Source organism: Actinoplanes sp. DH11, assembly GCF_020873875.1.
In the GTDB taxonomy this organism is placed as follows: domain Bacteria; phylum Actinomycetota; class Actinomycetes; order Mycobacteriales; family Micromonosporaceae; genus Actinoplanes.
This window is the reverse complement of sequence record NZ_JAHWGU010000014.1, coordinates 1-57,671: the sequence shown is the minus strand read 5'-3', so window position 1 is coordinate 57,671 and position 57,671 is coordinate 1. Positions and strand designations below refer to the sequence as shown.

Genomic DNA, 57,671 nt, shown 5'->3' with positions numbered 1-57,671 from the left:
GATGGACGGGGTGCCGATCACCGCGAACAAGTGGCTGCTCAACGACGTGCTCAAGCAGGAGTGGGGCTTCACCGGCACGCTCGTCACCGACTGGGACAACGTCGGCCGGATGGTGTGGGAGCAGAAGGTCTGCGCCGACTACGCGGAGGCGGCGGCGCGGGCGGTCAAGGCCGGCAACGACCTGGTCATGGTCACCCCCGCCTTCTTCGACGGCGCGCAGGAGGCGGTGGCGCGCGGCCTGCTGGACGACCACGACCTTGATTCGGCGGTACGGCGGATCCTGCGCCTGAAGTTCGAACTGGGCCTCTTCGAGAACCCGCGCACGCCGGACGCCGACCGCCAGCGGGCGGTGATCGGCAGCCGCGAGCACACCGAGCTCAACCTGGAGGTGGCCCGCCGGTCGCTGGTGCTGCTGCGCAACGACGGCGTGCTCCCGCTGGACGCCTCCGCCGCCGCGCGCCGGATCGCGGTGCTCGGCCCCAACGCCGACGACGTCTCCGCTCAGCTCGGTGACTGGGCCGGCAACTCCGGGCAGGTCGACTGGATGCCCGACGGGCACCCGCGGGAGCTCACCACGACCGTGCTGGACGGCCTGCGCGGGACGGTCCCGGACGGCTGGGAGGTGACTTTCGAACGCGGCGCCGACATCGAGCACCTGGTGCCCGACCCGGAGGGTGAGACGTTCCCGGACGGCCAGCCCCGGCCGCCGATCTCGCAGCCGATCCCGGCCGACCCGGCCCGTCTCGCGGCCGCCGTCGCCGCCGCACAGGCCGCCGACTACGCGGTCGTGGTCGTCGGCGACACGGTCAACCTGACCGGTGAGCACAAGTCCACCGCCACCCTGGAACTGCTCGGCGGGCAGATCGCCCTGCTCGACGCGATCGCCGCCACCGGCACCCCGATGATCGTCGTGCTCCTCGACTCGAAGCCGCACGTGCTGCCCGAGTCGGCGCTGAACGCGGCCGCCCTGATCCAGGCGTTCAACCCGGGCATGCGCGGCGGGCAGGCCCTGGCCGAGCTGATCCTGGGCCACATCGAGCCCAGCGGCCGGATGCCGATCTCCGCGGCACGGCACGTCGGTCAGCAGCCGATCTACTACAACCAGGTGCGCGGTCAGCACGGCACCCGGTACGCCGACCTCACCCAGGACCCGCTGTTCGCGTTCGGTGAGGGCCTCAGCTACACGACCGTCACCTACGACGGCCTGACCATCGGCGAACCGGACGTGGCGCCCGACGGGGTGGTCCGTGCCTCGGTGCGGCTCTCCAACACCGGCCGGCGGCCGGCGCTGGAGACGGTGCAGGTCTACGTCAGCGACCTCGTCACCAGCGTCACCTGGGCGGGACGCGAGCTGAAGGCGTACCGGCAGGTCCTCGTGCCGCCGGGGGAGAGCGTGACGGTCGAGATCGAGCTGCCGGCCAGCGCGTGCACGCTCGTCACCGCCGACGGCGACCGGATCGTCGAACCGGGCGATTTCGATCTGCTCGTCGGCCCCAACTCGCGGCCGTCGGCGCTGCTCTCCGCGAAGTTCCGGATCAGCTGAGCCACCCGGGGGTGTCCGGTGCCGGACACCCCCGGTACAGATCGTGTACTAGGCCTGCCGGTCCGCCGATCCCTACCGTCGGTGCCATGACGACGACGGGCAACACCATCAAGGAAAAGCACCGCGCCATGTGGGCGTCGGGCGACTATCCAGCACTGGCCGCCGAAGTCGGTGCGCCGCTCGGCCCGGTTCTTGTCGAGGCCGCCGGCATCGGGCCCGGGCAGCGGGTGCTGGACGTCGCCGCGGGCACCGGAAACGCCGCGATCCCGGCCGCGCTGACCGGCGCCACGGTCACCGCCAGCGACCTCACCCCGGAACTGCTGACCGCCGGTGAACGCCTGGCCGCCGCCCGGGACGCCAAACTCACCTGGACCGAGGCGGACGCCGAGGCGCTGCCGTTCGACACCGCCTCGTTCGACACCGTGATGTCCTGCATCGGCGTGATGTTCGCGCCCTTCCACGCCGCAGCCGCCGGCGAACTCCTCCGCGTCTGCCGCCCCGGCGGCACGATCGCCCTGCTCAGCTGGACTCCGCAGGGCTTCGTCGGCAGGCTTTTCGCCACCATGAAGCCGTACGCCGCCCCGCCACCGCCCGGCGCCCAGCCGCCGCCGCTCTGGGGCGACCCGGCACACCTGGCCGAGCTGTTCGGTGACAACGTGACAGACGTACGCGCGGAACGCCGCACCCTGCGCGTGGACCGCTTCGGCTCCGGCGCCGAGCTGCGCGACTACTTCAAGCGCGTGTACGGCCCCACCATCGCGGTCTACCGCAACATCGCCGCCGACCCGGAGCGGGTGTCCGCTCTTGACCAGGCGATGGCCGAGCTGGGCGAAGGCGCCACGGAGTGGGAGTACCTCCTCTACACCGCCCGCCGAGCCTGAGCACCCCTCCCGCGCGCCTGAGCACCCCGCGCTCCGAGCCTGGTCCCCCCGCCCGCTGGACCTGCGTTTCCCTGGGGGCCGTGCCTGAGCCTTCCTGAGGGCTGGGCCTGCGCTTTCCTGGGGGCTGGGCCTGCGCTTTCCTGAGGGCTGGGCCTGCGCTTTCCTGGGGGCTGGGCCTGCGCCTCCCCAGGCGCCGCGCCTGAGCCCAGCGGCGCCGTGCCGCAGGAGATCGTGTCCAGCCGATACCGCGCGCCCATCAACCCCGCGTCCCCGTTCTGGTTCCGGTCACGCCGGACGCGTCCGCCCCGGCGCGATGTTGATCTGCTAGCGCTACGAAATCGCTGTGATCAAGGGGTCAAAACCGCGATTTCGCACCGCTAGCAGATCAACACCGCCGCGCCCGCCGCCGCGCCGGCTCTGCGTCGCGCGCGCCGGGCCGGCTCCACACCGCGCCGGGTCGGCTCTGCACTGCGCTGGGTCGGCTCGGCACCGCGCCGGGCCAGCTCCACACCGCGCCGGGCCGGCCCTGCACTGCGCTGGGTCGGCTCGGCACCGCGCCCGGTCGGCGCTGCACCGTGCTGGGCAGGCGCTGCACCGCGCCGGCTGGCGCTACACCGGGCGCCGGGCCGGCACCGTCTGGCGGGCCGCCGCGACCCGGCGCGTCGTGAAGCCCAACCGGCGGTAGGTGGCGACGGCCGCAGTGTTGTCGTAATCGGCCAGCAGAGCCACCCGCTCCCGCTCGGCCAGCAGTTCGTCGGTCACGAACCCGCACAGTGCCGCCGCCAGCCCCTGCCCGCGGGCTTCCCGCCGGGTGGTGACGCCTCCCAAGAACCCGAGCTCCGCGGTCGACCAGGCCTCCGCCGCGACCGCGAGCAGCCGGCCGGCGTTGTCGCGCACACCCGCCCAGCGGTACACGCCGGGCGCGCCGGGCCATGCGTAGGAGTCCGGAAACGATTCGTCGATCAACGCGGTGACCTCGGGCCAGTGCGCCTCGGTCAGCCAGGCGGGAGCACTCACTTGACGCCCTAGTTGACCGGTAAACGCGTCGCCGAGTTGACCGGTAAACCGGGGCGAGCCCGCCTCCGGCCGATCCGGTGCCTGCGGTTGACCGGTAAACGTTGGCGCAGCTGACATGCTTCCGCCCAGTCCGCCCGGTCCGCCCGGTCCGCCGGGTCCGGGTTCGCCGGGTCTGCCCGAGCCGCCCGGTTCGCCCGAGCCGCCCCGGCCGCCCGGGTCGCCCGGTCCCCCTGAGCCGCGCGGGTCGCCGGGGTCGCCCGGACCGCGCCGGCGGACCGGCGTCGTCGTGTCCATCCAGGCGAACCGGGCGCTCAGCTCCAGCGCCGGCACCCGGGCGACCACGTCCGCGACCAGGTTTTCCGGTCCGAAGGGCCGGAACGACGGCCCGACCTCCGGCAGCACCTCGCCGAGCAGGCCGGCGAGCGCGTCCGGCGAACCGGCCATCACGAGCCGGTCCCAGTGCGCCAGGTCGGCGCAGGCCACCACCGTCGCCGCCGGGTGGCGGAAGACCTGGGAGCCGGGTGCCGCAGCCGCCCAGCGTACGAAAAGATCTTGTTCTTGCACGGAAGTCATCGTGCCTGATTGACCGGATTTGCCATCCTCGGCCTGGTGTTGAAGACCATTCTCCGCCGCGCGGTCACGTTCGGTGTGCTGGGTGCGACGCTCGCCGTCGCGGTCACCGCCGGCTCGCTCTCCTGGGTCCGCTCGTCGGCCGCCGGGCACATCTACGGGGTGGGCACGGTGCCGGTCGCCCCGGTCGCACTGGTCCTCGGCGCGCAGGTGGACCCGGGCGGGCAGCCGTCGGCGTTCCTCGAGGCGCGCCTGGAGACGGCCCGGCAGTTGTGGGTGGCGGGCAAGGTGTCGGCGATCCTGGTGTCCGGCGATCACGCCGACTGGGACTACGACGAGCCGGGCGCGATGATGGTCTGGCTGGTCTCGCACGGGGTGCCGGTGTCGCGGGTGGTGCTCGACCATGCCGGGTTCGACACGTACGACTCGTGTTCCCGGGCGCGCCGGATCTTCGGGGTGCGCCGGGCGGTCGTGGTGACCCAGAACTTCCATCTGGAGCGGGCGGTGGCGCTCTGCCGGGCGTTGGGCGTCGACGCCGACGGGGTGGGTGACGACACGGTCCGGGCGAACCGGCGGCTGTGGTTGCGTGGCGAGATCCGGGAACAGTTGGCCGCGGTGAAGGCGGCCGGTGACGTGCTGTCCCGGCGTGACCCGGTGTTCCTGGGCCGCCGCGAGACGGGGGTGCGGGACGCGCTTGGCTGATCGCCGCTGTGATGTGCCCCGCCGACATGTGGAACCTCGTTGCTCCGGGGTATGCGACTTGATACGGTTCTCTGCATAGTCATGCGGAGGTTGGTATGGGAATCCGGGTCGCGGTCGCAGGTGCCAGTGGGTACGCCGGGGGCGAGCTGCTCCGGCTGCTCGCCGGGCACCCCGAGTTCGAGCTCGTCACAGCCACTGCCCACAGTCAGGCAGGTTCACCCGTCAGTGCCGTACACCCGCAGCTCGCCGGCCTGGACCTGACGCTCGGCGCGACCGACGCGGAGACGCTGAGCGGCGCCGACCTGGTGTTCCTGGCTCTGCCGCACGGGCAGTCCGCGGCCGTGGCGGCGCAGCTGCCGGCCGGGGTGAAGGTCGTCGACCTGGGCGCCGACTTCCGGCTGGAGAGCGCCGAGCAGTGGACTCGTTACTACGGGGGTGGACACGCCGGGACCTGGACCTACGGCCTGCCGGAGCTGCCCGGCGCCCGGGCGGCGATCGCCGCGTCCGACCGGGTGGCGAACACCGGCTGCTACGCCGCCACCATCACCCTCGCGCTGGCGCCGCTGATCGCCGCCGGCGTGGCCGACCCCGAGGACGTCGTGGTGGTCGCCAGTTCCGGCACGTCCGGCGCCGGCCGCAGCGCGAAGGTGAACCTGCTGGGCAGCGAGGTGATGGGCGACCTCTCGCCGTACAAGGTGGGCGCGCACCAGCACGTCGCCGAGATCAAGCAGGCCACCGGCGCCGGCTCGCTGTCGATGACGCCGATCCTGGCGCCGATGCCGCGCGGCATCCTCGCGACGGTGACCGCGAAGCGCCGCAACGGTGGCGACCCGCGCGAGGCGCTTCAGGCCGCCTACGCCGACTCGCCCTTCGTGCACGTGCTCGCCGAGGGCGTCTGGCCGCACACCGCCGCGACCGCCGGTTCCAACTCCTGCCACCTGCAGGCCACCGTCGACATCGACTCCGGGCGCATCATCGTGGTGAGCGCGCTCGACAACCTCGGCAAGGGCGCGGCCGGTCAGGCCGTGCAGAACGCCAACATCATGTTCGGTCTGCCCGAGACCGCGGGCCTCAGTGTGTTCGGAGTCGCGCCGTGACCGTCACCGCCCCCAAGGGGTTCCGTGCCTCCGGCGTCGCCGCCGGGCTCAAGGCCAGCGGAAACCCGGATGTCGCCCTGGTCGTCAACGACGGCCCGGACTTCACCGCCGCCGGCGTCTTCACCGGCAACCGGGTGAAGGCCGCCCCGGTGCTCTGGAGCGAGCAGGTGCTCAAGGGCGGCGTGATCCGCGCCGTCGTGCTCAACTCCGGCGGCGCCAACGCCTGCACCGGCACGCAGGGCTTCCGGGACACGCACCGCACGGCCGAGCACACCGCGGCCGTCCTGCGCGGCGGGGCGAAACCCATGATGATCGGCCCCGGCGACGTGGCGGTCTGCTCCACCGGCCTGATCGGTGAGCTGCTGCCGATGGACAAGTTGCTGCCAGGCGTGAACGCGGCGGCCAAGGCGCTCACCGCGGACGGCGGCCCGCGTGCGGCCGAGGCGATCATGACGACCGACACGGTCGCGAAGAACGCGGTCGTGACGCGGGCGGGCTGGTCGGTCGGCGGCATCGCGAAGGGTGCGGGGATGCTCGCCCCGGCCCTCGCCACCATGCTCGTCGTGATCACCACCGACGCGTCGGCGGACAACGCGACCCTTGACGCGGCGCTGCGCGCGGCCACCCGGGTCACCTTCGACCGGATCGACGCGGACGGCTGCATGTCGACGAACGACACCGTGCTGCTGCTGGCCAGCGGTGCCTCCAACGCGCAGCCGACGCTCGAGGAGCTCACCGCGGCGGTCACCGAGGTCTGTCACGACCTGGCACAGCAGCTGATCGGCGACGCCGAGGGTGCCACCAAGCACATCGCGATCGAGGTGGCCGGCGCGGCGAGCGAGGCCGACGCGGTGCAGGTCGGCCGCGTGGTGGCGAACAACAACCTGGTCAAGACCGCGCTCTTCGGCAACGACCCGAACTGGGGCCGGATCCTCGCCGCGGTCGGCACCACGAGCGCCGCCTTCGAACCGGACCGGGTGGACGTCGCGATCAACGGCGTCTGGGTCTGCAAGGGCGGCGCGGCCGCCGAGGACCGTTCCAAGGTCGACCTCTCCGGGCGGGACGTGCAGATCACGATCAACCTGCGGGAGGGTGAGATGAGCGCGACGATCTGGACCACTGACCTCTCGCACGCGTACGTCCACGAGAACTCGGCGTACTCGTCATGAACCCCGTCGAGAAAGCCGGCATCCTGATCGAGGCGCTGCCCTGGCTGGAGCGTTTCCACGGCACCACCGTCGTGATCAAGTACGGCGGCAACGCCATGATCGATCCGTCGTTGCAGGCCGCGTTCGCCGCCGACATGGTCTTCCTGCGGCACGTCGGCATCAAACCGGTCGTGGTGCACGGCGGCGGCCCGCAGATCAGCCGGATGCTGAACCGGCTCGGCATCGAGAGCGAGTTCCGCGGCGGCCTGCGGGTGACCACCCCGGAGGCCATGGACGTGGTCCGGATGGTGCTGGTCGGGCAGGTCGGCCGGGAGCTGGTCGGCTTGATCAACCAGCACGGGCCGTACGCGGTCGGCCTCTCCGGTGAGGACGCCGGCCTGTTCACCGCGATCCGCCGGCAGGCCGTGATCGACGGGGAGCCGGTCGACATCGGCCAGGTCGGCGACGTCGACCGGGTGAACACCTCGGCCGTGGACGACCTGATCGCGGCCGGCCGGATCCCGGTGATCGCCACGGTCGCGCCGGACGCCGACGGGGTGCTGCACAACGTCAACGCCGACACCGCCGCCTCGGCGCTCGCGGTCGCGCTCGGCGCCCGCAAGCTGGTCGTGCTCACCGACGTGCCGGGCCTCTACACGAACTGGCCGGACACCGGGTCGCTCACCTCGGAGATCGACGCGGACGCGCTGGAGAAGCTGCTGCCGTCGCTGGAGTCCGGGATGGCGCCCAAGATGGAGGCGTGCCTGCGCGCCGTGCGCGGTGGCGTCCCCGCCGCACACGTCGTCGACGGCCGGGTCGCCCATTCGACGTTGCTCGAGGTCTTCACGGAAGAAGGATTCGGAACGATGGTGGTCCCGTCATGAGCGCGCTCACAGAGCGTTGGAACGCCTCCATGATGAACAACTACGGCACACCGGCGCTTGCCCTGGTCAAGGGCGAGGGGGCGGTGGTCACCGCGGAGGACGGCACTGAGTACGTCGACTTCCTCGGCGGCATCGCGGTGAACGCTCTCGGTCACGCCCACCCGGCGGTGGTCGCCGCCGTCACCAGCCAGATCCAGCAGCTCGGCCACGTCTCCAACCTCTACGTCTCGGAGCCGCCGGTGGCCCTGGGCGAGCTGCTGCTGGCGCTCGCCGGACGGCCCGGCCGGGTGCTCTTCTGCAACTCCGGCGCCGAGGCCAACGAGGCCGCCTTCAAGATCTCCCGGCTGACCGGCCGGACGCACGTCGTCGCCACGCACGGCGCCTTCCACGGCCGGACGATGGGCGCCCTCGCGCTGACCGGGCAACCGGCCAAGCAGGATCCTTTCCGGCCACTGCCGGGAGACGTCACCCATGTGACGTACGGGGACACGGCCGCGCTCGAAGCAGCCGTCACCGCCGACACCGCCATGGTCATCCTGGAGCCGATCCAGGGTGAGAACGGCGTGGTCGTCCCGCCCGCCGGTTACCTCGCGGCGGCCCGCGCGGTGTGTGACCGCTCCGGCGCGCTGCTGGTGCTCGACGAGGTGCAGACCGGCATCGGCCGGACCGGACACTGGTTCCACCACCAGGGCGAAGGCGTCGAGCCGGACGTCGTCACCCTGGCCAAGGGGCTCGGCGGCGGCCTGCCGCTGGGGGCCTGCATCGCGTTCGGCGCGGCGGCGGACCTGCTGACCCCGGGTTCGCACGGCACCACGTTCGGCGGCAACCCGGTCTCCTGCGCGGCGGGCCTCGCGGTGATCCGCACGATCGCCGGTGCGGGCCTGCTAGACCACGTGAAGCGGGTCGGCGAACAGTTGCGGCGGGGCATCGAGGGGTTGAACCACCCGCTCGTCGACCACGTCCGCGGCGCCGGCCTGCTGCTCGGCGTCGTGCTGACCAGGCCGGTCTCGAAAGAGGTCGCGGCGAAGCTGCTGGACGCCGGTTTCCTCGTGAACGCCCCGCAGCCGGACGTCATCCGGCTCGCCCCGCCCCTCATCATCTCCCCCGATCAGGCGGATGCCCTGATCGCTGCCCTGGACGGTATCCGGTGACCACCCGCCACTTCCTCCGCGACGACGACCTCAGCCCGCAGGAACAGTCCGACGTGCTCGACCTGGCCGCCGAGATGAAGGCGAACCGGTTCGGGTTCACGCCCCTCGCCGGCCCGCGCTCGGTCGCCGTCTTCTTCGACAAGGCCAGCCTGCGCACCCGGCTCTCGTTCGAGGCCGGCATCGCCGAGCTCGGCGGCCAGCCGATCATCGTGGACACCCAGAACACCCACTTCGGCCGGGGCGAGTCGCTCGCCGACGCGGGCCGGGTCGTCTCCCGTTACGTGGCCGCGATGGTGTTCCGGACCCACGGCGACGAACGGCTCGCCGAGCTGGCGTCCGGCGTCACGGTCCCGGTGATCAACGCGCTCAGCGACGGGTACCACCCGTGCCAGCTGCTCGCCGACCTGCTGACGATCCGGGAGCGGCTCGGCGGCACGGCGGGGCGGACCATGACGTACGTGGGTGACGCGGCGAACAACATGGCGCACTCGTACCTGATCGCCGGTGCGATGGCCGGCATGAACGTCCGGGTGGCCGGCCCGTCCGGTTTCGACCCGGCGCCGGCCGTGGTCAGCCGGGCCGCCGAGATCGCGGCGTGGACCGGTGGCTCCGTCGAGGTGCTGCGCGACCCGCGGGAGGCCGTCGACGGTGCGCACGTGGTCACCACCGACACGTGGACCTCGATGGGCCAGGAGGACGACGGCAAGGACCGGCTCACCCCGTTCTGGCCGTACCAGGTCAACAAGGACCTGCTGGCCGCCGCCGACCCGGACGCCATCGTCCTGCACTGCCTGCCAGCCCACCGCGGCGAGGAGATCACCGACGAGGTGATCGACGGTCCGCAGAGCGCCATCTTCGACCAGGCGGAGAACCGGCTGCACGCGCAGAAGGCGCTGCTCGGCTGGCTGCTGGCGGTCAACGCGCAATGAGCGCCCCGGTCACCCGGGCGGGACGGCACGCCCGGATCGTCGAACTGATCCGCTCGCGGACCGTGCGGTCGCAGACCGAGCTGGCCGACCTGCTCGCCCACGAGGGCGTCCAGGTCACCCAGGCCACCCTCTCGCGTGACCTGGAGGAGCTCAATGCGGTGAAGGTGAGCGGCGCCTACCTCATCCCGGAGGACGGCAAGCGGCCGCTGCGCGAGACTCAGCAGGGGCCGGCCCGGCTGATCCGGCTGCTGCGCGAGCTGCTCACCGGGGTGGACTCCAGCGGCAACATCGCCGTGCTGCGCACCCCGCCCGGCGCCGCGCAGTTCCTGGCCAGCGCGCTCGACAGGTCCGGGCTGTCGGACGTGGTCGGCACCATAGCCGGTGACGACACCATCCTGGTGGTGGCCCGCGACGCCGGCCCGGCCTCGGGCGCGGCCCTCGCCGAGAAGCTCGGCAACTGGAGCAGATCGGATTCCTCCGATCACCATGAGGAGAGTCAACGATGACGTTCACGCCCGCGGTCGAGGCCCGGTTCCCGGACTTCGCCGACCACACCGGCAAACTGGCCGGGCACGGTGTGGAGTTCTTCCTCGCCTCCAACGACACGCTGCGCCCGCACCTCAACGAGACGCCGTACGGGCACAAGCTCACCTGGCTCGACTTCACCGACACCGCGGAGAAGGACTGGTCGATCCGGGACTTCCTCAACTACTTCAACGTGATCAACGGCATCGCGTTCGGTGACCGGGGCATCCCGATGCCGCAGTGGGTGATGGTCGACCTGATCCTGATGCCGGCGGCCGCGCTCATCGCCGGCCTGCCGCAGGACGAGTTCGCCGCGATGGTGGAGCGCTCCACGTTCCGCTTCGACACCGACGTGAAGCAGCTGCTGCGCAAGGTGCAGGCGGAGATGCGGGAGAGCGGCTACACCGGTCCGGTGCCGGTCGGCGGTTACTGCGCCGCGCCGAGTGCCGAGCACGGCCGCTGGGTCGGCTGGTCGCTCTGGTCGCTGATGCCGGCGGTCGGGCTGGGCAAAGCCGCCAAGGCGCTGGCGCTCTCCGCCTACCGCGCGCAGAAACTGGACGGCGTCACCCAGTACGACAACAGCGCGCTGAAGGTGCACACCGAGTTCGGGGCACTGAAGGTCCTGGTCGCGACCGTGCCGTTCCACACCTCGCCGGGCTCGTTCGTCTACCAGAGCGACCTCACCCTGCCGGCCGGGGGAGTGCCGCCCGAGCCGACCTTCCTGCTCGACCCCTTCGACTACGACCGCCAGCGGGCGATGCAGAAGGACATCGAAGCAGGCCGTTGCGACTTCTATGTCCTGCCGCCCGGGCACGTCCGCCGGGACGGTAAGACATACGTGCCGATTCTCGAAAAGGAACAGTCCCGATGACCAAGCGCAAGATCGTCCTGGCCTTCTCCGGTGGGCTCGACACCTCGTACGCCCTCGTGGACTTCCGCGAGAAGGGCTGGGACGTGGTGACCGCGAACATCGACACCGGCGGCCTGCACAGCGGTGAGGCCGAGGCCGTCAAGGCGCGCGCCGAGGAGCTGGGTGCGATCGAGCACCACGTCGTGGACGCCCGGTCCGAGCTCTACTCGCGGGTCGTCACCTACGCGATCAAGGCGAACTACCTGCGCAACGGCGCCTACCCGTCGTGCGTCGGCGCGGAGCGGCTGATCCAGGCGGAGAAGGTCGTCCAGGTCGCCCTCGAGGTGGGCGCGGACGCGGTGGCCCACGGCTCGACCGGCGCCGGCGCCGACCACGTGCGCTACGACGCGGTGATCCGGGCCCTCGCGCCGCACCTGGAGATCATCACGCCGGTCCGGGACGAGCGGCTGGTTCGCGAGGAGGAGGCCGAGTTCCTGCGCAGCCGGGGCTTCGCCGTCAGCGAGAAGGTCAAGAAGTACTCCATCAACGAGGGCCTGATCGGCACCTCGATCGGTGGCGAGGAGACGTACGGCAGCTGGGAGTACCTGCCGGAGGACGCCTGGACCTACACGAAGTCGATCGACGCGGCGCCCGACCAGGGTGTGGAGCTGCTGCTCAGCTTCGAGAAGGGTGAGGTCGTCGCGGCCGCGTACGCCGGTGGCGACTCCCTCGTCGAGGCGGACGCGCCCAACTACGCGATCCTGTCGGCGCTCAACGTGCTCGGCGGCGAGCACGGTGTCGGCCGGGGCATCCACATGGGCTCCACCATGGTCGGCAACCTGGCCCGGGTCGGCTTCGAGGCGCCCGGCATGCTGATCCTCATCGCGGCGCACCGCGAGCTGGAGAAGCTGGTGCTCTCCAACCGGCAGCAGGCGACCAAGGCAACCCTCGGCAACACGTACGGGGACCTGCTCCACGAGGCCGTCTACTTCGACCCGATCATGGATGACTTCCGGGCGTTCCTGGACTCCAGCCAGAACCGGGTCACCGGCCAGGTCCGGGTGCTGCTGCACAAGGGGAACATCGTGCTGCTCGGCAGCAAGAGCCCGCACAGCCTGCTGGACGCGGCCACCCGGGCCGGTGTGGTCTACGGTCACGGCTCGTCGCTGTGGACCGGTGCGGAGGCGCGCGCCTTCGCGCACATGTACGCCGTGCCCGGGGCCATTGCCAGGGCTGCGGCGCTGCCCGCCGAATAGGGGGCGGCCGGAATCGCTCCTGCGGGCGGGGGTACGCGTGGGCGTACTCGATGCTTGCCTCTGAAGGCCGTGATGGTCCGGGCGCTGGGCGCGCCCGGACATCTCGCTCGCGGCGCTCGCGGGTCTCCTTGCGGCGCTCGCGGGTCTCCTTGCGGCGCTCGCGGCTCTTCTCGCGGCGCTCGCGGGTCTCAGGACAGCCAGGCGGTCAGCACGCGCAGCGATTCGCGGATCTCGGGTACGGACACATGCTCGCCGTCGGTGTGCGCGAGCAGCGGGTCACCCGGACCGAAATTGATCGCCGGGATGCCGAGGGCCGCGAAGCGCGACACGTCGGTCCAGCCGAGTTTGGCCTGAGGCTCTCGGCCGACCAGGTCGACGAACTCCTTGGCGGCCGGTCGGTCCAGGCCGGGCCGCGCGCCCGGCGCCCGGTCGGTGACCTCCAGCTGGAAACCGGCGAAGACCTCGCGCAGGTGGGCCTCGGCGGCGTCGGTGTCGCGGTCCGGGGCGAACCGGTGGTTCACGAAGATCGTGCAGAGGTCGGGGATGACGTTGCCGGCGATGCCGCCCTCGATCTTCACGGCGTTCAGCCCTTCCCGGTACTGCAGGCCGTCCACCACCGGCCGCCGCGGCTCGTAGGCGCGCAGCACGTCGAGCACCGCCCCGGCGCTGTGGATCGCGTTGCTGCCCCGCCAGGACCGGGCCGGGTGCGCTGCCACACCGGGCACCGTGATCTTCACGCGCATGGTGCCCTGGCAGCCGCCCTCGACCGTGCCGTCGGACGGCTCGCCGAGCACCGCGAAGTCGCCGGCCAGCCAGTCCGGGTGGTTGCGCACCAGGCGGCCGAGCCCGTTGAGTCGGGCCGCGACCTCCTCATGGTCGTAGAAGACGTATGTCACGTCGTGCCGAGGGCTGTCCAGGAGCGCGGCGAGCTGCAGGAACACCGCGACGCCGGCCTTCATGTCGACGGTGCCCCGGCCGCGGAGCACGTCACCGTCGAGCGTCGTCGGCAGGTTGTCCGCGATCGGGACCGTGTCCAGGTGCCCGGCGAGCACCACGCGGGTGTCCCGGCCCAGGTTGGTGCGGGCCACGACGGCGTCACCGTCGCGGAGGACTTCCAGATGGGGGTACGCGCGAAGTGCCGTCTCGACGGCGTCGGCGAGCTCCTTCTCCGCCCCGCTGACGCTCGGGATGTCACAGATGGCCCGGGTGAGTCCGACGATGTCGCCGGTGAGATCGAGGCTGCCCATGGCGCAACTTTATCATGTTGGTAGTATTTTTATGCATCGAGACCTCGCGCCTCGCGTGACGGCCTCAGCGATAGGGTCAGGAAGCCGGAACTTCCTGCTCGAGAGACCAAGTTCCGCCTGAGAAACCAAGGAGAAGGTGTGCCGGAGAGCGAAGAGCCCACGCGGCTCTGGGGTGCTCGGTTCGCGGGTGGCCCGGCCGAGGCGCTGGCCCGGCTGAGTGTCAGCGTGCAGTTCGACTGGCGGCTGGCGCCCTACGACCTGCTCGCCTCCCGGGCGCACGCCCGCGTCCTGGCGAACGCGGGCCTGCTCGACGCCGAGGAGCTGGGCAAGATGCTTGCCGCGCTGGACGACCTGGAGTCGGCCTGCGCCGCCGGTGAGTTCCGCCCCACCGTCGAGGACGAGGACGTGCACACCGCCCTGGAGCGGGGCCTGCTGGAGCGGCTCGGCTCGCTCGGCGGCAAGCTGCGCGCCGGCCGGTCCCGCAACGACCAGGTTGCCACCGACCTGCGGCTCTACCTGCGCGACCACGCCCGCGGCGTCGCCGTCGCCGTCGTCGAACTCGCCGACGCGCTCACCGAGCAGGCAGCCCGCAACGTCGACACCCCGGCGCCCGGCATGACCCACGTGCAGCACGCCCAGCCGGTCAGCTTCGGCCACTGGCTGCTCGCCCACGTGCAGCCCCTGCTGCGTGACCTGGAACGCCTCCGCGACTGGGACGCGCGCACCGCGATCAGCCCGCTCGGCAGCGGCGCGCTCGCCGGTTCGTCGCTCCCGCTCGACCCGGCCGCCGTCGCCAAGGAGCTCGGCTTCACCGCGCCCGCCCCCAACTCCATGGACGCCGTCGCCGACCGCGACTTCGTCGCCGAGTTCCTCTTCATCACCGCGCTGCTCGGCGTGCACCTGTCCCGCCTCGGCGAGGAGGTCGTCCTCTGGACCTCCACCGAGTTCGGCTGGGTCGAGCTGGACGACGCGTTCGCGACCGGATCCTCGATCATGCCGCAGAAGAAGAACGCGGACATCGCCGAACTGGCCCGCGGCAAGAGCGGCCGCCTCGTCGGCGGCCTGGTCGCGGTGCTGACCATGCTCAAGGGGCTGCCACTCACCTACGACCGCGACATGCAGGAGGACAAGGAGCCGGCCTTCGACGCCGTCGACACCCTCGAACTGCTGCTGCCGGCCCTCGCCGGCATGATCTCCACCATGACCGTCCGCGTCGACCGGCTCGCCGCCGCCGCCCCGGTCGGCTTCTCCCTGGCCACCGAGGTCGCCGACTGGCTGGTCCGCAAGGGCGTCCCGTTCCGCGACGCCCACGAGATCACCGGCAAGCTGGTGGCGCTCTGCTCGGCCCGCGAGTGCGAACTCGAAGACCTGACCGACGACGACCTGAAAACGGTCAGCCACCACCTGGACCCGTCCGTGCGCGAGGTCCTCTCCGTGGCGTCCGCCCTGGCGGCCCGCACCACACCCGGCTCGACCGGCCCGGGCCCGGTCCGCGAACAGCTCGCCACCGTCCAGCACAAACTGGACACCTGGCGCCAGTGGGCCATCGAGAAGGTCGTTCCCCGCTGACCTGTTCCCGGGGCGGTGGGCCGCCGCCATCGCCGTCCCGGGATCCGACAGCGCCCAGCCCGCTGTGCCTGTTGGTTGCGGTTCCCTGAACCGGCGGGCCGGGGCGTCAGCGGGGTCAGCTGCCTCGGCGGCGGCTCTGGTGTGAAATGGATCACTTGGTGCCGGGTGCGTCGCGCTACGCCGAATTCGTCACTTGGCGTTCGCGATTTGTCACATCGTGTGTTGCTGCGCTGAGCGAAGGCGGCAAGGCTTGCGTAGGTCTTGCCGATGTTGCCCGATTCCGGCGTCAACGGAGCGCAAGGAGCGCCAGCGCTGGGTCCAGCGGCCGCCGGGAAGCCCGTGGACCGCGTGCGGATCGTCGCGCGACCGACGGCCGAGGCGTCGCTTCCGAACCTGGCGTCGCTTCCGAACCGAGCGTCGCTCGGGAACCTGGCGTCGCTTCCGAACCGAGCGTCGCTCGGGAACCTGGGGTCGCTTCGGAATCCAGGCGTCGCGGGGCGGCCGCAGCTGAGACGACCGTCCTGGCCGCGCCGCGCGCCGCCGGAACCCGTGTCGCTCCGGAACCTACCATCGCCCCCGAACCTGCAGTGGATCCGCACGTAGTAACTCCGCGCGGCGGGTGCCTTGGTGAGTCCGCACGATGGTGCCTTGCGCCGCAGTGGTGCGTCCGGGCGGCGGTGCCTGTGCGCGGTGCGTCCGGGCGGCGGTGCCTGTGCGCGGTGCGTCCGGGCGGCGGTGCCTGTGCGCGGTGCCTCCCGGCGGCGGTGTTGATCTGCTAGCGATGCGAAATCGCGGTTTTAACCCCATGATCACAGCGTTTTCGTAGCGCTAGCAGATCAACTTCTCGGCGGCAGGCGCGCCGGAGGGTGCCGGGAGCGTCCGTCCAGGTGGTCAGACCGCTGCAATGTCGAACGCCTCGCTGCGGACAGGCGTCACGCGGAGGCAGTGGCCGCCGGGGCATGCGAGGCAGCAGTCGTGCAGCCCTCACTAGAGCTTGAACATGCGCACCGCACGGAGGGCGGCAACGAGCGCACCTTACGGAGGGCTGGAACGTGCGCAGCCTAACGGCGGCTGATACATGTACGCCCCACAGGGGATGGAACGCGCACGCCCTACGGCGTCAAAGCATGCACCCCCTGGAGTCGGAAGCATGCGTGCTCCCAAGGGGGCGAAAGCATGCACGCCCCAGGGGTTGGAAGCATGCGCGCGCTCACCCGCTGAAAGAGGTGGAGAACACGCTCTCTTGATCGGTACGGCGCGGGTGAGCGGCAGAACGTGCAAGAAGTTGCAGCAAGAACCGTCAGACGGCGGAGGAGGCGGCCGGGATCTTGGCGGGTGCGGGTGCGGGGGCGACGGCGGTGGAGTTGCGGACCACCAGTTCGGGGCGGAAGAGGTACTCCGACCTGGGTGCGCCGTGGCCGTTGATGTCGTCCACCAGGGAGCGGACGGCGGCGACCGCCATGGCCGCTACCGGCTGGCGCAGGGTGGTCAGGGGTGGATCGGTGAAGGCCATCAGCGGGGAGTCGTCGAAGCCGATCACCGAGACGTCGCCGGGGACGTCGAGGCCGCGCCGGCGGGCTGCCCGGATGGCGCCCAGGGCCATCAGGTCGGAGCCGCAGACGATGCCTGTCGCGCCCTTGGTGAGCAGCCGTTCGGCGGCCACCTCGCCGCCTTCGACGCCGAACAGGGTGAGTTCGACGAGTTTGTCCACGTCGGAGCCGGAGGCGCCGGTGAGTCGCTGGGTGGCGGAGCGGAAGCCGGCGAGTTTGCGTTGCACGGCGGTGAACCGGTGCGGGCCGGAGATCATGCCGATGCGGCGGTGACCGAGCGCGACGAGGTGGCTGACGGCGAGGTCGCCGGCGAGTTGTTCGTCGCAGGAGACGAACGGGGCGTCGATGCCGGCGGTGTGCCCGTTCACCAGCACGATGGGCAGGGGGCGGGCCAGCAGGCGCAGGTAGCGCTCGTGGTCGGACGTGGTGTCGGCGTGCAGGCCGGAGACGAAGATGATGCCGCTGACCTGCCGGTCGAGCAGCATCTCCACGTATTCGTCCTCGGTGACGCCGCCCGGTGACTGCGTGCAGAGCACCGGGGTGTACCCGGACTGCGCCAGCGTCGACTCGATGACCTGGGCGAACGCCGGGAAGATCGGGTTGTCCAGTTCGGGCACGACGAGTCCGACCAGGCCGGCGCTGCGTTTGCGCAGCCGCTCGGGGCGTTCGTAGCCGAGCACGTCGAGGGCGGTGAGCACCGCCTGCCGGGTCTCGGCGGATACGCCGGGGCGGTCGTTGATGACGCGCGAAACCGTCGCCTCGCTGACCTGGGCTTGCCTGGCGATGTCCGCCATCCGTGCACGCATGTTGTCACTGTAGTGCCGACCCGTTACCGGCCAGCGCGATGCAAGCTCTTCCATTCGCTGCAAGTGCTTGCTAACGTCCCCGCAACAAGGACGACACCTTATCGATCCCTCAGGTGTGAACCTCCGGCGACTGCCGTGCCGCCTCTCGCGCGGCACAGAAGCGGCAGAACCTCCATAAGGACAGGAGCATCATCGATGCGCATCCGAACTGCGGGTGTGATCGCGGTCTGCGCGGTCGCGCTGGTCGGCACCGCGGCGTGCGGCAACGACACCAAGGAGACGGCGAGCGACACCCCGTCGGCGGCCGCGGCCACCGGCGAACTGGTGATCTGGGCCGATGACAAGCGATCCGCGGCGCTCAAGCCGTTCGCCGAGAAGTTCGGCACCGAGAACGGCGTGACCGTCAAGGTGCAGGCCATCTCGAAGGACCAGCAGACCACCTTCCTGACCGCCTCCCAGCAGGGCAGCGGCCCGGACGTGATGGTCGGCGCGCACGACTGGATCGGCAACCTGGTGCAGAACGGCGCCATCGACCCGGTGCAGCTCAGTGACGAGCAGCGGAACGGCATCGCGGCGAACGCCGTCAAGGCGGTCACGTTCAACGGGCAGACCTACGGTGTCCCGTACGCCACCGAGAACCTGGGCCTGATCCGCAACACCGCGCTGGCGCCCGAGGCACCGGCCACGCTGGAGGATCTGGTCGCGACCGGCAAGAAGCTCAAGGCCGAGAAGAAGGTCTCCGAGATCCTGTGCCTCCAGGTCGGGCAGAACGGCGACGCGTACCACTCGTACCCGTTCTACAGCTCGGCCGGCGGTTACCTGTTCGGCACCAACGCGGCTGGCGAGTACGACGCGGCGGACCTGGGTGTCGGCAAGCCGGAGTCGGTCGAGGCGTTCACGAAGCTGAGCGCCCTGGGCGAGAAGGGTGACGGCGCGCTCAAGCGGTCGATCACCCCGGAGAACTCGATCGCCACGTTCACCGGCAAGAAGTGCGCCTTCCTGGTCTCCGGCCCGTGGGCGGTCACCGACGTGAAGAAGGCGAACCTCGAGTACGACATCAGCGCTGTCCCCGGTTTCGCCGGAGGCAAGGCGGCGACCCCGTTCCTGGGCGTGCAGACGTTCTACGTCGCGGCGAAGGGCAAGAACAAGGCTCTGGCGCAGGAGTTCGTCACCAACTACGTGACCACTCCGGACCTGGCCGTCGCGCTCTACCAGGCCGAGCCCCGGCCGCCGGCGCTGACCGCCGCGCTGGACCAGGTCAAGGGTGCCGACGCGGACCTGCAGAAGTGGGTGGACGCCGGCAAGAACGCGGTGCCGTTGCCCGCGATCCCCGAGATGGCCGCCATCTGGGACCCGTTCGGCAAGGCCGAGGCCGCGGTCATCGGTGGCGCGGACGCGGAGAAGACCGTGACCGCCGCCGGCAAGACGATCTCCGGCCAGATCAAGTAACGACGGCGAAGAACACGTCATGACGTCGAAGCTCGGAGGGCCGGGAAGGACCGGCCTGGCCGGTCAGTTCGCCAAGATCCTGCTGCTCGGCCTGTCGGTGGCGTTCGCGGTCTGGGCCGCCTTCCCGCTGATCGCCGAGGAGCAGTGGATCGGCCTGGGCATCCTGGTCGCGACGACCGCGGCGCTGCTCTACGTCTACCTGTCCCCGCGGCACATCCCGGCGAAGTACCTCGTCCCCGGCACGCTGTTCCTGGTGGTCTTCCAGCTGTTCCCGGTGCTCTACACGGCCAGTACGGCGTTCACCAACTTCGGTGACGGTCACCGGGGCAGCAAACAGGACGCGATCGTCGCGATCCAGACGTCCTCGGTCACCCGGGTCCCCGGTTCGACGGAGTACGCCCTCTCGATCGCGACCCAGGGCGACCCGGCCACCGGCCCGATCGTCTTCCTGATCACCGACCCGGCCACGAAGGCGGTCTCGATCGGTGACGCCGAGGGCCTCAAGCCGGCCGGCGCGGTGACCGTGACCCCGGCCGGCAAGGTCACCGCGGCCGAGGGTCTCACGGTGCTCACCGCGGGGCAGGCGAGCGCCCGCAGCCAGGAGATCACCGACTTCACGGTGCCGACCGCGGGTGGCGCGATCCGCTCGTCCGGGTTGTCCCGCGCCTACGAGGGGGTGGCCGGTCGCGCCTACGACGCCGCCTCGGACAGCATCCGGGACACGGCCACCGGCCGGACCTGGCGGGCCGACGAGAGCGAGGGTGCGTTCGTCGCGGCCGACGGGGAGCGGCTGGCACAGGGCTGGAAGGTCGGCGTCGGGCTGTCCAACTTCACCCGGGCGCTCACCGACGACGCCATCTCCGGCCCGTTCCTGCGTACCCTGGTCTGGAATTTCGCCTTCGCGATCGCCTCCACCGGCTTCACGTTCGTCCTGGGCCTGTTCATCGCCCTGGCCCTGCACTCCAGCCGGGTCCGCGGCCGCAACTTCTACCGGATCCTGCTGGTCCTGCCGTACGCCATGCCGTCGTTCGCGATGCTGCTGGTCTGGCGGGACATGTTCAACACCGACTTCGGTCTGATCAACAGCCTCTTCGGTACGGACGTCGACTGGTTCGGCGGCAGTGCCTCGGCCCGGATCGCGGTCATCCTGGTGCAGCTCTGGCTGGGTTACCCGTACATGTTCCTGGTCAGCACCGGTGCCTTGCAGGCCATCCCGGGCGAGTTGCTGGACGCCACGAAGGTGGACGGCGCCGGCGTCTGGCAGAGCTTCCGCAACGTCACCCTGCCGTTGCTGATGATTCCGCTGACCCCGCTGCTGATCTCGTCGTTCGCGTTCAACTTCAACAACTTCAACGCGATCTGGCTGACCACCGAGGGCGCGCCCTTCCCGGCGGAGAACACCACGAACGGCGCGACGGACCTGCTGATCACGTACACGTACCGGCTGGCGTTCGGGGCCTCCGGCGCGGAGTACGGCTTCGCGGCCGCCATCTCGATCTTCATCTTCCTGATCGTCGCGCTCATCTCCACGGTCAGTTTCCGCCGGACCCGGCAGTTGGAGGAGGTCTACTCGTGACGCGCTGGATCAAGCAGGTCGGCTGGCGCCACCTGGTCGGCCTCGTGGGGCTGGCGTTCGCGCTGGGCCCGCTGCTCTTCGTGCTCTCGGCCGCGCTGAACCCGCTGGGCACGCTCTCCTCCAGCACCCTGGTGCCGACCGGCGCCTCGGCCGGGAACTTCGTGAAGCTGTTCCAGGACACCAACTTCGGGCACTGGTTCGTCAACTCGGTCGTGATCGCCGGTGTGGCGGCGCTGGCTTCGGTGTTCCTCTCCGCGCTGGCCGCGTACGCCTTCAGCCGCCGCCGCTTCCGGGGCCGCCGCATCGGCCTGATGTCCCTGCTGCTGATCCAGATGTTCCCGCAGTTCCTGGCCGTGGTGGCGATCTTCCTGATGTTCTCCACGATCACCGATCTGTGGCCGGCGTTCGGGTTCAACACCTGGTGGGGCATGATCCTGCTCTACCTCGGTGGGGCGCTCGGCGTGAACACCTGGCTGATGAAGGGCTTCTACGACACCATCCCGAAGGAGCTGGACGAGTCCGCGGTGGTGGACGGCGCCTCGCACGCGCAGATCTTCTTCAAGATCCTGCTGCCGCTCGTCGCGCCGATCCTCGCGGTGACCGGGCTGCTCGCCTTCATCGGCACGATCAACGAGTTCCTGATCGCCAACGTGTTCCTCACCGACAGCGAGTCGAAGTCGCTGGCGGTGGGTTTGTACGGCCTGGTGGCGGGGGAGCGCAACGCCAACTTCGGGGTCTTCTGCGCCGGTACGCTGCTGACCGCGATCCCGACCGTCGGCGTCTTCATGTACCTGCAGCGCTACATCGTCGAAGGGCTCAGCGCGGGAGCGGTGAAGGGATGACCCCACATCACGACGGTTCGGCTCTGCACGTCTCTAACCCGGCACCCGAGCTCGGCGAGACGGTCTCGGTCTTCGTCCGGGTGCCGGCCGGCACCCGGATCTCCCGGATCCATGCCCGGTTCGTCCGCGACGGGGAACCGATCTTCACCCCGGCGCGGATGGACCGGCGGGACGCGGGTGCCGAGTGGTGGCGTGCGGAGATCGTGGCCGGCAATCCGGTCACCCCGTACCGGTTCCTGATCCGGACCGCGACCGGCGCGGTCCGCTGGCTCACCGGCTGCGGGCTCACCTCGTACGACGTGCCGGACGCCACGGACTTCCGGCTGATCGCGCATCCGCCGCCGCCGGCCTGGGCGCGGGACGCGATCGTCTACCAGATCTTCCCGGACCGGTTCGCCCGCTCGGCCGCGGCGGCCGGGCGGCCGACCCCGGGCTGGGCCGTGCGCTGCGACTGGGACACCCCGGTCGAGGGGCACGGACCGCTCGCCGCCACCCAGCTCTACGGCGGTGACCTGGACGGGGTCGCCGAGCACCTGGACCACGTCGCCGGCCTGGGCGCGAACACCCTCTATCTGACGCCGTTCTTCCCGTCGGCGTCGAACCACCGCTACGACGGCTCCGACTTCGGCACGGTGGACCCGCTCCTCGGCGGGAACGCGGCGCTGGCCCGGCTGAGCGCGGCGGCGCACGCGCGCGGCCTGCGGATCATCGGTGACCTCACCACGAACCACACCGGCGTCACGCACGAGTGGTTCCGCACCGAGCGGGACTTCTACTATTTCGACGACGACGGCGGGTACGAGTCCTGGCTCGGCGTGTCAAGCCTGCCGAAACTGAACTGGGGCAGCCCGGAGCTGCGCCGGCGGTTCACCGGGCTGGCGCAGCATTGGCTGGCCGAGCCGTACGCGCTGGACGGCTGGCGCATCGACGTGGCGAACATGACCGGCCGGCGCGGCGCCGACGACCTGACCCGTGAGGTGGCGAACCTGCTCCGCCGGGCCGTGCACCAGGTCCGCCCGGACGCGATGCTGCTCGCCGAGCACGGCCACGACGCGACGGGTGACCTGGACGCCGACGGCTGGCACGGGACGATGAACTACGCCGGTTTCACCCGCCCGGTGTGGAGCTGGCTGCGCGCCGACGAGCTGCCGTTCCCGGATTTCCTCGGCGTGCCGGGGGAGATCCCGTTCCGGGACGCGGCCGACCTGGTGTCGACCATGACGGCGTTCTCGGCGCGGACGTCCTGGCGGGCGATGACCCACTCGTGGCAGATCCTCAGTTCGCACGACACCCCGCGGATCCGGTCCGTGGTCGGCGGACCGGATCGGCAGGAGGTCGCCGCCGGGCTGCTCCTCACGCTGCCCGGCACTCCGATGATCTTCGCGGGTGACGAGCTCGGCCTGGCCGGGGTGAACGGCGAGCATTCCCGTACCCCGATGCCCTGGGCCGACCCGGACGGCTGGGACATGCGCACGCTGGCGAGATATCGCGCCCTGGCGCGGCTGCGGACCCGCACGCCGGCGCTTCGGGACGGCGGCCTGCGCTGGCTGCACGCCGCCGGTGACGTGCTGGTCTTCCTCCGGGAGACCGCCGCGGACACTGTGCTGGTCGCGGCCCGGCGGTCGGCCGGTCTGCCGGTCCGGGTGACCGGCCTCGTCCCGCACGCGTGGGGCGACAACCTGTACGGCGGCGCCGAGCCGGTCAAAGCCGGTGCCGACGGATCTATCGACATCGACGGTGATGGACCTACCTTCCAAGTGTGGTCCGTCCGCCAGCACCCGGAGGGTTGTTAAGTGGCACCTCGAAAACGACGGCTGGGCGTCGCTCTGCTCAGCCTCCTGCTGCCTCTCATAGCCGTGCCTGCGGCGGCGGCCGCACCGGCCGCGGCGGCGGCCGTGACGGAACCGAACGCGGCGGTCATCGCCAACTGGGGTTCCGACCGGCCCGCCGACAGCGAGCAGTACTACTTCGTCCTGCCGGACCGGTTCGCCAACGGGGACCGGTCCAACGACAAGGGCGGACTCTCCGGCGACCGGCTCGCCACCGGGTACGACCCGGCGGACAAGGGCTTCTACCACGGCGGCGACCTCAAGGGCGTGATGGACCGCCTGGACTACATCCAGGGCCTGGGCACCACGGCCATCTGGCTGGCGCCGGTCTTCAAGAACAACCCGGTGCAGGGTACGGGCGCGGACGTGTCCGCCGGTTACCACGGTTACTGGATCACCGACTTCACCCAGGTCGACCCGCACTTCGGCACCAACGCGGACCTGAAGAAGCTGGTGCGGCTGGCGCACCAGCGTGGCATGAAGATCTTCCTGGACATCATCGTCAACCACACCGCCGACGTGATCCGGTACGCCGAGAACGAGTACACCTACGTCGACAAGGAGACGTCGCCGTACACGGACACCGAAGGGCAGCCCTTCGAGGACGCGAACCACGCGTCCGGCGGCCGTGGCTTCCCGGCCGTCGACGCGTCGAGCTACCCGTACACCCCGGTGTTCCCGACGAGGTCGGACGCGACGGCGAAGACGCCCGCCTGGCTGAACGACGTGAACATGTACCACAACCGGGGCAACAGCACGTTCGCCGGTGAGAACAGCGAGTACGGCGACTTCTACGGCCTCGACGACCTGTGGACGGAGCGTCCCGAGGTCGTGCGCGGGATGACGAAGATCTACGCCGACTGGGTGAAGGACACCGGCATCGACGGCTACCGCCTCGACACGGTCAAGCACACCAACATGGAGTTCTGGCCGCAGTTCGCGAAGGGCGTCGAGAAGGTGGCCGGCGACGACTTCTTCATGTTCGGCGAGGTCTACAGCGCCGACCAGGAGATCCAGTCGGCCTACGTGCGCCAGGGCGGGCTGCCGGCCACCCTGGACTTCTCCTTCCAGGAGGCGGCGAAGGGCTTCGTGACGGGTGCGAGCGGCGCCACCGCCCTCGCCGACCTGTACGCCAAGGACGACCTCTACACCGCCCGGGACACCGGCGCCGACCGGCTGCCCACGTTCCTCGGCAACCACGACATGGGCCGCATCGGCTCCTACATCGCGGCCGCGGCGACCGCCGACACCCAACTCAAGCGGGACCAGCTGGCCCACGAGCTGATGTTCCTGACCCGGGGACAGCCGGTCGTCTACTCCGGTGACGAGCAGGGCTTCACCGGGCCGGGCGGCGACAAGGACGCCCGGCAGGACCTGTTCGCCAGCAAGTCGGCCGACTACCTGGACGACGACCTGATCGGCACCGACCGCACCCACGGGGTGGACAACTACCAGACCGGGCACCCGCTCTACCGGACCATCGCCGGCCTGGCGAAGCTGCGCAAGGCGCACCCGGCGCTGGTGAACGGCGTGCAGGTGACCCGGCACGCGGCCGAGGGACCGGGCGTCTTCGCGGCGTCCCGGATCGACCGGGCGAAGCGCTCCGAGTACGTGGTGGCGGTGAACAACGCGACCACCGAGCAGAGCGTCACGTTCCCGGTGGACGCGGCGGGTGCCTTCCGGGGCGTCTACGGTACGAACCAGACCGTCCAGCCGGCGGCCGGCCGCATCACGATCACCGTGCCGGCGCTGTCGTCGCTGGTCCTGCGGGCGGACACGCCGCTCCCGGTGCCGGGTGCCGCGCCGACCGTCACCATCACGAAGCCGGCCGTGGGCGAGAGCGTCCCGGACCGCGCCGAGATCGTCGCCGGGACCACCGGCGACCCGCTCGCCACAGTCACGGTCGCGGCCCAGGTCGCGGGCGGCGAGTGGAAGCTGCTCGGCACCGCGGACAAGGCACCCTATCGGGTCTACCACGACCTCGACGGTCTGGCGGGCGGCACCGAAGTGCGGTACAAGGCAGTGGTGCGTGACAGCAAGGGCCGTCTCGGGTCCTCGAGCACGAAGATCACCGTCGGCACCCCCGCGGCCACGTCCACGGCGGGCTACGCGCTCGTGCACTACCAGCGGCCGGCGGGCGGCTACGACGACCAGAACCTCTACGTCTGGGGTGACGTCGACCCGTCGATGACGACGACCTGGCCGGACGGGCAGCCGTTCGCGGGCGAGGACGCGTACGGCCGCTTCGCCTGGGTGAAGCTCAAGCCGGGTGCCCGGAGCGTCGGGTTCGTCGTGGTCGGTGACGACGGCGTGAAGGACGTGGACGCCGACCGGACGATCGACGTGACCGCGACCCCGGAGATCTGGATCAAGCAGGGCGACGCCAAGGTCTACACGTCCCGGCAGCAGGCGACCGGCGAGCCGGACCCGGCTCAGGACCAGGGCAAGGCTCTGATCCACTGGCGCAAGGCGGACGGCAACTACGACGGCTGGGGCCTGCACCTCTGGGACGGCGCGGCCACACCGACCGAGTGGGCCAGCCCGTTGCTGCCGGTGCGGTTCGACTCCTACGGCGCCGTCTTCGAGGTGCCGACGGCGGAGGGCGCGACCGGCCTGAGCTACATCCTGCACAACGGCGACGCCAAGGACCTGCCGTCCGACCAGCGGCTCGACTTCGCCAAGGCGGGTCGCGAGGTGTGGCTGCTGGCCGACCAGGAGACCCGGCTGCTGCCGCTGGTCAAGACCGCGGCCGGGGTGGGCGAGATCGACGTCGACAAGTCCCGGGCGGTCTGGATGGACCGCGGCACCATCGCCTGGAAGACCGGCACCGGCGACACCCTGGAACCGGTCGGCGCGGGCACCGACGGCAAGGTCTACGACCTGCTCTGGTCCCGGTCCGGCGGGATCGGCGTCGACAACGGTGAACTGACCGGGTCGTACGAGAAGGTCCGGCTCGCCGCGCGGCGGGACGGGCTCACCGAGGCCCAGCGCGCGAAGTTCCCGCACCTCTGGCAGTACGGCGCGTTCACGATCGACGCGCGGAACGTCAAGGACATCCTGCGTGGGCAGGTCGTGGTGACCGAGCGCGACGCCGCGGGCAAGCTTCTCGGAGCCACCGGGGTGCAGCTCTCCGGTGTGCTGGACGACGTGTACGCCGCCGCGACCACGGCCGATCTCGGACCGGCCAAGGGCGGCGTCGCGGTCTGGGCGCCGACGGCGAGCACCGTCGAACTGGAGGTCTACGGCTCGGCGACCTCGGCCACGGCCACGATCACGCCGATGCGGCGCGACGACCGCACCGGCGTCTGGTCCACCCGGGCCGTCCGCAAGGGCGAGTTCTACAAGTTCCGGGTCACCGCGTGGCAGCCGGCCGCGCAGAAGGTCGTCACGGCGTCGGTCACCGACCCGTACTCGGTCGACCTGGCCGCCGACTCGACCCGCAGCCGGTTCACCGACCTGGCCGACCCGGCGGGCAAGCCGGCCGGCTGGGACCGGCTGCGCAAGCCGGCCGCCACCGCGCCCGCGAAGATCCAGATCTCGGAGCTGTCGGTCCGGGACTTCTCGATCGCCGACGACACCGTGCCGGCCGCCGAGCGCGGCACGTTCACCGCGTTCACCCGCCGGAACAGCGCCGGCATGAAACACCTCGGCGAACTCGCCGGCGCCGGCGTCACCCACCTGCACCTGCTGCCGGCGTTCGACTTCGCCACCATCCCGGAGAAGCGGGCCGACCAGGCGCAGCCGGCCTGCGACCTGGCCGCGCTGCCGCCGGACTCCGAGGAGCAGCAGGCCTGCATCGAGAAGATCGCCGCCACCGACGGGTACAACTGGGGTTACGACCCGCTGCACTACACCGTCCCCGAGGGTGGTTACGCGGTCGACCCGGCCCAGCGCACCAAGGAGTTCCGGGCCATGGTCGCCGGCGTCAACCAGGCCGGTCTGCGCGTGGTGATGGACGTCGTCTACAACCACACCTCGGCCGCCGGCATCGACCCCAAGTCGGTGCTCGACCAGATCGTGCCCGGCTACTACCACCGGCTGCTCGACGACGGTTCGGTCGCCAACTCCACCTGCTGCGCCAACACCGCGCCGGAGAACGCGATGATGGGCAAGCTCGTGGTCGACTCGATCGTGACCTGGGCGAAGGCGTACAAGGTCGACGGTTTCCGCTTCGACCTGATGGGCCACCACCCGAAGGAGAACATCCTGGCGGTGCGCAAGGCCCTCGACCGGCTCACCCTCGCCCGCGACGGCGTGGACGGCAAGAAGATCTACGTGTACGGGGAGGGCTGGAACTTCGGCGAGGTGGCGGACAACGCCCGCTTCGTGCAGGCGTCGCAGACCGAGCTGGCCGGCACCGGGATCGGCACCTTCAACGACCGGCTGCGTGACGCGGTCCGCGGCGGCGGGCCGTTCGACGAGAACCCGCGGGTGCAGGGCTTCGCGTCCGGCCTGCTGACCGCTCCGAACGGTGACGCGGTCAACGGGTCCGCCGCCGAGCAGAAGGCGCGCCTGCTGCACTACCAAGACCTGATCAAGGTCGGTCTCTCCGGCAACCTGGCCGGTTACGCGTTCACCGACTCGTCCGGCACGGTCGTCACCGGGTCGGAGGTCGACTACAACGGCTCACCGGCCGGGTACAACGCGGCACCGGGCGAGGCGATCACCTACGTCGACGCGCACGACAACGAGATCCTCTACGACTCGCTGGCGTTCAAGCTCCCGCAGGCCACCACGGCCACCGAGCGGGCGCGGGCGCAGTCGGTCGCGCTGGCCACCACGGTTCTCGGCCAGGGCGTCGGCTTCGTGACGACCGGCAGCGAACGGCTGCGGTCCAAGTCGCTGGACCGGAACTCGTACAACTCGGGTGACTGGTTCAACGAGATCATCTGGGACTGCGCGAAGGGCAACGGCTTCGGCCGGGGGCTGCCGCCGAAGGCGGACAACGAGGCGAAGTACGCGTACGCCAAACCGCTGCTCGCCGACCCCGCCCTGGTGCCGCCGTGTGCGGCGATCGACCTGGCCGACAAGCGCTACCAGGAACTGCTGAAGATCCGGAAATCCACGCCGGTCTTCGGTCTGCCGACCGCGGCCGAGGTGCAGAAGCGCCTGTCGTTCCCGCTCGCCGGCGCGACCGAGACCCCGGGTGTCATCACCATGACCCTGGACGGTCGTGGACTCGACCCGAGGTGGAAGTCGGTGACGGTGGTCTTCAACGCCACCCCGCAGACCGTCACCCAGAAGGTCACCGCCCTGGCCGGCAAGAAGGTCGCCCTGCACCCCCTCCAGCAGCAGTCCGCCGACCCGCTCGTCCGGACGGCCTCGGCCGGCAACGGATCCGGCACGCTGACCGTGCCGGCCCGTACCGTCTCGGTGTTCGTCCAGAGCTGACCCGCACCACCACGAGCGCGGCCACCGCGTACCCGATCAGCCCGGGTGCGCGGTGGCCGTTCCTTTCCGGCCTATCGTCTCCGGCCTATCGTCTTGCGGCATGGGCATCGACTGGAACGCTGCGATCCGGGAACAGCTCGACTGGCACTGGCGGCGGCAACTGCGGCCGCGACTCGACGGCCTGACCGACGACGAATACCTCTGGGAGCCCACGCCCGGCGCGTGGAACGTGCGGCCGAGGGGCACGAGCAGCACGCCGATGGCGGCCGGGTCGGGCGCCTTCACGATCGACTGGGAGTACCCGGAGCCGGTCCCGGCGCCGGTCACCACGATCGCCTGGCGTCTCGGGCACATGATCGTGGGTGTGCTCGGGATGCGGGTGGCCCGGCACTTCGGGGGCGCCGAGACGCACTACCTGAACCACGCGTACGCCGGCACGGCCGCCGAGGCGCTTGCCCAGCTCGACACGGTGTACGCGCAGTGGGTCGCCGGGGTCACCGGGCTCGGGGCGGAGGGCCTGGCGAGGAAGTGCGGTGAGGAAGGGTACGGGGACGACACGATGGCCGCCCTGATCCTGCACATCAACCGCGAGATGATCCACCACGGCGCGGAGATCGCGCTGCTGCGTGACCTTCGCGCCCAGCGATGACCTGCGCCGTTCCGGCCGTGGAACCGCATGCCAACGCCTATGGTCGTGTCCATGGGCAGCGACTGGAACAGTCAATTGCGCCAGCAACTGGATCAGCACTGGCGCAGCAGGCTGCGGCCCCGGCTCGAGGGTCTCACCGACGATGAATACTTCTGGGAGCCCGTGCCGAAGGCCTGGAGCGTACGGCCCCGGGGCACGAGCACCGCGTCGATGGCGGCCGGCGGCGGCGACATGGTCTTCGACTGGGCGTACCCGGCGCCTGACCCGCCGCCCGTCACCACGATCGCCTGGCGTTTCGGGCACATCATCGTGGGCGTGCTCGGGGTCCGCATCGCCCGGCACTTCGGGGGCGCGCCGATGGATTACCTGCGCCACCACTACGCGGGCTCGGCCGCCGAAGCCCTGGCCCAGCTCGACACGGTGTACGCGCAGTGGGTCGCCGGGGTCACCGGGCTCGGCGCGGAGGGCCTGGCGAAGCCCAGCGGTGAGGAAGGGTACGGGGACGACACGATGGGCGCCCTGATCCTGCACATCAACCGCGAGGTCATTCACCACGGCGCCGAGATCGCCCTGCTGCGCGACCTGTACCTACGCCGTCAGTGACGGCTGGGTCAGCCGTTCGTAGAGGCTGGCGGCCGGTTCCGGCCGCCCCAGCAGGTAACCCTGGGCGAACTTGCAGCCCATCACGGTGAGCAGCGCCAGCTGGCCGCTGTCCTCGACGCCCTCGGCCACCACCCGCAGGCCGAGGGTGTGTCCGAGCTGGATCACCGCGCTGACCAGCTCCTGCTGCCGGCCGTTGCCGGCGAGTCCGGTGATGAACGAGCGGTCGATCTTGAGTACGTCCACCGGGATGTCCCGCAGGTAGCCGAGCGAGGAGTACCCGGTCCCGAAGTCGTCGATGGCGATCCGCACGCCGATCCGGCGCAGCTCGTCGAGCCGGGCCGAGGTGACCGCGACGTCGCGCATCAGCACCGTCTCGGTCAGTTCCAGGACCAAGCAGTGCGGGGAGAGCCCGGTGGCGGCGAGCGCGTCCGACACCTGCACGGTCAGGTCGGGCAGCTCCAGGTGGGCGGCGGAGAGGTTGACGCTGACGAAGGCCGGTGCGGTCTCCGGGTTCAGGTCCTGCCACTGGCGTACCACCCGGCACGCCTCGCGCAGGATCCACCGGTCGATCTCGATGATCATCCCGGTCTCCTCGGCGAGCGGGATGAAGGAGCCGGGCTGCTGCAGGCCGCGCTGCGGGTCCTGCCAGCGGACCAGCGCCTCGGCGCCGTGCATCCGGCCGTCCGGCACCCCGGCCACCGGCTGCAGGTAGAGGCGCAGCTCGCCGCGGTGCACCGCCTCGCGCAGCCGGGCCTCCTGGTCGAGCCGGCTGAGCAACTGCTCGTGCATCCGGGTCTCGAAGGTCAGGAACCGGTTCTTGCCCTGTTCCTTGGCGGCGTACATGGCCACGTCGGCGTTGCGCAGCACCTCGTCCGCGTCGGTGTACTGCGCGGCGTCCGGCACCACGCCGATGCTGACCGTGACCACGGCCTCCCGGTGGTGCAGCAGGAACGGCCGGGCCAGGGCGTCCAGGCAGGCCCGCGCGAGAGCTTCGACCACGTCGGTGGCGGCCGCCTCGAGCAGCACGGCGAACTCGTCACCGCCGAGCCGGGCCACCGTGTCGTGCGGCCGCAGAACCCCGGTGAGTCGTTCCGCCGCGGTACGCAGCAGCGCGTCCCCCGCGTTGTGCCCGAGACTGTCGTTCACCCGTTTGAACCCGTCCAGGTCCAGGTAGAGCACCGCGATCTGTTCGCCGGACGCCCGGGACCGGGTGAGCGCGTGCTCCAGCCGGTCCAGCAGCAGCTTGCGGTTGGGCAGCCCGGTCAGGCCGTCGTGCAGGGCCTGGTGGCGCAGGTCGTACTCGAGGGCCCGTTGCCGGCTGACGTCGCGCAGCACCACCACCGCGCCGATCGGCCGGTCGTCCTTCTCGATGGTGCTGACCGTGTACTCGACCCGGACGGCCGTGCCGTCCGGCCGGTTCAACCGGCCCTCCCAGGTCCCGACGGCGAGCCCGCCGGTGGCGTCCGGCAACAGCGTGGTGGCCTCCCGCTGGAGCAGCCCGCCCACACCGACGCCGGTGATCCGGCCGGCGGCCTCGTTGGCGAACGCGATCCGGCCGCCGGCGTCGACACCGCAGATCCCCTCGCCCGCGTTGGCCAGGATGCTGTCGGTGTACTCCTTGGCGAGAATCTCCCGGGCCGAGCGGTCGAGTTGCTCGGCCATCGCGTTGAAGGCGCGGGAGAGGGTGCCGATCTCGTCATGGCCGTCCGTGGTGACCCGGTGCGAGTAGTCGCCGCTGCGGATGGTGCGCACCGCCGCGGTGAGCGCGGTGATCCGGCGGGTGACCGAACCGGCCACCCCCAACCCGATCAGCAGTACCAGCAGCATGGCGATCGTCGAGCTGGTCAGGATGACGGTTTGCGCCTGCCGGGCGCCGGCCATCATCCGGTCGTAGAGCGGCGTGTACTCCAGGATCACCGCACCGAGCATGGCGCCGCGGCCGCTGCGCATCGGCACGACGACCTGTTTGATGCCGTCCGGGTGGTCCGCGCCGGTCTGGACGAAGACCCGCGGCTTGCCGTCGGCGACGGTCTTGCCGACCTCGTTGCCGGTGTCGTGGTCGAAGGTCGCGCCGACGTTGTCCCGGACCACGTCGCCGAGGATGTACCTGGCGCTGTCCACCACGACCACGTCGCGGTGCTGGACCTGGTGCAGCCGCTGGAGGTAGTTGTCGAGCCCGGTCTGGCTGTAGTAGAGCGGGATCGGGATCTCGCCGGCGGTGTCGACCGGCAGGCCGTGGCCGATGTCGGCGGCGATCCCGAGGGCGAGCTGCTCGGCCTCCTCGGCGGCGGCCCGCTCCGCCGAGGCGTTGTCGGCGCGCCAGGCGATGATCGCGGTGGCGGCCACCAGCAGCGCCACCACGAGGTAACCACTGAGGAGTTTCTGCCGGACGTTCATCAACTCACCTATCGGCGGGCATCCTCCAGGATTGAGCCGTCTGGGGCGGACGTGCTTTTTGTCTACTGCTTCAGCTGACTCAGGTGAGGCTCCCGCACGGTGAACAGCAACGCCACGTCGGAACCCGGCATCGGCCGGGCGAAGTGGTAACCCTGCGCGTACCGGTAACCGGCCCGGTGCAGCCGCTCCGCCTGCTCCGCGGTCTCCACGCCCTCGGCCACCGCCTGGATGCGCAGGCCGCGGGTGATCCCGATCAGGCCGTCCACGATCACTGCCTGCGGGCTCCGGGTGGTCACTCCGTCGACGAACGACTTGTCCACCTTCAGCCAGGTCACCGGGCAGTTCACGAGCAGGCTGAGCGACGACTGGCCGGTGCCGAAGTCGTCCAGGGCGATGGGCAGGCCGAGCTCGTGCAGCCGTTGCAGGGCGTCCAGGGCGAGGTCGGTGCCGAGCACGGCGGTCTCGGTCACCTCCACGACCAGCCGGCGCGGGTCGAGGTCGGCGCCGGCGAGCAGCGCGGCCACCTCGGCCGGGAACCCCGGCTCGTTGAGCTGGCGGGCCGAGACGTTCACGCTGACCTTCGCCGGCGCGTCGTCGCCGTACTCGCGCACCCACGCCGCGGTCTGCCAGACGACCTGCTGAAGAACCCAGCGGCCCAGCTCGACGATCTGACCGTTGCGTTCCGCGAGCGGGATGAAGACACCGGGGGAGACCAGGCCGTGTTCCGGGTGCCGCCAGCGCAGCAGCGCCTCCAGGCCGGCGAGCCGGCCGTGCGGCAACTCGACGATCGGCTGGTAGACGACGAAGAGCTCGTCCCGGGCGATCGCCTGACGCAGGTCGGCGCCGAGCCGGGCGTCGTTGTCGGCGAGCTGGTCCATCAGCGGGTCGAACCAGGTCCAGCGCCCGCCACCGGCGTTCTTCGCGGCGTACATCGCGACGTCGGCGCGGCGCAGCACCTCGCCTGCGGTGTCCTCGGGCCGGCTCGCGGTGACGCCGATGCTGATCCGGGGCACCAGCTCGTGACCCTCGGCCAGCACCGGTCGCTGCACCCGGTTCAGCAGCCCGCGCAGCAGCGCCTCGGTGCCGGCGTTGTCCAGGGCGGGCAGCAGCAGGGTGAACTCGTCACCACCGAGCCGGGCCACGGTGTCCTCGGCACGCAGCTCGTCGCGCAGCCGCCGGCTGATCGTCTGGAGCAGGGCGTCGCCGGTGTGGTGGCCGTACCGGTCGTTGATCACCTTGAAGTCGTCCAGGTCGAGCAGGGCCACCACGAACGGCTCGCCGCCGGCGAGCCGGGCGGAGATCTCGCCGGACCAGGCGGAGCGGTTGCTGATCCCGGTGAGGGCGTCGTGCGTGACCTGATGATCCAACTGCTTCTGGTACGCCCGGAGCTGCGCCAGATTGGCGTCCACCGTCTCGAGCAGCCGGCTGTTGTCGCGCAGCATGGTGATCTGGCGCAGCACCACGAGCAGGGTCAGCCCGGTCACCGCGCACGCCATCAGGGCCTCCGGACCGCCCCGGGGCAGTTCCACCTGGAGCAGCGCGGCGTAGAGCACCGCGACGGCGGCGTACGGCATCAGGCTGAACCGCCGGCCGTCGCGCCGGACCGGCGGCCGGCCCTCGCTCGACCGCTGCCGGCGCGCGGCGAGGATCGTGGTGATCGTGGACATCGGGAAGGCCAGCAGGCTGGTCGACAGGTGCGGCCGATCCGCGATGAACGGCGCCACCACCCCGGCGGCGGAGGAGAGGCCGACCCCGGCCGAGAGGATGTGCAGGGCACGCCGATCCAGCAGCCCGGCGCCGGCCACCGCGACCTTGACGAAGGCGATGAGCGAGGCCACCGCGATCACCAGGAGCGGAACCACCGACAGGGGGGTGACGCTGAGGGAGTCGGCGAAGTCCAGCCGGCTGAGCGCGAAGTGCCAGATCACGACGGCGCTGGTGAGCAGGAGGATCCCGGTGTCCAGGCCGAACCGGATCCAGTCACCGCCGGTGCGCTGCCACGTCGGCAGCCGCAGCAGCGCCCAGAGGACGGTCAGCAGGACCGCCCCGAAGATCAGCTGGGTCCGGGTGCCGATCTGCTGGCTCAGCTCCGGTCCGCCGACCGCGTCGGCCGCGCTGCTGATCGTGGCCGCGCCGACCAGGCCGCAGGCGACCGCGAGCCGTCCCCAGAAGTGCCGGGTGTCGGCGTCGAAGCGGGTGCACTGCCGGACCCGCCAGCACTCGTAGGTACCGAGGGCGGCGAGCACCGGCAGCGGCAGCCAGCCGATGACCGGGTACGGCCAGACGTGGACCAGCCCGGCGGCGAACCAGATCAGCACGAACGCGACGAGCCCGAGCGACACCATCAGTGGCGGGTCGAACCGGCGGCGGCTGGGAGACGGCATGACAGTGTGATCGGACGTTTTCCGCCGCCGTTGACGAAAATCCCGGGTTCTCCCCGAACTCGGCTCGGGCGCCGTCGCCGAATCGGGTATCGCGGCGCCGGTCGGCGGGTAAGGGCCAGGACCATGGAGCAACTGGACTGGCTGGCTGTCGTCCGGCACGGGCTGAGCACCGGCAACGTCACCGCCGAAAAGGCCGAGACCGGCGGGGCTGAGACCATCGAGATCCCGGAACGCGACGCCGACGTGCCGCTCGCGGACATCGGCCGGGAACAGGCCGAGGCGGTCGGCCGGTTCCTGCGGGAGCACCGGCCGGACGTGGCGGTCGTCTCGCCGTACCTGCGGACCCGGCAGACCGCTGAGCTCGCGCTGGCCGGCTCCGGCGTCGAGATCGTCGTCGACGAGCGGCTGCGCGACCGGGAACTGGGCGTGCTCGACCTGCTGACCGCCCGCGGCGTGCAGGCCCGGCTGCCGGACGAGGCCGCCCGGCGGGCCCGGCTGGGCAAGTTCTACTACCGGCCACCGGGCGGCGAGTCCTGGGCCGACGTGCTGCTGCGGTTGCGCGCGCTGCTGCGCGAGCTGCACCAGGACCGCCCGGGCGGCCGGGTGGTGCTCTTCGCGCACGAGGCGACAGTGCTGATGGTGCGCTATCTGGCCGAGGGAATGCTGGAGGGTGAGCTGATGGAGCTGGCCCGCCGCACGACCATCGCCAACTGCTCGGTGAGCAGCTGGCGGCGGGCCGGCGACCGGTGGGAACCGGAGATGTTCAATGCGGTCGAGCACCTGCACCGTGAGGACACCCCGCCGACCAAGCAGGAGGACGTCAATGCCGAACCGGTCTGAGGAACGGGTCGTCACCCCCGGCCTGCTGCGTGACTGGCCGCTGCCGGATCTGGAGGGTGACAAGGAGTCCCGGGGCCGGGTGCTGGTGATCGGCGGCGCGCGGCGTACCCCCGGCGCGGTGCTGCTGGCCGGGGTGGCCGCGCTGCGGGCCGGCGCCGGGAAGCTCCAGATCGCGGTGGCCGCGGAGTCGGCCGTGGCGTTGAGCATCGCGGTGCCGGAGGCCAAGGTGGTCGGTGTCGCCGCGGCCGGTGAGCCACCCGACGAGGTGCTGGAGATGGCCGGTTCGGCGGACGTGATCCTGCTCGGCCCGGGGCTCGACGACATCGACCACACGATGCGGCTGATGCGTTCGGTGCTGGAGGCGGCCGGCCCGGAGACGGGGGTGGTGCTCGACGCGTACGCCCTCGGCGCCCTCAGCAAGGACTCCACGCTGCTGCGGCAGCGCCGCGCCGTGCTCACCCCGAACGTCGTGGAGGCCGGTCATCTGCTCGGCCGCGAGCCCGGCGACGACCTGGCCGGCGCGTCCCGGGAGCTGGCACAGCGGTACCGGGCGGTGGTCTCGCTCTACGGCCACATCGCCGCACCGGACGGCGGGTGCTGGCGGGAGGAGAACGGCGACGCCGGCCTGGGCACGTCCGGCAGCGGCGACGTGCGCTCCGGCATCGTGGCCGGCCTGCTCGGCCGGGGCGCGGACCCGGCGCAGGCGGCCTGCTGGGCGGCGTACGCCCACGCGATGAGCGGCCGGCGGCTCGCCCCGCGGTTCGGTCGCGTCGGATTCCTCGCTCGGGAACTGGTCGACGAGGTGGCCTACACGATTGCAATGGTCTGATGAGGGTACGCCTGGTGATGACAGCCTCACACTCTGGAAGGAGTCACCCCCGATGACCACCGCCCGCGACATCATGACCCGGGACGTCACCTGCGTCGGTGAGAAGGAGTCGCTTGCGGAAGCGGCTCGCAAGATGTCCGAACTGAACGTCGGCTCGCTGCCCATCTGCGGCGAGGACAACCGGCTGCACGGCATGCTGACCGACCGCGACATCGTCGTGAAGGCTCTCGCGCAGGGCCGCAACCCGGCCGACGTGCAGGCCTCCGAGCTGGCCCAGGGCAAGCCGATCACGATCGGCGCCGACGACGACGCCGCGGAGATCCTGCGCACCATGAGTCAGTACAAGGTCCGCCGCCTGCCCGTGATCGACGGCCACCAGCTGGTCGGCATCGTCGCGGTCGCCGACGTGGCCCGCGCGCTGCCGGACCGCCCGGTGGGCGACCTGATCGACGCCCTCAGCGAGTGACCTCAAGCGCCACCAGCAACGGCCCGGGCCTCCCGGGCCGTTCGCATATCCACCAGCCGGCACGGGGCGGCCCGGCACGCGACGGCCGGGCACGGGGCGGCCCGGCACGCGACGGCCGGGCACGCGGCGGCCCGGCGCACGGCGGCCTGGCACGCGGCGGCCCCGCCTGTGACCGGCCCGCGTGGCGGAGTCAGCCGTCGAAGCGCTCCCAGTCCAAGCCCAGCTTGCGCAGCCGGCGCAGCAGCGAGCGGTGCCGGGCCCCGACGTAGACCTCGTAGAAGTCGGTGTCGTCCGCGCCGACCAGCGCCACCACCCCTGGCCCGGCATAGAGGCGCGAGTGCGCGCACGGCCAGCGCGCCGGCCGCAGCGGCACCCGGCGCAGCGGCGCGACGATGCGTTTGACCTGTGCCCGGTCGGCGAAGGCCATCCCGCCGGGCGAGGAGTCGAGCGCGGCCTGGGTCAGGGCCGCGACCAGGAGGTACGCGCTGAGCCGCTCCCGTTCCCGCAGCGGCTGATCGCTGAGCCCGTGGTACCAGACCTTCGGGTCGTCCCCGGCCGCCTCGGTCAGCAGTGTGAACACCCCGTCAACCTCCTGACCGAAAGCGATCATGCCTGACTCAGTCGTGGCAAGCGGTTCCGGGAAGATTCGCAGAGTGCGCCCGTAGACCTCGGGACGTCCGGCGGCGGCCCGGTGGAACGCGCGCAGCGGTTCCGGCTGCCCGGCTGCGGGCACCGCCGTCCCGGCCGCGGGCACCGCCGTTCCGGCCGCGGGCACCGCCGTTCCGGCCGCTGGGACGTCCGCGTACCAGCCGGTGATGAACGTGTGCAGGGCGGCGAGCGGATCGGCCGGGAGCAGATCGAGCCAGTCGGTGGCCGGTTGCGGGCCGGGTGGTCCGGTGGGGCGTACCCGATCCAGCAGGTCATAGGGCAGCGGCGCGTCCAGGAAGAGCCCGAGATCTTGCGCCACGCCCCGGCGGCGACCGATCCTGGTCACCCGAGCGGTGCCCAGCGCGAGACAGCCCTCCGGCACCCGGGCGAAGGCCAGGAGCGCCGGCTCCGGCTCCTGGGTGAGGCGGCGCTCGATCACCCGCGGCAGCGGGCCGGGCACGGTCAGATCCTCCGGGGTACGCACCCCGCCGCCGACAATAACCACGATCGCGTCCGGCCCGGCCGCGAACCACGTGCCCGTCCCCCCGGCCCGCTCCGCCGACAACCCGGTGCCCCCGGGCGCCCCACTGTCCCCAGCGCCCCCAGCCGCCCCGGCGCCGGCACTGGCACCGGCAGCTGCCCCAGCTGCCCCAGAACCCGCGGCCTCGGCGGCCCAGGAATCCGCGGCCTCGGCGGCCCCGAGCGCCTCGGCAGCTCCCGCGACCACGGGTTTCGCCGCCGGGCCGGCCGCACTCAGCGCGACCTGCTCGTCAACGACGGACCAGAGGCGGATCTCCACCAGTCCACGGTATTGGAACCCGCAACGAATGCAGCAGAGTTGTCCGTTCGCCCCGCCTCCACACGCTCATTCTGGTCGGATGCCCGCGCGGTTCGAGATGTTGATCTGCTAGCGGAGCGAAATCGCGGTGATAGGTCCATGATCACCGCGATTTCGCATCGCTAGCAGATCAACTACCGCCGGGCCGGCGGCGATCAAGCCCGCGTTGCGCTGCTCCGGCGCGCCTCGCAGGAAGCCGGCTGGGAACCGACCCGCTCGCCCCGAAGCGGCCCAGCCCGGCGTTCTGATCCCAGACCGTGGTGAGCCAGTCGGCGGCCACCGCGGCGGGCACGCCGCCGCCGATCACGAAGCCGAAGAACCGGCCGGACGGGCTGGCGAGAAGGCCCGGCCCGGCCGCCTCGGCGAGTTGCTCGATCACCTCGAGGGCGGGCACCGGGCCGTCGGGCAGCGGGACACCGAGCCGCTCGCGCAGCTCGGTCAGGCCCGCCCTCGCGGCGATCGGCCGTTCGTCCAGGCTGTCCAGCCACTGTGCGGCGATCCGCGTGGTGGCGCCGAGCACGTCGTCGTGGTCCACCCGCTCACGGTAGGCCCGGCGGGGTGCCCCCGGACGGTCGGATTTCTGCCTCACGCGCCCGGTGGGCGTACGTCAGTGGTGTTCGTGGGTCAGTGATGCTCGTGGTCGGTGGCGCGGGCCGCGCAGAGGAAGGTCCCGCCGACCGCGAAGGCGCCGAGTACGCCGAGCGAGATCTGCTGCTGGTGCCCGGACTGCCGGTCGTAGACCGCCTGGTTGACCTCGATGACCCGGTCGTGGTCCTCGAGCACGTACCGCCCGTCCCGCATGGCCGGGTTGCCGTCGAGGGACGCGAAGGCCAGCACGATCGCCAGCCAGAATCCGAAGAGGACCGCGCCGGCCGCCATCGCGGCCCAGTGCGGCACGTGCGGCGGCACCCAGGACGCGAGGCGCCAGGGCCGTAGGGGCCGCTGGGTGCGGAAACCGAGGCGGTTGCTGACGATGCCACCGGCGAAGCCGGGCACGGTCAGGAAGGCGGCGACACCGACCGCGACGGCCGCGCCCAGGGGCCGCGCCCCGGCGGCGAGGGCAACGATCAGCACGGCCGACCAGAGCACACCGGCCCCGGACATCAGGCTGAGCAGCAACAGTCCCCGACGCGAGATCATCACTGCGAACGCTAGTGTCCGGAGCGGCCCGATGTGGCCGTTTCCCGAGCATCCGAACGAGTGCTACGGCCCGGGTGTTCGGGCACGTGATCGTGGACGAGGCACGGGAGCTGCCGCCGATGATGGGGCCGGCTCTACGTCTTCCGGCCGGAGCCGGTCACTGTGACGGGACAGGCGTCAAGGTGAACGTCTCGCCCCGGGTCAGCGCGCGCACCCCACTCAGTGACCGGTTGCGGCACGCCACCAGGAAGTCGCTCAGCGGCGACTTCATCACCTTGTAGTCGTCGTAGTGGATCGGCAGGGTCAGCCGCGGCCGGATCAGCCCGGTCAGGTCGGCGCCCTGCCGCCCGTCCATGGTCAGCAGCAGGCCGAGCAGCCGGGTCCCGCCCAGGTGGATGAGCATCGCGTCGACCTCGCCGCAGCGCTCCCGGATCTCCGCGAGGTGCGGGCGGTACAGCGTGTCCCCGGTGATGTAGAGCCGGAGCATCCGCTGACCGTCCACCTCCCATTCGATGAGCGAGCCCATCACGTCGGGCAGCAGCCGGTCGACGAAACCGGGACCGTGCCGGCCGGGCAGCGAGGTGATCCGGAGCAGCTGACCGTCGCGGCGCCACTCGTCGGCCTCCCAGGTGGGCAGGCCGCGAACGGCGTCGAAGCTCTTGCGGCGCAGCCGGCGCTGCGCCTGCACGGTGGTGACGATCGGCAGGTCCGACGGGATGACCTTGCGGGCGGTCCGGTCGAAGTGGTCGCCGTGCAGGTGAGACAGGAGCATCAGGTCGGGGGACGGCAGGTCCGCGTACCCCATCGCGGGGCTCTTGAGCCGGCGCGTCCACGCGCCGTAACCGAGGTAGGTGCGGCTGCCGGCCGGGCTGAAGGCGGGGTCGGTCAGCACGGTGAACGCGCCCAGCCGCAGCAGGGTGGTCGCGTTACCGACGAAGGTCACGCTGGCGTGCGGTGTCATGCTCGCGGGCTACCCGCCAACCCGCCGATCATGCGGGCGGCTTGCGCGATCAGACCCGATTCGTACGGCGCCGCGGCACATGCCGGCGGTACGCGCTGACCGTCGGGTCGCCGCTGATCCAGAACCGCCACGGCACGTCGTGTGCCGAGGTCACCCCCACCCGCGGGCCCGCCTCGATCGCGGTGACCGGCTCGTCCGGCGGCGCCAGCGTGGCCGGACCGGTGCCGTCCAGCAGCGCGGTGCCGTTGGCGCCCCGATCCAGTGCCAGGACCTGCATCATCTTTGCCGGACCGGCGGCCAGGTCGGCGTCGCGGCGGGCCGCCGGGCGCCGCTGCCGGGCTGTCTCCAGGCCCTCCACCACGGCGCCGGCGCGCAGCAGCACGGCGGCGGCCCGGCCGTCCTCACCGCACACGACGTTCGCACAGAAGTGCATGCCGTAGATCTGGTAGACGTAGAGCCGCCCGGCCGGGCCGAACATCACCGCGTTGCGCGGGGTCTCCCCGCGGTGCGCGTGGCTGGCCGGGTCCGCGCCGAGGCCGCTGTAGGCCTCCACCTCGGTGAGCCGGACGGTCACGCCGTTGGCGGTCAGCCGCCAGCCGAGCAGCAGGCGGGCCGCCTCGTCGACCGCGTCCGCCGGCAGTTCCCACCACGATGTCACCGTTTCACCCCATCACATCGCGCCGGCGGCGGTCAGCGGAGGGTGGTGCCGCACCATCCGAGGAAGCGTTCGAAGAGGTCGGCCGGTGCACCGCCGGCACCGCCGGCCCAGTCGTCGATCGCCTCGAGCATGCATGAGCCGAGGAAGACCGAGAGGCCGTGCGGGAAGCTGCGGTACTGCTCGGCCAGCTCGACCTTCGCGGTGGCACACGGCCACGGGTGCCCACAGACCCGGCAGTCCCACGACGGGCGGTCACCGACGTGCTCGGTCCGCGGTACCAGCATGCAACCCTCACCCGATGCGATTCGGCGACTACACATCGGAGCGTCGCGTGGCTTAGTCTCTGGCTCAAGCCGCAGCGGTGAGAATCCCACAAATGGATTCTCGCTGTCTCGGGTGAGGCGATCGGATCGTCTCGTTCGATACACATCAGCGTCCGGCACACGCCGGCTTTCGATGTCCAGCAGCGTTCGGTGCGGACGTGGGGGGAGAGCAGTCGGATGACCGAGACCGGGTCGACCGTCCCGCGGCGGCAGGTCGGCCGCCTGCTGCGCGAGTTACGGGAGCAGGCGGGCATCTCCCTGATGGCCGCGGCGCAGGAGCTGGAGTTCTCCCGCGCGCGGATGTACCGGATCGAGAACGGCGAGGTCCCGGTCCGCAAGCACGACGTGATCGCGATGTGCTCGGTCTACACCGCGCCCGAACCGCTGACCGAGGTGCTGATCGGCTTGGCCGCCGAATCAAAGGCGAAGGGCTGGTGGCATGCGTACGGCGACGTCGTCCCCGCCTGGTTCGAGCTGTACGTCGGAATGGAACAGGCGGCGAGCCGGCTGCGTTCGTTCGCCCCGAGCGTGATCCCCGGCCTGCTGCAGATCCGGGAGTACGCGGAGTGCGTCTTCCGCGAGTGGCACGGCGCCGACGAGGCGGCCGTGGAGAACGCGGTGGCCGTCCGGCTGGAACGGCAGTCGCTGCTCAACCGCCGCCGCCCGGAGGCGCCGCACCTCGACGTGATCATCGACGAGGGTGTGCTGCGGCGGTCCATCCCGGACACGTTCGGCATGCAGAAGCAGCTCGCTCACCTGGTGAACGTGTCCACGCGGCCGAACATCGGCGTGCGGGTCATCCCGTTCGCCGCCGGACCGCACCGGGCGGCCAGTTCCGGTCAGTTCACCATCCTCGAGTTCCCCGCGGTGGGCACGGCCTCGCCGGAACCGACCACCATCTATTGCGAGAACCTCACCGGCGCGCTCTACCTCGATAAGCTCGCGGAGGTGGAGGCGTACGAGTCGGTCTGGGCCCAACTCGAGGCCACCGCCCTGAGCCGATCCGACTCCGACGATCTCATCGGCGAGATCATCGAACGGAGTGACGCCGGATAGAGGGAGAACGGTGGCAGAACTCGATCTCACTGGTGCGGTGTGGCACAAGAGCACGCGCAGCGGTGGCAACGGCGGTGACTGCGTCGAGGTGGCCGGCAACCTCCCGGGCGTCGTGGCGGTCCGCGACTCCAAGAACCCGGGCGGCGGCACGTTGATCTTCACTCATGCGGAATGGGCGGCGTTCCTCGCCGGTGTCCGGGACGGGGAGTTCGACCTCGAGGTCCCTTAGAACTCGGTGTGCCGAGTCTTAAGGATGCCTTTGCGGGCACGATGCAGGCGGCGCCCGGGCGCATAGTGGACGGGCGTCGTCCCCCGGCCGCGCCACTGCGGGCGAATCCCCGCGCCCGGACGGTGGCGGGTCCGACGCGAAGTTCCACCGGGATTCATCCCCCACCTCGGTGGACGTCCGCTCGCCGCCGCCGCATCCCCCGGCGGCGGCGAGGGCGGGGACCGATCCGACCCGAGCGCGGCCGTGTCCCGGCCGCGTTTGCGCCCGGCGGTGCTCTCAGTCGCCGGCGGCCGGTTCCGGCCGGGTGCCGCGGTCCTGCAGCAGCGGCGTCGACCGCTTCCAGCGCGGCCCGTCGCCGTCCTTGCGCCGGCGGGCCATCCCGGCGAGAGCCTCCAGCACCACCCGGTTACCGAGCATCGCGGTGATCTCCGCGTGGTCGAACGGCGGCGACACCTCGACGATGTCCATGCCGACCACCGGCAGCTCGTGGCAGATCCGGGAGACGCTGTCGAGCAGCTGGCGGGCGGTGAAACCACCCGGCTCCGGGGTGCCGGTGCCGGGCGCGTGCCCCGGGTCGCAGACGTCGATGTCGACCGAGAGGAAGACACCGTCGCAGCCGTCCAGGGCGATCTCGAACGCGCTGTCCAGCACCGCGTCCAGGCCTCGCTCGACGATCTCGCTCATGTGGAACGAGTTCATCCGCTGATCGGCCATCCAGTCCAGGATCTCCGGGCCCGGCCAGTAGCCACGGAGCCCGAGCTGCAGGAACCGGTCACCGCGCACCGCACCGGACTCGATCAGCCGGCGCATCGGCTGCCCGTGACCGTAGAGCGACCCAAACTCGATGTCCCCGGTGTCGGCGTGCGCGTCGAAGTGGATCACTGAGATCGTGCCGGCGCCGTGCGTGCGCGCGACGCCGCTGACATCCGGCCAGGTGACGGTGTGGTCGCCGCCGAGGATCAGCGGGATCGCGCCGTGCCCGGAGATGAACGCGACCGCGTCCTCGATCGTCGTGCAGCTCCGCTGGATCTCGCCGCTGAACACCTCCAGGTCGCCGGCGTCCATGACGGTCAGGTCGCCGGAGAGCGCGTCCACCCGCATCGCCATGTGCGGGCGTGAGCCGTCGTGCGGCAGGTAGTCGGTGCCGCGGATCACCTGCGGGCCGAACCGCGCACCGGGCCGGTGCGACGTCCCGCCGTCGAAGGGCGCCCCCACGATCACCACGTCGGCGTCGGCGTAGGTCGCCGGCTCCTGCCAGTCGCAGGCCGGCACACCGAGGAACGTGTGGTCCGGCCCGAACATCGGTCCGTAACGGGTCATGCGGGTCATCCTTCCCGGCCGGCGGCGTCGAGGCGGACGGTATCGGCATACTCTACGGCCGGCACCGATCTCTGCGGCCGGCACCGATCTCTGCGGCCGGCACCGATCTCTGCGGCCGGCACCGATCTCTGCGGCCGGCACCGAGCGGGCGTGATCGACCGCCCGTAAGGTGTCGCGGGTGCTGGAACAGTTGAAGTCCCTCCTGCGGCGGTTGCTGGGGTCCGAGCCGGGACAGCGGCCGGGCGCTCAGCCCGTACCCCCGAAGCCGTCGACCGCGCCGCACCCGCGGCCCCGCTCCGCGCCGCGCACGCGGCAGCCCAAGTCTGCGCCGCGTGCCCAACCCCGGCCCGCGCCGCGATCACCGGCCACGCCCAAGCCGGCGGCCCCCAAGGGGGCCACGCCGAAGCCGGCCGGGCAGCGCGCGCCCCGGGTGGTGCCGACGCCGCAGGGCCGGCACCTCGCCTACGCCCCCGACCTGGACGGCGACGCCGACCCCGGCGAGATCGTCTGGACCTGGGTGCCCTACGAGGACGACCCCGCCCAGGGCAAGGACCGGCCGGTGCTGGTCGTCGGCCGCGACGCGCGGACCCTGCTCGGCCTGATGCTCTCCAGCCAGAACGAGCGCGACGGGCAGCGGCACTGGATGGCGCTCGGCCCCGGGGAATGGGATCGCACCGCCCGGCCCAGCTGGGTGCGCCTGGACCGAGTGCTCGAAGTCGACGAGGACGGCATCCGCCGCGAAGGGGCGGTCCTGGACCGGCCACGGTTCGACCGGATCGCGGCGACCCTGCGACGGGACTACGGGTGGCCCTGATCGAGGGGTTCCCTGATCGAGGGGTGGCCGACGTAACCGGACAGTTGCCGCGTCATCCGGATAGCGTTGGTCGCATGAATGTGGACGTCATGACCGGCTTCGGTGGAAAACAGGCCTGGCTCGCCGTCGCCGGCGGCGAGCCCGCGGCGGTGTTCGACGCGCTCGGCCTGCGCGACCTCGGGCCGGTGTCCTGGCGTGACGGACTGGACCTGGCCCACCTCACCGACGACCGGATCGCGGTCACGCCGCCACTGCCCGGCGCCCGCGGCATCGACTGGGTGCTCGCCGCCGGCCGCGGGCTGATGCGCCCCGGGCTCGACGTGGTCGCGATCTCCGCCGCGCTCGGGACCGAGGTGCAATTCTTCGCGACACACCGGGTGACCGAGCTGCACCGGTGGCAGCGCGCCGCCGGAGGTGAACTGGTGCGGGCGTTCGGGTATGTCGGTCAGACCGGCGAGGTCACCTCCTGGTTCGGCGACCCCGACCCGGCGGAACGGGACGCCGGCCTGCCCGGCGAACTCGACGAGGAGGCCACCGTGCTGGTCGCCGAACGCGACGTGTTCCGGGTCGCCGCAGCCTGGAGCATCGACCCCACCACCCTGACCGGGCCCGCGCCCGGACCGCTGCGGATCGGCGCCTACGCCTCTGGAGGGCCACATGCGTAAGTACGTGATCATGGGAGTCCAAGGCAGCGGCAAAGGCACCCAGAGCAAGCTGCTGCGCGAGGAGTTCGGCCTGGTGCACATCAGCGTCGGCGACATCTTCCGCTGGAACGTTCGCAACCACACCAAACTGGGTGCCCAGGTCCGCCGGATCATGGCGGCCGGCGACCTCGTCGACGACGACCTCGTCGAATCCGTCGTCCGCCGCCGCCTCGACGAGCACGACTGGAACTTCGGCTTCATCATCGACGGTTTCCCCCGCAACGGGCGGCAGGCCGAGTTCTTCATGGAGAGCTACGACATCGACGCCGTCATCCACCTCGAACTCCCCGACGACGAGGTGCGCCGCCGCGTCCTCAGCCGGCGGCTCTGCCCCAACTGCGGCATGGACTACAACCTGATCGCCGACCGTCCCGAACAGGAGGGCCGCTGCGACATCTGCGGCCACTCCCTGGTCACCCGCGCCGACGACACGCCGGAGGCGCTCGAGTCCCGGCTCCGCGACTACCACGAGAAGACTCGTCCGGTGCTGGAACTGTTCCGGCGCAAGGAGGTCGTGCACGACGTGGACGGGCGGCCGCCCCTCGACGAGATCCAGCAGGCCATCCGCGACACGCTGGGCCTTCCGCCGTACGTCAAGCCGGCGGCGGCCTAGCCCGGAGAGGGCGGTCGCCGCGCCCGTGATCTGCCGCGCCCGTGATCTGCCGCGCCCGTGATCTGCCGCGCCCGTGATCTGCCGTGGCCGCCCGATTCTCGCCCGGCCGGCCCCTCGGCCAGCGTGCTTTGGTCAGCCGTGGCATTCGTTCGTCGGCCAGCGTGCCCTGGGTCGGCCATGCCAGCGACGAGGTTCGCGGTGACATTCGGCAGGTCGCGCTGGTGGTAGCGGGGCAGATCCGGATGTTCAGCACAAATCGTCCGCCTTTTGCTGCTTGACGGAACCCATAGGGGCAACCGGGGCCGCTGCATCCTGGTCGACGCCCCCGCCGACGCCGCCCGCACCGCCTTGCGCTCCCTTTTCGGGCGTCGGTGGCGTCTTTCTGGCGTTGGTGGCGTCTTTCGGGCGTCGGTGGCGTCCGCCCGCCGAGATGTTGATCTGCTAGCGATGCGAAATCGCTGTCATAGCCCCATGATCACCGCGATTTCGCATCGCTAGCAGATCAACAAGTCCACGCGAACGCACCGCAGCGGACCGCAGTGACCGAGTGCAGACAACATAACGCCGCACTTGTCCGCTTCGCGGAATGCTGGTGGGATCCCTTGCGCCATGCGCTGCACCCGACCTCGGCTCGGTACAAATCGGAAGAAAGCGGTACTCGCTGCTTGGCAAGACCGTAACGGCCGCGCCAAACTCTTGCCCAGTCCTCGCTCCGTGCTGTCGCCTGGCCTCGCGGTTGGCCGGCCCCGCAGTGGCCTGCGGTCTCCCGGTTCGCGCCGCCTTCCAGTTCGCGCCGCCTTCCGGTTCGCGTCGGTCTGCCAGCTCGCGCCGCCTTCCGGTTCGCGCCGTCTCCTGGTTCGCGTCGGTCTCCCGGTTCCCGTCGGTCTCCCGGCTTGCGCCCGTCTGCCGGCTTGCGCGGTCTCCCGGCTTGCGCCCGTCTCCGGGTTCGTGCCGCCGACCTTCTGTGCGCCGATCAAGCCCGCGGTCCGCAATCACGCACCGGCGCAAAACCCACACGATCGGGCACATTAGAGATCATCTATCCGCTACGCCGGGTGTGCCCGTAATAGCACTGCCCGCCACATTAGTCGCCCGCTTCGCCGGAAAACTCGGCGGTAAGGAGACCGAAATCTCTTTGACATATTGCTTTCGGGCACAATCGGGCGTAAACAAAGACAAAGCCAAAACGAGCCGGGCGGTGAGTGGATGTACGCGGAGGAACGCCAGCAGGAGATCGTCCAGCGGGCCCGTGCCGAGGGCCGGGTTGACGTCGTCACGCTGGCGGACACCTTCGGCGTGACGGCGGAGACGATCCGCCGGGACCTGACCGTGCTGGAGCGGGCCGGTGTGCTGCGCCGGGTGCACGGCGGGGCCATCCCGATGGAGCGGCTGGGGTTCGAGCCGGCGCTCGCCACCCGGGACGCGGTTCTGATCAGTGAGAAGGAGCGGATCGCCAAGGCGGCGCTCGCCGAGATCCCGGAGGATGGCGCGATCATCCTGGATGCCGGTACGACGACGGCCCGGCTCGCGCAGCTTCTGCCGGCGGACCGGGAACTGACCGTGGTGGTCAACTCGCCGGTGCTGGCCTCGACGCTCGGCCTCAAGCCCAACCTCACCGTCCTGCTGCTCGGTGGCCGGGTCCGCGGCAAGACGCTTGCCACGGTGGACGACTGGGCGTTGCGGCCGCTCGCCGACATGTATGTCGACGTCGCCTTCATGGGCACCAACGGCTGCACCGTGGAGCGGGGCATGACCACGCCCGACCCGGCCGAGGCGGCGGTCAAGCGGGCGATGATCGCCGCGGCCCGCCGGGTGGTGCTGCTGGCCGACCACACCAAGATCGGCAACGACTACCTGGCGCGGTTCGGCGGCCTGGCCGAGCTGGATCTGCTGATCACGGACAGCGGCCTCGACGGCGAACTCGCTGCCGAGGTCGAGGGCACCGGCGTCCGGCTGGTCCGGGCATGAGCGACAGCCGCACCGGCAAGCCGACTGCCGGCACGACGGCCGGTCGGGGGCAGATGATTCTCACGGTCACGCTCAATCCCAGCGTGGACCGGGCGCTGGAGGTCGATGCTCTGGTCCGGGGTGAGGTGCTGCGGGCCGCCGACTCGCACATCGATCCTGGTGGCAAAGGGGTGAACGTGTCGCGCGCGCTGCTCGCCAACGGTGTCCGGTCGACGGCGGTGGTGCCGGCGGGTGGTGCCGAGGGCGATCAGCTCGTCGATCTTCTCAAGGGTGAGGGTGTCGACATGGTGGCCGTGCCGATCACCGGGCGGACGCGTTCCAACATTACGGTGGCCGAGCCGGACGGCACGGTCACAAAGATCAACGAGGCGGGGCCGACGCTTTCGGATGTCGAGTTCGCGCAGGTCAGCGAGGCGGTGCTGACGGCGGCGAGCAGTGCTGACTGGGTGGTGATCTGCGGCAGTCTGCCGCCGGGGCCGACGGTGGCGGCGTTCAGTGACCTGTGTGAGCGGCTGGTCAAGTCGGGTGTCCGGCTTGCCGTGGACAGCAGCGGTCCGGCGTTGCTGGCGGGCGTCGCGGCCGGCGCCGCGCTGGTCAAGCCGAACCGGGAGGAACTGGCCGAGGCGGCCCGCACCGAACTTGTCACGTTCGGTGATGTGGTCCGGGCTTGTGAGCTGTTGCGGGAGGCCGGCGCGGGCACGGTGCTGGCGAGTCTCGGGGCGGCGGGCGCAGTGCTCGTCGACGACGACGGTGTGCTGGCGGGCACGTCGCCGGTTAGCGCGCCGCGCAGCACGGTCGGTGCCGGTGACGCGCTGCTGGCGGGGTTCCTCGCGGGTGGTGCGCGCGGCGAGGCCGCCCTGGTGGAGGGCCTGGCGTGGGGCGCGGCCGCGGTGAGTCTTCCGGGCAGCCGGATGCCCCGGCCAGAAGATCTTGATTGTACGAGCATTCGCGTCGACCGGAATCCGGACCGGAACCGGCAGTTACGCCGCGATTGACATCGCGGCACCCGCACCAAACCGTTTCAACGCGGTATCAGCAATGCCATCGGAAACTGGACCCCTCTCACCTCTTCCGTCAAAGGTGCACTCGAAAACCCGTACTCGAAAGGTTTTCGATCTGGCGCGAATGGCGTCCCTGGCGAATGGAGATCGTCATGGCTTCTACCTACACACCTCAGGTCACCGGTACGGGCTTCAAGGCCCGTGTCCAGAAGGTCGGCGGTTATCTCGCCGGAATGGTCATGCCCAATATTGGCGCGCTCATCGCCTGGGGCCTGATCACCGCCCTGTTCATTCCGGTCGGCTGGATTCCGAACGAGAATCTGGCGCAGCTCGTCGACCCGATGATCAAGTATTTGCTGCCGGTGCTGATCGGTTACACCGGTGGCCGGATGGTGCACGGCCAGCGCGGTGCGGTGGTCGGCGCGGTCGCCACGTTCGGTGTCGTGGTCGGCGCTGACGTGCCGATGTTCCTCGGCGCGATGATCATCGGTCCGCTCGCCGCCTACGTGCTGAAGCTCTTCGACACCGCGATCGAGGGCAAGGTCCGTCCCGGCTTCGAGATGCTTATCGACAATTTCTCCGCCGGCATCATCGGTGGTGCGTTCGCGATTCTCGGCAAGCTGGCCATCGGCCCGATCGTCGAGGGCCTGACCAAGGCCGCCGGCAACGGTGTCGACTGGCTGCTGGACCACAGCCTGATGCCGCTGGTGTCGGTGCTGGTGGAACCGGCCAAGGTGCTGTTCATGAACAACGCCATCAACCACGGCGTGTTCAGCCCACTCGGGGTGCAGCAGGTGCAGGAGCAGGGCAAGTCGATCCTGTTCATGATCGAGTCGAACCCCGGTCCGGGTCTGGGCCTGCTCGCCGCCTACCTGTTCTTCGGCCCGAGGTCGCTGCGCCCGTCCGCACCGGCCGCCATGATCATCCACTTCCTCGGCGGCATCCACGAGATCTACTTCCCGTACGTGCTGATGAAGCCGCGCCTGATCCTCGCGATGATCGCGGGCGGCATGGCCGGCGTCGCGACCTTCATGGTCACCGGTACCGGCACCGTGGCGTCGCCCGCCCCGGGCAGCATCTTCGCCTTCGCCGCCGTGACCGCGCGGGACGGGTACGTCGGGATGATCCTCGGCGTCGTGATCGCCGCCCTGGTCACCTTCGGTGTCGCATCCCTGCTGCTCGGCTTCGGCAAGCTCAAGTCCGATCAGGAGCTCGACCCAGCCGAGGAGCAGGTGGCCGACGAGGCGGAGATCCCGCACCAGCGCACCGCCGACACTGCCGCCGGCAACGCCGCCGACACCACCGGTCACAGCGCGGGCAGTGAGCGCGCCGCCGAGGGGACGGACCGTGCCGGCACCGACAGCAACCGCAAGGAAAACGCTTAGACCAGGAGGTTCGCCATGGCAACCATCAACGGCAAGGACATTCGCAAGCTGGTCGTCGCCTGTGACGCCGGAATGGGCAGCAGCGTGATGCTCGCCAGCACGCTGCGCAAGCAGCTCGGCAAGAGCGGCGTCACCGTGGAGCACAGCCCGGTGAACTCGATCCCGGCCGACGCCGACCTGGTGGTCTGCCACAGCGGGCTGGCCGCCCGGGCCCGCTCGGTGGCGCCGAGCAAGCCGATCGTGCCGTTCCAGGTCTTCCTCGGCGACCCGGCCGTGACCAAGGTGGTCAAGGCCATCCAGCAGGGCACGGACCTCAATGTCTGAGCTGCTCGACCGCCGGGCCGTCCGGTTGGACGAGACGGCTGCGGACAAGGAGGAGGCGATCCGGCTCTGCGGTGCCGCCCTGGTCGAGATAGGGGCGGCCGAGGCCGGATACGTCGACACGATGGTGGCCCGGGAGAAGTCCGTCTCCACCTACGTCGGCGAGGGCGTCGCTATCCCGCACGGCACCCTCGACGGCAAGGCCCTGGTGAAGCGGGACGCCCTCGCGGTGCTCCGCTTCCCGGCCGGCGTCGACTGGGACGGCGAGCAGGTGACCGTCTGCGTCGGCATCGCCGCCGCCGGGGACGGTCATGTCGAACTGCTGGCCGCGCTCGCCGAGATCCTCCTCGACGAGGACCAGGCCCGTTCGTTGAGAGAAGCCACCGACGTGGACACCGTCATCGGGCTTCTGAGTTCCGTTCAGGAAGAGGCAAGTGAATGAAGGTCGTACGATTCCACGCTCCCGGCGACGTCCGCTTCGAGGACATGCCGGAGCCCGAGGCCGGCGCGGGTGAGGTGAAGATCCGCGTGCGGAACTGCTCCACCTGCGGCACCGATGTGAAGATCTCCAAGTTCGGTCACCACCACATCCACCCGCCCCGGGTGATGGGCCACGAGATCGCCGGCGAGATCGTCGCGGTGGGTGACGGGGTCGAGGGCTGGGTGCCGGGCGACCGGGTCCAGGTCATCGCCGCGATCCCGTGCGGTGAGTGCGCCGAGTGCCGCCGGGGCCGGATGACGGTCTGCCCGAACCAGGTCTCGATGGGCTACCACTTCGAGGGCGGCTTCGCGCAGTACATGGTGGTACCGAAGGAGGTGCTCAAGGTCGACGGTCTCAACCGCATCCCGGAGGGCGTCTCGTTCGCCGAGGCCTCGGTGGCGGAGCCGCTCGCCTGTGCGCTGAACGCGCAGAACCTGGCCCGGGTCGGCGAGGGCGACGACGTCGTGGTGATCGGCTCCGGCCCGATCGGCTGCCTGCACGTCCGGCTGGCGCGGGCTCGCGGCGCCGCCCGGGTGTTCCTGGTCGAACTGAACCGGGAACGCCTCGACATGGCCGCCGCGCTGGTCAAGCCGGACGCCGCGATCTGCGCGGCCGAGGTGGACCCGATCGAGGAGGTCCGCAAGCTGACCGACGGCCGCGGCGCCGACGTGATCATCACGGCGGCGGCGTCCGGCAAGGCGCAGGAACAGGCGATCGAGATGGCGGCCCGGCAGGGCCGGATCAGCTTCTTCGGCGGCCTGCCCAAGGACAACCCGACGATCACCTGCGACTCGAACCTGGTGCACTACCGGGAGCTGATGATCGTCGGGGCCAACGGTTCCAGCCCGGCGCACAACGCCGAGGCGCTCAACCTGGTCGCCACCGGCGCGGTGCCGGTCGCCGACCTGATCACTCACCGCCTGCCGCTGGAGGGCGCGATCGACGCGTTCGGCATCGTCGCCCGCGGTGAGGCCATCAAGGTCACCATCGAGCCGTAAGGAGATCGCCATGCCCACGCGCACCGTTGCCGTCGGTTCCGCCAGCGGCCTGCACGCCCGGCCGGCCAAGTTGTTCGTCGAGGCCGCCGCCGCGGCCCCGGTGAAGGTCACCATCCGGGTCGGTGAGAAGAAGCCGGTGCCGGCCAAGAGCATGCTGTCGGTGCTCGCGCTCGGCGCCAAGAAGGGCACCGAGGTCACCATCGAGGCCGACGGCGACGGTGCCGAGCAGGCCCTCGACGACCTGGCCGCGTTGCTCGCCAGCGACCTGGACGCCTGACGATGGCCGAGGTGGTGAGCCTTTCCGGGATCGGGGTCTGCGCCGGGATCGCCGCCGGTCCGCTGCTGCGGATCGCCGACGTGCCGGCGCTGCCCCCGCCCGCCGCCGCGGCCGACCCGGAGGCGGAGGTGGCCCGGGCGACGGCCGCACTCGCCGAGGTGGTCGCCGACCTGGAACGTCGGGCCGGCCGGGCCGGTGACGAGACAGTCGCCGAGGTGCTGCGGGCCGAGGCGTTGATGGCCGGCGACGAGGCACTTCTCGACGGCGTCCGGGAGCACGTCGAGGACGGCGCCGACGCGGTGCACGCGGTGGATCGGGCGTTCGGCGCCTACCGGGAGGTGTTCGAGGCGGCCGGCGGGTACCTGGCCGAGCGCGTCGCCGACCTGGACGACCTGCGCAACCGGGCGGTCGCGGTGCTGCTCGGGCTGCCCATGCCGGGGGTGCCGCAGCCGGGGCACCCCTACGTGCTGGCGGCGAAGGACCTGGCGCCGGCCGACACCGCCGACCTCGATCCGGCCCTCGTGCTCGCGCTCGTCACCGAGGCCGGCGGCCCGACCAGCCACACCGCGATTCTGGCCCGGGCGCTGGGCCTGCCCGCGGTGGTGGCCTGCCCGGGCGTGCTCGACGTCGCCGAGGGCACGCTGGTGCTGGTGGACGGGGCTTCGGGCCGCGTCGACGCCGGCATCGACGAGGCTGCCGCGGAGGCCGCACGGCAGGGGGCGTCCGAGGTGGTTGCCGCGGCCGCGGCCTTCACCGGACCGGGCCGGACCTCCGACGGGTACGAGGTGAAGCTCCTCGCCAATGTCGGATCGGTCAAGAACGTCCCGGCCGCCGACGAGGTGAACGCCGAGGGGATCGGCCTGTTCCGCACCGAGCTGCTCTTCCTCGACCGCGGCCAGGAGCCGGGGCACGACGAGCAGGTGGCGGCGTACCGGGACGTCTTCGCCGCGATGGCCGGGCGGCGGGTCGTGATCCGTACCCTCGACGCCGGTGCCGACAAACCGCTGCCGTTCCTGAATCAGGAAGGTGAGCCCAATCCGGCCCTCGGCATCCGCGGCCTGCGGATCGCCCGGCAGCGCCCGCAGGTGCTCGCCACCCAGCTCGCGGCGATCGCCGAGGCCCGGTCGCAGACCGGCGCCGACGTCTGGGTGATGGCGCCGATGGTTTCCACGCTCGCCGAGGCGACCACGTTCGCGGCCGCCGTCCGCGACGCCGGCCTGCCGAAGGCCGGCGTGATGATCGAGGTGCCGGCGGCCGCCCTGCGTGCGGCGGACCTGCTTCAGGTGGTCGACTTCCTGAGCATCGGCACCAACGACCTGAGCCAGTACGCGTTCGCCGCCGACCGGATGTGCGGCGCCCTGGCCGACCTGCTCGACCCGTGGCAGCCCGCGCTTCTGCAGCTGATCGGGATCTGCGGCGCGGCCGGCCGGGCCACCGGCAAGCCGGTCGGTGTGTGCGGGGAGGCGGCGTCCGACCCGGGGCTGGCGCCGATCCTGGTCGGTCTCGGTGTCACCAGCCTGTCGATGTCACCCCGGGCCATCCCGCCGGTGCGGGCGGCCCTGGCCGGCCGCACCGCGGACGACTGCCGCCGGCTGGCCGAGCTTGCCGTCGCGGCGCCGGACGCCACGGAGGCACGCAAGCTGGTCGCTTGACGCCCGGTTCTCGATCTTGTTGGGGTCGCGCCGACCGGGCGAACAACAAGATCGAGAGGGCGGCGGTCAGCTGAACGGGAAACCTGCCGGGAAGGTGATCCGCGTCGGCACCGGCATCGTCGCCATCAGGTTGATGACGTCCAGCAGGACCTTCGGCGTGCCGGGCGCGCCCTGCACCGCCACGACCGTCTTCTTCCCGCCGTTGCGGTAGCCGACCTCGACCTTGTAGCGGAAGCGGTCGCAACAGGCCTTCTTCGGGACGTACCGGGGGGCGAGCGCACGGAACTCCGCGCTCGAGGCGAGCCGGAGGACCCGTACGGCGTGCTTGTTGTCCCCGCCGACCAGGGTGAAGGCCGAGACGCGGCCGGCGACACCGCCGGTCCGGACGACGGAGATCATCTCGGCGGGGCCGGCGGGCTTCTTGACCGGCTTCGGCTTGTCGGCGGCCTTCGGCTTGTCGGCGGGCTTGGCCTGGTCGGCGGGCTTCGCTTGGTCGGCGGCTTTTGGTTGGTCGGCGGGCCTTGCGTGGTCGGCGGGTGCCGGCGCGGCGGTGACCGCTGTCGCGTCGGCCGGGGCCGTGTCGGCCGGCGCGGCGAGCGCCGGGCCGCCGGCCAGCGCGACGATCCCGAAGGTCAGCGCGATCGGTAGGGAGAACCTGCTCATGCGGCGCACATTATCGGGTGTTATGCCGGAAATTGTGGCAAAACGCCCGTAGATCACGAAGCAGAGGTCAAAGGCTCACGTCAGGGGTGCGGGTTACCGAGCTGATCGGCCGGACCCAGGTCGTAGCCGCGCTTCTTCAGCCTCGTCTCCAGCACGTGACAGACGTGCTCGGCGACCGCGAGCCGCGCGTACGGCTTGCTGTCACCGGGAACCACCTTCCAGCGGGCCCGCGGCCGGTCGGTCCGCTCGATCATGTCCTCGATCGCCGCCTCGTACTGCGGGCGCTTCTCCCGGTTCCGCCAGTCCTCGTCGGTCAGCTTCCACGAGCGCAGCGGGTCGTTCTTGCGGCTCTCGAAACGCCGCAGCTGCTCCTCCGGTGAGACGTGCATCCAGAACTTGACCAGGATCATGCCCTCGGCGGTCAGGGTGCGCTCGAACTCGACGATCTCGTCGTACGCCCGTTTCCACTGCTCGGTCGTGGCGAACCCCTCGACCCGCTCGACGAGCACCCGCCCGTACCAGGAACGGTCCAGCACGGTCATCCCGCCGTTGCCGGGCAGCACGCTCCAGAACCGCTGGAGGAAGTGGTGCCGCTTCTCGTCGTAGGTGGGCGCGGCGAACTGCGACACCCGGACGTGCCGTGGGTCAATCATGCTGACCAGCCGCTTGATGGCGCCACCCTTGCCGGACGCGTCCCAGCCCTCGAAGAGCACGCAGAGCGGCGGCCCGATCTCTTTCTCGCCGATCTGGCCGCCGAGCAGCAGGCGCAGCCGCAGCAGCCGCTCCTGCGCCGCCGCCAGGCGTTCCTCGGCCTTCTTCTTCGAGATGTCGACAGGTGCTGTGGCACTTCCGAGGTGACCCATCCGTCCAGCATCCCCAAACCCGCTGTGATCCGCACCGGCGGGTGCGGGACAATCCGTGCGTGACTCTCGTAGACGACCTGCTGTGGCGCGGACTGATCCAGGACTCGACCGACCCCGACGAGCTGCGCAAGACACTCGACGACGGCTCGCTCACGTTCTATGTGGGCTTCGACCCCACCGCCGCGTCGCTGCACGTCGGCCACCTCATGCAGGTGCTCACCGCACGCCGGCTCCAGCAGGCCGGGCACCGGCCGCTGCTGCTGGTCGGCGGCGCCACCGGCCAGATCGGTGACCCGCGGGAATCCAGCGAGCGCAGCCTGAACCCGCTCGAGGTGGTGGAGGGCTGGGTGCGGCGGATCCGCGAGCAGCTGTCGCCGTTCGTCACCTACGACGGGGAGAACGCGGCGACGCTCGTCAACAACCTGGACTGGACCGGCCCCACGTCGGTGATCGATTTCCTGCGCGACGTGGGCAAGCACTTCCCGGTCAACAAGATGCTGGCCCGGGACGTGGTGCGCAACAGGCTGGAGAGCGGCATCAGCTTCACCGAGTTCAGCTACCAGTTGCTCCAGGCCAACGACTTCTACGAGCTGCACGTCCGCAACGGCTGCATGTTGCAGTTCGGCGGCTCCGACCAGTGGGGCAACATCACCGCCGGCGTCGACTTCGTGCGCCGCCGCGGTGCCGGCCCGGTGCACGCCTTCGTCACCCCGCTGGTCCTCAAGGCCGACGGCACCAAGTTCGGTAAGACCGCCGGTGGTGCCGTCTGGCTGGACCCGAGCATGACCACGCCGTACTCCTTCTACCAGTTCTGGGTCAACGCCGACGACCGCGACGTCAACCAGTACCTGCGCTACTTCAGCTTCAAGGGCCGGGAGGAGCTGGAGGAGCTGGAGAAGGCGACCGCGGAGCGGCCGCAGGCCAGGCTCGCGCAGCGAGCCCTGGCCGAGGAGATCACCGCGCTGGTGCACGGCGAGGAGGAGGCACGCCAGGCGATCGCGGCGAGCCAGGCGCTCTTCGGGCGCGGATCTCTGGACGAGCTCTCGGCGGACACCTTGCGCGCCGCACTGGCCGAGGCCGGGCTTCTGGAGGTACGGGGGGAGCTGCCGACCGTGGGCTCGCTGCTGAAGGAGTCGGGTCTCGTGGCGAGCGCCAACGAGGCCCGCCGCACGATCGGGGAGGGCGGCGCCTACCTGAACAACGAGCGCATCACCGACGGTGAGGCGGTCGTTCCGGAGTCGGCACTGCTGCACGGCCGGTTCCTGGTGCTGCGCCGCGGCAAGCGGACGTTCGCCGGGGTCGAGATCGTCAAATAACGCTCTGACCTGAGCTTTCGCACTGATCGGCCCGTTGTGACCCACGTCGCGGCGGGCCGATTTGGTGTCCGGGACACGTGGTTGTAATGTTGTCCGAGCCGCCAGGGAGACGGGCGAGCGAACGGGACCCGCCAGGGGCCCGGAGCGGCCGTCCTGGAGGAACCCGAGAAATGATCACGGCTTAGAGTCGTGTAATGTTTCGCGGGGCTCGAACGGGATACCGATTCTGATTCGAATTCGCCGAAAACGCGGATTTGACGGGGCGGAAAACGGGAGAGTAAAGTTGAACGAGTGCCCCGGGGAAACGGGCCGCGGATTGCGGATCGTTTTGATGGTGTGCGGTTGTTCTTTGAGAACTCAACAGGGTGCTTGATAAGCCAGTGCCAATTATGGCAATACCCCGGCCTATCTGTTTACAGGTGGGTTGGAGATTCCTTTGGCAACATTTGTTTGTTGCCGGGA

The 57,671-nt window shown here is 70.9% G+C and carries 50 protein-coding genes (1 of these 50 running past the window's edge); 36 read left to right on the top strand and 14 right to left on the bottom strand.

The features are described 5' to 3' along the window. A protein-coding gene (locus LPA41_RS21175) for a glycoside hydrolase family 3 N-terminal domain-containing protein (protein WP_229072396.1) crosses the window boundary here: on the top strand, positions 1-1,543 show its 3' portion. The gene continues 704 nt to the left of window position 1, outside the view; the window shows 1,543 of its 2,247 coding nt (coding positions 705-2,247); its start codon lies off the left edge, out of view; it ends in the stop codon at positions 1,541-1,543. An 86-nt stretch (positions 1,544-1,629) separates the two neighbouring features. After that, positions 1,630-2,424, top strand: coding sequence for a class I SAM-dependent methyltransferase (locus LPA41_RS21170; protein WP_229072395.1), 795 nt, complete (start codon positions 1,630-1,632; stop codon positions 2,422-2,424). Between the two features lie 609 nt (positions 2,425-3,033). On the opposite strand, the gene LPA41_RS21165 is transcribed toward LPA41_RS21170, so the two are convergent. After that, positions 3,034-4,014, bottom strand: coding sequence for a GNAT family N-acetyltransferase (locus tag LPA41_RS21165; RefSeq protein ID WP_229072394.1), 981 nt, complete (start codon positions 4,012-4,014; stop codon positions 3,034-3,036). Between the two features lie 9 nt (positions 4,015-4,023). Between LPA41_RS21165 and LPA41_RS21160 the strand changes: the two genes are divergently transcribed. From LPA41_RS21160 to argG, 9 genes are all read left to right on the top strand, one after another. Further along, positions 4,024-4,713: a vancomycin high temperature exclusion protein gene (locus tag LPA41_RS21160; RefSeq protein ID WP_374238187.1), complete on the top strand. Its 690-nt coding sequence runs from the start codon at positions 4,024-4,026 to the stop codon at positions 4,711-4,713. Between the two features lie 95 nt (positions 4,714-4,808). After that, a complete protein-coding gene (argC, locus tag LPA41_RS21155) occupies positions 4,809-5,810 on the top strand; it encodes an N-acetyl-gamma-glutamyl-phosphate reductase (RefSeq protein ID WP_229072393.1) in 1,002 nt (333 codons plus the stop codon). Then, positions 5,807-6,979, top strand: coding sequence for a bifunctional glutamate N-acetyltransferase/amino-acid acetyltransferase ArgJ (gene argJ / locus LPA41_RS21150; RefSeq protein ID WP_229072392.1), 1,173 nt, complete (start codon positions 5,807-5,809; stop codon positions 6,977-6,979). Before argC ends, argJ begins: the two co-directional genes overlap by 4 nt. Next, on the top strand, positions 6,976-7,842 hold the full coding sequence (gene argB / locus LPA41_RS21145; protein ID WP_229072391.1) for an acetylglutamate kinase: 867 nt from the start codon (positions 6,976-6,978) through the stop codon (positions 7,840-7,842). The genes argJ and argB overlap by 4 nt, the downstream gene beginning before the upstream one ends. Next, the gene (locus LPA41_RS21140; RefSeq protein WP_229072390.1) at positions 7,839-8,993 is read left to right on the top strand and encodes an acetylornithine transaminase; all 1,155 of its coding nucleotides are present in this window, start codon (positions 7,839-7,841) and stop codon (positions 8,991-8,993) included. The genes argB and LPA41_RS21140 overlap by 4 nt, the downstream gene beginning before the upstream one ends. After that, positions 8,990-9,922 (top strand): ornithine carbamoyltransferase, encoded by a 933-nt coding sequence (gene argF, locus LPA41_RS21135; RefSeq protein WP_229072389.1) that lies wholly within the window; start codon positions 8,990-8,992, stop codon positions 9,920-9,922. Before LPA41_RS21140 ends, argF begins: the two co-directional genes overlap by 4 nt. After that, on the top strand, positions 9,919-10,428 hold the full coding sequence (locus LPA41_RS21130; protein ID WP_229072388.1) for an arginine repressor: 510 nt from the start codon (positions 9,919-9,921) through the stop codon (positions 10,426-10,428). Before argF ends, LPA41_RS21130 begins: the two co-directional genes overlap by 4 nt. Beyond that, complete coding sequence (locus LPA41_RS21125; protein WP_229072387.1) at positions 10,425-11,318, top strand: hypothetical protein; 894 nt, start codon at positions 10,425-10,427, stop codon at positions 11,316-11,318. Before LPA41_RS21130 ends, LPA41_RS21125 begins: the two co-directional genes overlap by 4 nt. Beyond that, positions 11,315-12,553 (top strand): argininosuccinate synthase, encoded by a 1,239-nt coding sequence (gene argG / locus LPA41_RS21120; RefSeq protein ID WP_229072386.1) that lies wholly within the window; start codon positions 11,315-11,317, stop codon positions 12,551-12,553. Before LPA41_RS21125 ends, argG begins: the two co-directional genes overlap by 4 nt. A gap of 188 nt (positions 12,554-12,741) precedes the next feature. Here argG and dapE read toward each other — a convergent pair whose 3' ends face one another. Further along, positions 12,742-13,800, bottom strand: a complete 1,059-nt coding sequence (gene dapE / locus LPA41_RS21115) for a succinyl-diaminopimelate desuccinylase (protein ID WP_229072385.1) — start codon at positions 13,798-13,800, stop codon at positions 12,742-12,744. Positions 13,801-13,938: 138 nt separating this feature from the next. Here dapE and argH point away from each other — a divergent pair, with 138 nt between their 5' ends. Continuing rightward, the gene (gene argH, locus LPA41_RS21110) at positions 13,939-15,369 is read left to right on the top strand and encodes an argininosuccinate lyase (protein WP_229072384.1); all 1,431 of its coding nucleotides are present in this window, start codon (positions 13,939-13,941) and stop codon (positions 15,367-15,369) included. A 1,300-nt stretch (positions 15,370-16,669) separates the two neighbouring features. On the opposite strand, the gene LPA41_RS21105 is transcribed toward argH, so the two are convergent. Further along, positions 16,670-17,725 carry a LacI family DNA-binding transcriptional regulator gene (locus LPA41_RS21105; RefSeq protein ID WP_229072383.1) on the bottom strand — a complete coding sequence of 352 codons (1,056 nt, stop codon included), beginning with the start codon at positions 17,723-17,725 and terminating at the stop codon, positions 16,670-16,672. Between the two features lie 195 nt (positions 17,726-17,920). On the opposite strand from LPA41_RS21105, the gene LPA41_RS21100 reads away from it, so the two are divergent. From LPA41_RS21100 to LPA41_RS21070, 7 genes are all read left to right on the top strand, one after another. Then, entirely contained in the window at positions 17,921-19,174 is a 1,254-nt protein-coding gene (locus LPA41_RS21100; protein ID WP_229072382.1) for a maltose ABC transporter substrate-binding protein, read from the top strand. A 19-nt stretch (positions 19,175-19,193) separates the two neighbouring features. Further along, positions 19,194-20,750: an ABC transporter permease subunit gene (locus LPA41_RS21095; RefSeq protein ID WP_229072381.1), complete on the top strand. Its 1,557-nt coding sequence runs from the start codon at positions 19,194-19,196 to the stop codon at positions 20,748-20,750. After that, the gene (locus LPA41_RS21090) at positions 20,747-21,592 is read left to right on the top strand and encodes a sugar ABC transporter permease (protein WP_229072380.1); all 846 of its coding nucleotides are present in this window, start codon (positions 20,747-20,749) and stop codon (positions 21,590-21,592) included. Before LPA41_RS21095 ends, LPA41_RS21090 begins: the two co-directional genes overlap by 4 nt. Continuing rightward, on the top strand, positions 21,589-23,385 hold the full coding sequence (locus tag LPA41_RS21085; RefSeq protein WP_229072379.1) for a glycoside hydrolase family 13 protein: 1,797 nt from the start codon (positions 21,589-21,591) through the stop codon (positions 23,383-23,385). The genes LPA41_RS21090 and LPA41_RS21085 overlap by 4 nt, the downstream gene beginning before the upstream one ends. After that, positions 23,386-28,812 (top strand): pullulanase-type alpha-1,6-glucosidase, encoded by a 5,427-nt coding sequence (gene pulA / locus LPA41_RS21080; RefSeq protein WP_229072378.1) that lies wholly within the window; start codon positions 23,386-23,388, stop codon positions 28,810-28,812. 100 nt (positions 28,813-28,912) lie between these two features. Beyond that, positions 28,913-29,461, top strand: a complete 549-nt coding sequence (locus LPA41_RS21075; protein WP_229072377.1) for a DinB family protein — start codon at positions 28,913-28,915, stop codon at positions 29,459-29,461. 51 nt (positions 29,462-29,512) lie between these two features. Beyond that, a complete protein-coding gene (locus tag LPA41_RS21070; protein ID WP_229072376.1) occupies positions 29,513-30,064 on the top strand; it encodes a DinB family protein in 552 nt (183 codons plus the stop codon). Here LPA41_RS21070 and LPA41_RS21065 read toward each other — a convergent pair. Together LPA41_RS21065 and LPA41_RS21060 are read right to left on the bottom strand one after the other, a co-directional pair. Beyond that, positions 30,050-32,461, bottom strand: a complete 2,412-nt coding sequence (locus tag LPA41_RS21065) for an EAL domain-containing protein (protein ID WP_229072375.1) — start codon at positions 32,459-32,461, stop codon at positions 30,050-30,052. The two genes, LPA41_RS21070 and LPA41_RS21065, sit on opposite strands and share 15 nt — an antisense overlap. Positions 32,462-32,523: 62 nt before the next feature. Then, on the bottom strand, positions 32,524-34,845 hold the full coding sequence (locus tag LPA41_RS21060) for a bifunctional diguanylate cyclase/phosphodiesterase (protein WP_229072374.1): 2,322 nt from the start codon (positions 34,843-34,845) through the stop codon (positions 32,524-32,526). Between the two features lie 123 nt (positions 34,846-34,968). Here LPA41_RS21060 and LPA41_RS21055 point away from each other — a divergent pair, with 123 nt between their 5' ends. Genes LPA41_RS21055 through LPA41_RS21045 form a run of 3 tightly spaced genes read left to right on the top strand, consistent with a single transcriptional unit; the run spans position 34,969 to position 36,980 of the window. Next, a complete protein-coding gene (locus LPA41_RS21055; protein WP_229072373.1) occupies positions 34,969-35,685 on the top strand; it encodes a histidine phosphatase family protein in 717 nt (238 codons plus the stop codon). Further along, the gene (locus LPA41_RS21050) at positions 35,669-36,514 is read left to right on the top strand and encodes an NAD(P)H-hydrate dehydratase (RefSeq protein WP_229072372.1); all 846 of its coding nucleotides are present in this window, start codon (positions 35,669-35,671) and stop codon (positions 36,512-36,514) included. The genes LPA41_RS21055 and LPA41_RS21050 overlap by 17 nt, the downstream gene beginning before the upstream one ends. A gap of 52 nt (positions 36,515-36,566) precedes the next feature. Then, the gene (locus LPA41_RS21045) at positions 36,567-36,980 is read left to right on the top strand and encodes a CBS domain-containing protein (protein ID WP_229072371.1); all 414 of its coding nucleotides are present in this window, start codon (positions 36,567-36,569) and stop codon (positions 36,978-36,980) included. A 190-nt stretch (positions 36,981-37,170) separates the two neighbouring features. Here LPA41_RS21045 and LPA41_RS21040 read toward each other — a convergent pair whose 3' ends face one another. The 6 genes from LPA41_RS21040 to LPA41_RS21015 all read right to left on the bottom strand — a co-directional run bounded on the left by LPA41_RS21040 (position 37,171) and on the right by LPA41_RS21015 (position 41,509). Continuing rightward, positions 37,171-38,427, bottom strand: a complete 1,257-nt coding sequence (locus LPA41_RS21040) for a hypothetical protein (protein WP_229072370.1) — start codon at positions 38,425-38,427, stop codon at positions 37,171-37,173. Between the two features lie 169 nt (positions 38,428-38,596). Then, complete coding sequence (locus tag LPA41_RS21035; RefSeq protein WP_229072369.1) at positions 38,597-39,001, bottom strand: hypothetical protein; 405 nt, start codon at positions 38,999-39,001, stop codon at positions 38,597-38,599. 89 nt (positions 39,002-39,090) lie between these two features. Next, on the bottom strand, positions 39,091-39,606 hold the full coding sequence (locus LPA41_RS21030; RefSeq protein ID WP_229072368.1) for a hypothetical protein: 516 nt from the start codon (positions 39,604-39,606) through the stop codon (positions 39,091-39,093). Between the two features lie 157 nt (positions 39,607-39,763). Beyond that, a complete protein-coding gene (locus LPA41_RS21025) occupies positions 39,764-40,567 on the bottom strand; it encodes an MBL fold metallo-hydrolase (RefSeq protein ID WP_229072367.1) in 804 nt (267 codons plus the stop codon). Between the two features lie 49 nt (positions 40,568-40,616). Further along, positions 40,617-41,225, bottom strand: a complete 609-nt coding sequence (locus tag LPA41_RS21020) for a DNA-3-methyladenine glycosylase (RefSeq protein ID WP_229072366.1) — start codon at positions 41,223-41,225, stop codon at positions 40,617-40,619. A gap of 32 nt (positions 41,226-41,257) precedes the next feature. Further along, a complete protein-coding gene (locus tag LPA41_RS21015; RefSeq protein ID WP_229072365.1) occupies positions 41,258-41,509 on the bottom strand; it encodes a hypothetical protein in 252 nt (83 codons plus the stop codon). 216 nt (positions 41,510-41,725) lie between these two features. Between LPA41_RS21015 and LPA41_RS21010 the strand changes: the two genes are divergently transcribed. Then, positions 41,726-42,604: a helix-turn-helix transcriptional regulator gene (locus LPA41_RS21010; RefSeq protein ID WP_229072364.1), complete on the top strand. Its 879-nt coding sequence runs from the start codon at positions 41,726-41,728 to the stop codon at positions 42,602-42,604. 10 nt (positions 42,605-42,614) lie between these two features. Further along, a complete protein-coding gene (locus LPA41_RS21005; RefSeq protein WP_229072363.1) occupies positions 42,615-42,833 on the top strand; it encodes a DUF397 domain-containing protein in 219 nt (72 codons plus the stop codon). A 276-nt stretch (positions 42,834-43,109) separates the two neighbouring features. Here LPA41_RS21005 and speB read toward each other — a convergent pair whose 3' ends face one another. Continuing rightward, positions 43,110-44,153, bottom strand: coding sequence for an agmatinase (gene speB / locus LPA41_RS21000; protein ID WP_229072362.1), 1,044 nt, complete (start codon positions 44,151-44,153; stop codon positions 43,110-43,112). Positions 44,154-44,331: 178 nt separating this feature from the next. Between speB and LPA41_RS20995 the strand changes: the two genes are divergently transcribed. The 11 genes from LPA41_RS20995 (at position 44,332) to ptsP (ending at position 54,367) form a co-directional block, all read left to right on the top strand. Next, positions 44,332-44,967: a type II toxin-antitoxin system PemK/MazF family toxin gene (locus LPA41_RS20995; RefSeq protein ID WP_229072361.1), complete on the top strand. Its 636-nt coding sequence runs from the start codon at positions 44,332-44,334 to the stop codon at positions 44,965-44,967. A gap of 74 nt (positions 44,968-45,041) precedes the next feature. Then, positions 45,042-45,632, top strand: a complete 591-nt coding sequence (locus LPA41_RS20990; protein ID WP_229072360.1) for a hypothetical protein — start codon at positions 45,042-45,044, stop codon at positions 45,630-45,632. Further along, positions 45,625-46,284 carry a nucleoside monophosphate kinase gene (locus LPA41_RS20985; protein ID WP_229072359.1) on the top strand — a complete coding sequence of 220 codons (660 nt, stop codon included), beginning with the start codon at positions 45,625-45,627 and terminating at the stop codon, positions 46,282-46,284. Before LPA41_RS20990 ends, LPA41_RS20985 begins: the two co-directional genes overlap by 8 nt. A 1,206-nt stretch (positions 46,285-47,490) precedes the next feature. After that, on the top strand, positions 47,491-48,252 hold the full coding sequence (locus LPA41_RS20980; RefSeq protein WP_229072358.1) for a DeoR/GlpR family DNA-binding transcription regulator: 762 nt from the start codon (positions 47,491-47,493) through the stop codon (positions 48,250-48,252). A 53-nt stretch (positions 48,253-48,305) separates the two neighbouring features. Then, positions 48,306-49,247: a 1-phosphofructokinase gene (pfkB, locus tag LPA41_RS20975; protein ID WP_229072539.1), complete on the top strand. Its 942-nt coding sequence runs from the start codon at positions 48,306-48,308 to the stop codon at positions 49,245-49,247. A 158-nt stretch (positions 49,248-49,405) separates the two neighbouring features. After that, on the top strand, positions 49,406-50,638 hold the full coding sequence (mtlA, locus tag LPA41_RS20970; protein WP_229072357.1) for a PTS mannitol transporter subunit IICB: 1,233 nt from the start codon (positions 49,406-49,408) through the stop codon (positions 50,636-50,638). Positions 50,639-50,653: 15 nt separating this feature from the next. Next, positions 50,654-50,962 carry a PTS lactose transporter subunit IIB gene (locus LPA41_RS20965; protein ID WP_229072356.1) on the top strand — a complete coding sequence of 103 codons (309 nt, stop codon included), beginning with the start codon at positions 50,654-50,656 and terminating at the stop codon, positions 50,960-50,962. Beyond that, positions 50,955-51,401, top strand: a complete 447-nt coding sequence (locus LPA41_RS20960; RefSeq protein WP_229072355.1) for a PTS sugar transporter subunit IIA — start codon at positions 50,955-50,957, stop codon at positions 51,399-51,401. Before LPA41_RS20965 ends, LPA41_RS20960 begins: the two co-directional genes overlap by 8 nt. After that, positions 51,398-52,438, top strand: a complete 1,041-nt coding sequence (locus LPA41_RS20955) for a zinc-dependent dehydrogenase (RefSeq protein ID WP_229072354.1) — start codon at positions 51,398-51,400, stop codon at positions 52,436-52,438. The genes LPA41_RS20960 and LPA41_RS20955 overlap by 4 nt, the downstream gene beginning before the upstream one ends. A 10-nt stretch (positions 52,439-52,448) precedes the next feature. Then, positions 52,449-52,715 (top strand): HPr family phosphocarrier protein, encoded by a 267-nt coding sequence (locus tag LPA41_RS20950; protein ID WP_229072353.1) that lies wholly within the window; start codon positions 52,449-52,451, stop codon positions 52,713-52,715. Between the two features lie 2 nt (positions 52,716-52,717). After that, the gene (ptsP, locus tag LPA41_RS20945) at positions 52,718-54,367 is read left to right on the top strand and encodes a phosphoenolpyruvate--protein phosphotransferase (RefSeq protein ID WP_229072352.1); all 1,650 of its coding nucleotides are present in this window, start codon (positions 52,718-52,720) and stop codon (positions 54,365-54,367) included. Between the two features lie 66 nt (positions 54,368-54,433). Here ptsP and LPA41_RS20940 read toward each other — a convergent pair whose 3' ends face one another. Together LPA41_RS20940 and LPA41_RS20935 are read right to left on the bottom strand one after the other, a co-directional pair. Beyond that, complete coding sequence (locus LPA41_RS20940) at positions 54,434-55,030, bottom strand: hypothetical protein (protein ID WP_229072351.1); 597 nt, start codon at positions 55,028-55,030, stop codon at positions 54,434-54,436. An 80-nt stretch (positions 55,031-55,110) separates the two neighbouring features. Further along, the gene (locus LPA41_RS20935) at positions 55,111-55,893 is read right to left on the bottom strand and encodes a polyphosphate kinase 2 family protein (protein WP_229072350.1); all 783 of its coding nucleotides are present in this window, start codon (positions 55,891-55,893) and stop codon (positions 55,111-55,113) included. A gap of 59 nt (positions 55,894-55,952) precedes the next feature. On the opposite strand from LPA41_RS20935, the gene tyrS reads away from it, so the two are divergent. Beyond that, complete coding sequence (gene tyrS, locus LPA41_RS20930; RefSeq protein WP_229072349.1) at positions 55,953-57,209, top strand: tyrosine--tRNA ligase; 1,257 nt, start codon at positions 55,953-55,955, stop codon at positions 57,207-57,209. Positions 57,210-57,671 lie beyond the last annotated feature (462 nt).

Bases quoted from the DNA above. Each gene is read 5' to 3' on its own strand.
- speB (WP_229072362.1), bottom strand. From the start codon at position 44,153: ATGACCCGTTACGGACCGATGTTCGGGCCGGACCACACGTTCCTCGGT.
- LPA41_RS21085 (WP_229072379.1), top strand. From the start codon at position 21,589: ATGACCCCACATCACGACGGTTCGGCTCTGCACGTCTCTAACCCGGCA.
- LPA41_RS21050 (WP_229072372.1), top strand. From the start codon at position 35,669: ATGCCGAACCGGTCTGAGGAACGGGTCGTCACCCCCGGCCTGCTGCGT.
- LPA41_RS21165 (WP_229072394.1), bottom strand. From the start codon at position 4,014: ATGACTTCCGTGCAAGAACAAGATCTTTTCGTACGCTGGGCGGCTGCG.
- LPA41_RS21100 (WP_229072382.1), top strand. From the start codon at position 17,921: ATGCGCATCCGAACTGCGGGTGTGATCGCGGTCTGCGCGGTCGCGCTG.
- argC (WP_229072393.1), top strand. From the start codon at position 4,809: ATGGGAATCCGGGTCGCGGTCGCAGGTGCCAGTGGGTACGCCGGGGGC.
- LPA41_RS20940 (WP_229072351.1), bottom strand. From the start codon at position 55,030: ATGAGCAGGTTCTCCCTACCGATCGCGCTGACCTTCGGGATCGTCGCG.
- LPA41_RS21025 (WP_229072367.1), bottom strand. From the start codon at position 40,567: ATGACACCGCACGCCAGCGTGACCTTCGTCGGTAACGCGACCACCCTG.
- LPA41_RS21045 (WP_229072371.1), top strand. From the start codon at position 36,567: ATGACCACCGCCCGCGACATCATGACCCGGGACGTCACCTGCGTCGGT.
- LPA41_RS21010 (WP_229072364.1), top strand. From the start codon at position 41,726: ATGACCGAGACCGGGTCGACCGTCCCGCGGCGGCAGGTCGGCCGCCTG.
- dapE (WP_229072385.1), bottom strand. From the start codon at position 13,800: ATGGGCAGCCTCGATCTCACCGGCGACATCGTCGGACTCACCCGGGCC.
- argG (WP_229072386.1), top strand. From the start codon at position 11,315: ATGACCAAGCGCAAGATCGTCCTGGCCTTCTCCGGTGGGCTCGACACC.
- mtlA (WP_229072357.1), top strand. From the start codon at position 49,406: ATGGCTTCTACCTACACACCTCAGGTCACCGGTACGGGCTTCAAGGCC.
- LPA41_RS21070 (WP_229072376.1), top strand. From the start codon at position 29,513: ATGGGCAGCGACTGGAACAGTCAATTGCGCCAGCAACTGGATCAGCAC.
- LPA41_RS20980 (WP_229072358.1), top strand. From the start codon at position 47,491: ATGTACGCGGAGGAACGCCAGCAGGAGATCGTCCAGCGGGCCCGTGCC.
- LPA41_RS21105 (WP_229072383.1), bottom strand. From the start codon at position 17,725: ATGCGTGCACGGATGGCGGACATCGCCAGGCAAGCCCAGGTCAGCGAG.
- pfkB (WP_229072539.1), top strand. From the start codon at position 48,306: ATGATTCTCACGGTCACGCTCAATCCCAGCGTGGACCGGGCGCTGGAG.
- LPA41_RS21075 (WP_229072377.1), top strand. From the start codon at position 28,913: ATGGGCATCGACTGGAACGCTGCGATCCGGGAACAGCTCGACTGGCAC.
- argB (WP_229072391.1), top strand. From the start codon at position 6,976: ATGAACCCCGTCGAGAAAGCCGGCATCCTGATCGAGGCGCTGCCCTGG.
- LPA41_RS21125 (WP_229072387.1), top strand. From the start codon at position 10,425: ATGACGTTCACGCCCGCGGTCGAGGCCCGGTTCCCGGACTTCGCCGAC.
- LPA41_RS20990 (WP_229072360.1), top strand. From the start codon at position 45,042: ATGAATGTGGACGTCATGACCGGCTTCGGTGGAAAACAGGCCTGGCTC.
- LPA41_RS20950 (WP_229072353.1), top strand. From the start codon at position 52,449: ATGCCCACGCGCACCGTTGCCGTCGGTTCCGCCAGCGGCCTGCACGCC.
- LPA41_RS21060 (WP_229072374.1), bottom strand. From the start codon at position 34,845: ATGCCGTCTCCCAGCCGCCGCCGGTTCGACCCGCCACTGATGGTGTCG.
- LPA41_RS21130 (WP_229072388.1), top strand. From the start codon at position 9,919: ATGAGCGCCCCGGTCACCCGGGCGGGACGGCACGCCCGGATCGTCGAA.
- LPA41_RS21140 (WP_229072390.1), top strand. From the start codon at position 7,839: ATGAGCGCGCTCACAGAGCGTTGGAACGCCTCCATGATGAACAACTAC.
- LPA41_RS21065 (WP_229072375.1), bottom strand. From the start codon at position 32,461: ATGAACGTCCGGCAGAAACTCCTCAGTGGTTACCTCGTGGTGGCGCTG.
- LPA41_RS20985 (WP_229072359.1), top strand. From the start codon at position 45,625: ATGCGTAAGTACGTGATCATGGGAGTCCAAGGCAGCGGCAAAGGCACC.
- LPA41_RS21170 (WP_229072395.1), top strand. From the start codon at position 1,630: ATGACGACGACGGGCAACACCATCAAGGAAAAGCACCGCGCCATGTGG.
- LPA41_RS20960 (WP_229072355.1), top strand. From the start codon at position 50,955: ATGTCTGAGCTGCTCGACCGCCGGGCCGTCCGGTTGGACGAGACGGCT.
- LPA41_RS21015 (WP_229072365.1), bottom strand. From the start codon at position 41,509: ATGCTGGTACCGCGGACCGAGCACGTCGGTGACCGCCCGTCGTGGGAC.
- ptsP (WP_229072352.1), top strand. From the start codon at position 52,718: ATGGCCGAGGTGGTGAGCCTTTCCGGGATCGGGGTCTGCGCCGGGATC.
- LPA41_RS21055 (WP_229072373.1), top strand. From the start codon at position 34,969: ATGGAGCAACTGGACTGGCTGGCTGTCGTCCGGCACGGGCTGAGCACC.
- LPA41_RS21095 (WP_229072381.1), top strand. From the start codon at position 19,194: ATGACGTCGAAGCTCGGAGGGCCGGGAAGGACCGGCCTGGCCGGTCAG.
- LPA41_RS20935 (WP_229072350.1), bottom strand. From the start codon at position 55,893: ATGGGTCACCTCGGAAGTGCCACAGCACCTGTCGACATCTCGAAGAAG.
- LPA41_RS20955 (WP_229072354.1), top strand. From the start codon at position 51,398: ATGAAGGTCGTACGATTCCACGCTCCCGGCGACGTCCGCTTCGAGGAC.
- LPA41_RS21030 (WP_229072368.1), bottom strand. From the start codon at position 39,606: ATGATCTCGCGTCGGGGACTGTTGCTGCTCAGCCTGATGTCCGGGGCC.
- LPA41_RS20965 (WP_229072356.1), top strand. From the start codon at position 50,654: ATGGCAACCATCAACGGCAAGGACATTCGCAAGCTGGTCGTCGCCTGT.